General features: G+C 40.0%; 49 protein-coding genes and 2 tRNA genes (1 of these 51 running past the window's edge). 31 read left to right on the forward strand and 20 right to left on the reverse strand.

What is annotated here, in order from left to right; genetic code table 11:
• Positions 1 to 470: 470 nt before the first annotated feature.
• Both I6F41_RS14250 and I6F41_RS14255 read left to right on the forward strand, forming a co-directional pair.
• Complete coding sequence (locus I6F41_RS14250; RefSeq protein WP_011327806.1) at positions 471 to 932, forward strand: flavodoxin family protein; 462 nt, start codon at positions 471 to 473, stop codon at positions 930 to 932.
• 103 nt (positions 933 to 1,035) lie between these two features.
• On the forward strand, positions 1,036 to 1,278 hold the full coding sequence (locus I6F41_RS14255) for a DUF2789 domain-containing protein (protein WP_011327807.1): 243 nt from the start codon (positions 1,036 to 1,038) through the stop codon (positions 1,276 to 1,278).
• Between the two features lie 254 nt (positions 1,279 to 1,532).
• Here the strand turns inward: I6F41_RS14255 and bcp are convergent, their stop codons facing one another.
• Both bcp and I6F41_RS14265 read right to left on the reverse strand, forming a co-directional pair.
• Entirely contained in the window at positions 1,533 to 2,012 is a 480-nt protein-coding gene (gene bcp / locus I6F41_RS14260; RefSeq protein ID WP_058373011.1) for a thioredoxin-dependent thiol peroxidase, read from the reverse strand.
• Between the two features lie 14 nt (positions 2,013 to 2,026).
• Positions 2,027 to 2,563: a glycine cleavage system protein R gene (locus I6F41_RS14265; protein WP_011327809.1), complete on the reverse strand. Its 537-nt coding sequence runs from the start codon at positions 2,561 to 2,563 to the stop codon at positions 2,027 to 2,029.
• A 353-nt stretch (positions 2,564 to 2,916) separates the two neighbouring features.
• On the opposite strand from I6F41_RS14265, the gene bamC reads away from it, so the two are divergent.
• Together bamC and I6F41_RS14275 are read left to right on the forward strand one after the other, a co-directional pair.
• Positions 2,917 to 3,975, forward strand: a complete 1,059-nt coding sequence (gene bamC, locus I6F41_RS14270) for an outer membrane protein assembly factor BamC (protein ID WP_011327811.1) — start codon at positions 2,917 to 2,919, stop codon at positions 3,973 to 3,975.
• A gap of 65 nt (positions 3,976 to 4,040) precedes the next feature.
• The gene (locus tag I6F41_RS14275; protein ID WP_011327812.1) at positions 4,041 to 5,456 is read left to right on the forward strand and encodes a YjiH family protein; all 1,416 of its coding nucleotides are present in this window, start codon (positions 4,041 to 4,043) and stop codon (positions 5,454 to 5,456) included.
• 45 nt (positions 5,457 to 5,501) lie between these two features.
• On the opposite strand, the gene I6F41_RS14280 is transcribed toward I6F41_RS14275, so the two are convergent.
• Entirely contained in the window at positions 5,502 to 5,648 is a 147-nt protein-coding gene (locus tag I6F41_RS14280) for a DUF2897 family protein (RefSeq protein WP_011327813.1), read from the reverse strand.
• Between the two features lie 94 nt (positions 5,649 to 5,742).
• Entirely contained in the window at positions 5,743 to 6,270 is a 528-nt protein-coding gene (locus tag I6F41_RS14285) for an acyloxyacyl hydrolase (RefSeq protein ID WP_197108667.1), read from the reverse strand.
• 245 nt (positions 6,271 to 6,515) lie between these two features.
• On the opposite strand from I6F41_RS14285, the gene I6F41_RS14290 reads away from it, so the two are divergent.
• Together I6F41_RS14290 and I6F41_RS14295 are read left to right on the forward strand one after the other, a co-directional pair.
• On the forward strand, positions 6,516 to 7,109 hold the full coding sequence (locus I6F41_RS14290; protein ID WP_086998128.1) for an MlaC/ttg2D family ABC transporter substrate-binding protein: 594 nt from the start codon (positions 6,516 to 6,518) through the stop codon (positions 7,107 to 7,109).
• A 221-nt stretch (positions 7,110 to 7,330) separates the two neighbouring features.
• The gene (locus tag I6F41_RS14295; protein WP_089368009.1) at positions 7,331 to 8,668 is read left to right on the forward strand and encodes an ankyrin repeat domain-containing protein; all 1,338 of its coding nucleotides are present in this window, start codon (positions 7,331 to 7,333) and stop codon (positions 8,666 to 8,668) included.
• A 161-nt stretch (positions 8,669 to 8,829) separates the two neighbouring features.
• Here the strand turns inward: I6F41_RS14295 and I6F41_RS14300 are convergent, their stop codons facing one another.
• Genes I6F41_RS14300 through I6F41_RS14320 form a run of 5 tightly spaced genes read right to left on the reverse strand, consistent with a single transcriptional unit; the run spans position 8,830 to position 12,355 of the window.
• Positions 8,830 to 9,279, reverse strand: a complete 450-nt coding sequence (locus tag I6F41_RS14300) for a DUF2069 domain-containing protein (RefSeq protein ID WP_182683231.1) — start codon at positions 9,277 to 9,279, stop codon at positions 8,830 to 8,832.
• On the reverse strand, positions 9,276 to 9,830 hold the full coding sequence (wrbA, locus tag I6F41_RS14305) for an NAD(P)H:quinone oxidoreductase (protein ID WP_197108669.1): 555 nt from the start codon (positions 9,828 to 9,830) through the stop codon (positions 9,276 to 9,278). Before wrbA ends, I6F41_RS14300 begins: the two co-directional genes overlap by 4 nt.
• Positions 9,830 to 10,177: an arsenate reductase (glutaredoxin) gene (gene arsC / locus I6F41_RS14310; RefSeq protein ID WP_011327819.1), complete on the reverse strand. Its 348-nt coding sequence runs from the start codon at positions 10,175 to 10,177 to the stop codon at positions 9,830 to 9,832. The genes wrbA and arsC overlap by 1 nt, the downstream gene beginning before the upstream one ends.
• Positions 10,178 to 10,230: 53 nt before the next feature.
• On the reverse strand, positions 10,231 to 11,688 hold the full coding sequence (locus tag I6F41_RS14315) for a M48 family metalloprotease (RefSeq protein WP_011327820.1): 1,458 nt from the start codon (positions 11,686 to 11,688) through the stop codon (positions 10,231 to 10,233).
• Position 11,689: 1 nt separating this feature from the next.
• A complete protein-coding gene (locus I6F41_RS14320) occupies positions 11,690 to 12,355 on the reverse strand; it encodes a hypothetical protein (RefSeq protein ID WP_011327821.1) in 666 nt (221 codons plus the stop codon).
• 146 nt (positions 12,356 to 12,501) lie between these two features.
• On the opposite strand from I6F41_RS14320, the gene I6F41_RS14325 reads away from it, so the two are divergent.
• The 11 genes from I6F41_RS14325 (at position 12,502) to I6F41_RS14375 (ending at position 27,561) form a co-directional block, all read left to right on the forward strand.
• The gene (locus I6F41_RS14325) at positions 12,502 to 12,720 is read left to right on the forward strand and encodes a hypothetical protein (RefSeq protein ID WP_011327822.1); all 219 of its coding nucleotides are present in this window, start codon (positions 12,502 to 12,504) and stop codon (positions 12,718 to 12,720) included.
• The gene (locus tag I6F41_RS14330; protein WP_011327823.1) at positions 12,713 to 13,786 is read left to right on the forward strand and encodes an AI-2E family transporter; all 1,074 of its coding nucleotides are present in this window, start codon (positions 12,713 to 12,715) and stop codon (positions 13,784 to 13,786) included. Before I6F41_RS14325 ends, I6F41_RS14330 begins: the two co-directional genes overlap by 8 nt.
• 133 nt (positions 13,787 to 13,919) lie before the next feature.
• Positions 13,920 to 16,178 (forward strand): aminotransferase class V-fold PLP-dependent enzyme, encoded by a 2,259-nt coding sequence (locus I6F41_RS14335; protein WP_182676870.1) that lies wholly within the window; start codon positions 13,920 to 13,922, stop codon positions 16,176 to 16,178.
• A gap of 272 nt (positions 16,179 to 16,450) precedes the next feature.
• Complete coding sequence (gene pgi / locus I6F41_RS14340) at positions 16,451 to 18,097, forward strand: glucose-6-phosphate isomerase (protein WP_011327825.1); 1,647 nt, start codon at positions 16,451 to 16,453, stop codon at positions 18,095 to 18,097.
• A 299-nt stretch (positions 18,098 to 18,396) separates the two neighbouring features.
• A complete protein-coding gene (zwf, locus tag I6F41_RS14345; protein WP_011327826.1) occupies positions 18,397 to 19,872 on the forward strand; it encodes a glucose-6-phosphate dehydrogenase in 1,476 nt (491 codons plus the stop codon).
• Positions 19,872 to 20,582: a 6-phosphogluconolactonase gene (gene pgl, locus I6F41_RS14350; RefSeq protein ID WP_197108670.1), complete on the forward strand. Its 711-nt coding sequence runs from the start codon at positions 19,872 to 19,874 to the stop codon at positions 20,580 to 20,582. The genes zwf and pgl overlap by 1 nt, the downstream gene beginning before the upstream one ends.
• A 341-nt stretch (positions 20,583 to 20,923) precedes the next feature.
• Positions 20,924 to 21,628 carry a SapC family protein gene (locus I6F41_RS14355; RefSeq protein ID WP_011327828.1) on the forward strand — a complete coding sequence of 235 codons (705 nt, stop codon included), beginning with the start codon at positions 20,924 to 20,926 and terminating at the stop codon, positions 21,626 to 21,628.
• Between the two features lie 121 nt (positions 21,629 to 21,749).
• Positions 21,750 to 22,784 carry an isoaspartyl peptidase/L-asparaginase family protein gene (locus tag I6F41_RS14360; RefSeq protein ID WP_089368012.1) on the forward strand — a complete coding sequence of 345 codons (1,035 nt, stop codon included), beginning with the start codon at positions 21,750 to 21,752 and terminating at the stop codon, positions 22,782 to 22,784.
• A gap of 127 nt (positions 22,785 to 22,911) precedes the next feature.
• Positions 22,912 to 26,799, forward strand: a complete 3,888-nt coding sequence (gene hrpA / locus I6F41_RS14365) for an ATP-dependent RNA helicase HrpA (protein WP_182676876.1) — start codon at positions 22,912 to 22,914, stop codon at positions 26,797 to 26,799.
• A gap of 76 nt (positions 26,800 to 26,875) precedes the next feature.
• Positions 26,876 to 27,256 (forward strand): response regulator, encoded by a 381-nt coding sequence (locus tag I6F41_RS14370; RefSeq protein ID WP_058373030.1) that lies wholly within the window; start codon positions 26,876 to 26,878, stop codon positions 27,254 to 27,256.
• An 8-nt stretch (positions 27,257 to 27,264) separates the two neighbouring features.
• Positions 27,265 to 27,561, forward strand: coding sequence for a PilZ domain-containing protein (locus tag I6F41_RS14375; RefSeq protein WP_197108671.1), 297 nt, complete (start codon positions 27,265 to 27,267; stop codon positions 27,559 to 27,561).
• A 336-nt stretch (positions 27,562 to 27,897) separates the two neighbouring features.
• On the opposite strand, the gene I6F41_RS14380 is transcribed toward I6F41_RS14375, so the two are convergent.
• Complete coding sequence (locus I6F41_RS14380; protein ID WP_011327833.1) at positions 27,898 to 29,088, reverse strand: class I SAM-dependent methyltransferase; 1,191 nt, start codon at positions 29,086 to 29,088, stop codon at positions 27,898 to 27,900.
• 152 nt (positions 29,089 to 29,240) lie between these two features.
• On the opposite strand from I6F41_RS14380, the gene I6F41_RS14385 reads away from it, so the two are divergent.
• Together I6F41_RS14385 and I6F41_RS14390 are read left to right on the forward strand one after the other, a co-directional pair.
• The gene (locus tag I6F41_RS14385; RefSeq protein WP_011327834.1) at positions 29,241 to 29,900 is read left to right on the forward strand and encodes an HD domain-containing protein; all 660 of its coding nucleotides are present in this window, start codon (positions 29,241 to 29,243) and stop codon (positions 29,898 to 29,900) included.
• Positions 29,887 to 30,318 carry a VOC family protein gene (locus tag I6F41_RS14390; RefSeq protein WP_086993303.1) on the forward strand — a complete coding sequence of 144 codons (432 nt, stop codon included), beginning with the start codon at positions 29,887 to 29,889 and terminating at the stop codon, positions 30,316 to 30,318. Before I6F41_RS14385 ends, I6F41_RS14390 begins: the two co-directional genes overlap by 14 nt.
• 1 nt (position 30,319) lies before the next feature.
• Here I6F41_RS14390 and I6F41_RS14395 read toward each other — a convergent pair whose 3' ends face one another.
• Both I6F41_RS14395 and I6F41_RS14400 read right to left on the reverse strand, forming a co-directional pair.
• Positions 30,320 to 31,315 carry a response regulator gene (locus tag I6F41_RS14395; RefSeq protein WP_179806739.1) on the reverse strand — a complete coding sequence of 332 codons (996 nt, stop codon included), beginning with the start codon at positions 31,313 to 31,315 and terminating at the stop codon, positions 30,320 to 30,322.
• Positions 31,316 to 31,318: 3 nt separating this feature from the next.
• Positions 31,319 to 34,642, reverse strand: coding sequence for an MHYT domain-containing protein (locus tag I6F41_RS14400; protein ID WP_197108672.1), 3,324 nt, complete (start codon positions 34,640 to 34,642; stop codon positions 31,319 to 31,321).
• Between the two features lie 162 nt (positions 34,643 to 34,804).
• Between I6F41_RS14400 and I6F41_RS14405 the strand changes: the two genes are divergently transcribed.
• On the forward strand, positions 34,805 to 35,491 hold the full coding sequence (locus I6F41_RS14405) for a M48 family metallopeptidase (RefSeq protein ID WP_197108673.1): 687 nt from the start codon (positions 34,805 to 34,807) through the stop codon (positions 35,489 to 35,491).
• A gap of 76 nt (positions 35,492 to 35,567) precedes the next feature.
• Here the strand turns inward: I6F41_RS14405 and I6F41_RS14410 are convergent.
• Positions 35,568 to 35,652, reverse strand: a tRNA-Tyr gene (locus I6F41_RS14410).
• Positions 35,653 to 35,701: 49 nt separating this feature from the next.
• A tRNA-Tyr gene (locus tag I6F41_RS14415) sits at positions 35,702 to 35,786 on the reverse strand.
• Positions 35,787 to 35,898: 112 nt separating this feature from the next.
• Between I6F41_RS14415 and I6F41_RS14420 the strand changes: the two genes are divergently transcribed.
• The 3 genes from I6F41_RS14420 to I6F41_RS14430 all read left to right on the forward strand — a co-directional run bounded on the left by I6F41_RS14420 (position 35,899) and on the right by I6F41_RS14430 (position 38,230).
• Positions 35,899 to 36,426: a VC2046/SO_2500 family protein gene (locus I6F41_RS14420; protein WP_011327839.1), complete on the forward strand. Its 528-nt coding sequence runs from the start codon at positions 35,899 to 35,901 to the stop codon at positions 36,424 to 36,426.
• A gap of 288 nt (positions 36,427 to 36,714) precedes the next feature.
• Positions 36,715 to 37,017 carry a DUF6172 family protein gene (locus tag I6F41_RS14425; RefSeq protein WP_011327840.1) on the forward strand — a complete coding sequence of 101 codons (303 nt, stop codon included), beginning with the start codon at positions 36,715 to 36,717 and terminating at the stop codon, positions 37,015 to 37,017.
• A 292-nt stretch (positions 37,018 to 37,309) separates the two neighbouring features.
• Complete coding sequence (locus I6F41_RS14430) at positions 37,310 to 38,230, forward strand: GGDEF domain-containing response regulator (protein WP_197108674.1); 921 nt, start codon at positions 37,310 to 37,312, stop codon at positions 38,228 to 38,230.
• A gap of 185 nt (positions 38,231 to 38,415) precedes the next feature.
• Here I6F41_RS14430 and I6F41_RS14435 read toward each other — a convergent pair whose 3' ends face one another.
• Both I6F41_RS14435 and I6F41_RS14440 read right to left on the reverse strand, forming a co-directional pair.
• A complete protein-coding gene (locus I6F41_RS14435; protein ID WP_011327843.1) occupies positions 38,416 to 38,895 on the reverse strand; it encodes a YchJ family protein in 480 nt (159 codons plus the stop codon).
• Between the two features lie 40 nt (positions 38,896 to 38,935).
• Positions 38,936 to 39,370: a SulA-like leucine-rich domain-containing protein gene (locus tag I6F41_RS14440; RefSeq protein WP_011327844.1), complete on the reverse strand. Its 435-nt coding sequence runs from the start codon at positions 39,368 to 39,370 to the stop codon at positions 38,936 to 38,938.
• A 436-nt stretch (positions 39,371 to 39,806) separates the two neighbouring features.
• On the opposite strand from I6F41_RS14440, the gene I6F41_RS14445 reads away from it, so the two are divergent.
• Positions 39,807 to 41,099 (forward strand): NCS2 family permease, encoded by a 1,293-nt coding sequence (locus I6F41_RS14445; RefSeq protein WP_050754470.1) that lies wholly within the window; start codon positions 39,807 to 39,809, stop codon positions 41,097 to 41,099.
• Positions 41,100 to 41,174: 75 nt separating this feature from the next.
• Here I6F41_RS14445 and I6F41_RS14450 read toward each other — a convergent pair whose 3' ends face one another.
• Complete coding sequence (locus I6F41_RS14450) at positions 41,175 to 41,933, reverse strand: hypothetical protein (RefSeq protein ID WP_197108675.1); 759 nt, start codon at positions 41,931 to 41,933, stop codon at positions 41,175 to 41,177.
• A 286-nt stretch (positions 41,934 to 42,219) separates the two neighbouring features.
• Between I6F41_RS14450 and cysB the strand changes: the two genes are divergently transcribed.
• Positions 42,220 to 43,197, forward strand: coding sequence for an HTH-type transcriptional regulator CysB (gene cysB, locus I6F41_RS14455; RefSeq protein ID WP_011327847.1), 978 nt, complete (start codon positions 42,220 to 42,222; stop codon positions 43,195 to 43,197).
• Positions 43,198 to 43,298: 101 nt separating this feature from the next.
• On the opposite strand, the gene I6F41_RS14460 is transcribed toward cysB, so the two are convergent.
• From I6F41_RS14460 to pabB, 3 genes are all read right to left on the reverse strand, one after another.
• Positions 43,299 to 44,675 (reverse strand): L-serine ammonia-lyase, encoded by a 1,377-nt coding sequence (locus I6F41_RS14460; RefSeq protein ID WP_011327848.1) that lies wholly within the window; start codon positions 44,673 to 44,675, stop codon positions 43,299 to 43,301.
• A gap of 100 nt (positions 44,676 to 44,775) precedes the next feature.
• The gene (locus I6F41_RS14465; protein ID WP_011327849.1) at positions 44,776 to 45,351 is read right to left on the reverse strand and encodes an NUDIX hydrolase; all 576 of its coding nucleotides are present in this window, start codon (positions 45,349 to 45,351) and stop codon (positions 44,776 to 44,778) included.
• Between the two features lie 12 nt (positions 45,352 to 45,363).
• Positions 45,364 to 46,704 (reverse strand): aminodeoxychorismate synthase component I, encoded by a 1,341-nt coding sequence (gene pabB, locus I6F41_RS14470; protein ID WP_089368018.1) that lies wholly within the window; start codon positions 46,702 to 46,704, stop codon positions 45,364 to 45,366.
• A gap of 165 nt (positions 46,705 to 46,869) precedes the next feature.
• On the opposite strand from pabB, the gene I6F41_RS14475 reads away from it, so the two are divergent.
• From I6F41_RS14475 to I6F41_RS14500, 6 genes are all read left to right on the forward strand, one after another.
• Positions 46,870 to 48,396 (forward strand): fumarate hydratase, encoded by a 1,527-nt coding sequence (locus I6F41_RS14475; RefSeq protein WP_011327851.1) that lies wholly within the window; start codon positions 46,870 to 46,872, stop codon positions 48,394 to 48,396.
• A 658-nt stretch (positions 48,397 to 49,054) separates the two neighbouring features.
• The gene (locus I6F41_RS14480; protein ID WP_089368020.1) at positions 49,055 to 50,095 is read left to right on the forward strand and encodes a Leu/Phe/Val dehydrogenase; all 1,041 of its coding nucleotides are present in this window, start codon (positions 49,055 to 49,057) and stop codon (positions 50,093 to 50,095) included.
• A 123-nt stretch (positions 50,096 to 50,218) separates the two neighbouring features.
• On the forward strand, positions 50,219 to 50,857 hold the full coding sequence (locus tag I6F41_RS14485) for a chloramphenicol acetyltransferase (protein WP_080516808.1): 639 nt from the start codon (positions 50,219 to 50,221) through the stop codon (positions 50,855 to 50,857).
• Between the two features lie 136 nt (positions 50,858 to 50,993).
• A complete protein-coding gene (locus I6F41_RS14490) occupies positions 50,994 to 53,882 on the forward strand; it encodes a ligand-binding sensor domain-containing diguanylate cyclase (RefSeq protein WP_197108676.1) in 2,889 nt (962 codons plus the stop codon).
• Positions 53,883 to 53,940: 58 nt separating this feature from the next.
• Positions 53,941 to 54,765, forward strand: a complete 825-nt coding sequence (locus I6F41_RS14495; RefSeq protein WP_011327855.1) for a M90 family metallopeptidase — start codon at positions 53,941 to 53,943, stop codon at positions 54,763 to 54,765.
• Positions 54,766 to 54,864: 99 nt separating this feature from the next.
• On the forward strand, positions 54,865 to 57,671 hold the 5' portion of the coding sequence (locus I6F41_RS14500) for an amidohydrolase family protein (RefSeq protein WP_197108677.1). 376 nt of this gene lie beyond the right edge of the window; the window shows 2,807 of its 3,183 coding nt (coding positions 1-2,807); it begins with the start codon at positions 54,865 to 54,867; its stop codon lies beyond the right edge, outside the window.

The raw sequence follows: 57,671 nt of genomic DNA on the forward strand, positions 1-57,671 counted from the left end.
GTAATTCGGGCAATGCTATTTTTGCTTGCGTAAAAATTTAAGACAAACGACGTAGGTTGGGTAGAGCGTAGCGAAACGCAACGAATACCCACCGCCTAATAAACCCGCATTATATATTTGAAAACGTAGGTCGGATAAGCGAAGCGCCATCCGACACAGCAAAATATCTTGCCAATTATTATCAACATTTAGCGTTGTCGTACGATTGGAGATCAGTCGTTAATTAATCGTGATGTCTGAAGTCAAGATTTGACCCCTTTGTCTCACCTGACCCCTTTGTCTCACCTTTGTCTCAGGCAGCATTTTTCACATGGCCCTTGCTGAACGGTGGCAATTTGTGCGGGTATTTTATCTAATGACATAGTATTAACTTATCAATGGCTTTATCTTATAGTATAAAAATTCTACTCTACCGGCAGTAACACAGCTGGCGAAAAACAGTTGCCGCTAAAATAAAAAGCAGGAAAACTATGAAAACACTGTTAATTGTTGCCCATGCGCCCTCTAAAAATACCCAGTTAATGGTTAATGCTGTTTTGACAGGGGCACAGCATCCTGATATTGAGCAAGTACAAGCCCGCTGGGTATCACCATTAAACGCCACACCTGAAGATGTATTTGCTTGCGATGCGATAATTATGGGCACGACAGAAAACCTCGGTTATATGAGTGGCGCATTGAAAGATTTTTTTGACCGTTGTTATTACCCTTGCCTAGATGTAAAACAGGGTTTGCCTTGTGCATTATTTGTTCGTGCTGGTAACGATGGTACTGGTACTTGCCGAGCAGTTGAATCAATTTGTAGTGGCTTGCGTTGGCACTGGGCTCATCCACCATTAGTGTGCCGTGGCGACTGGCAACCAGCGTTTCTTGAGCAATGCGAAGCGTTAGGTATGACCATAGCAGCTGGGCTTGATGTGGGGATTTATTAACGAACCAAAACACAGGGTAAGCCGCGTGGTCTACCCGGGCTGAGTATACTTACCCGGGCCAATATGCTAAGGTTTATATTAAAATAATTGTAGGAGAAACAAAATGTTAGCAGAATCAGAATATACGATGAATAACTTGTTTGCGCAATTAGGATTAGACAGTTCGGATGACGCCATTAATGAGTTTATCGAAAAAAATCAATTAGCAGCAGGCGAATCATTAAAAGAATCTAAAATTTGGAATGATAGCCAACGCACGTTTCTCCAAGAGGAATGGGATAAAAACAGCATGTGGACTCAAGTCATCGATGATTTAAATTTACTTTTGTCAAACGTCGCTGAGTAAATAAATTTGCAGTAATTATCAGATAATAGATATGTCGATCTTGGGCGTAGCGAATGTAGAACAAAAACCATAGAAAGCCGTAGGGGTCAAATCTTGACTTCAGACATTATCATCATTGAGCGTTTGATAGTCGCTGTGAGTTTACCTTTCGATGAAAAGTATAATTTAATCAACACCCACAAAAAAGCGTTGCCCTTGAGCAACGCTTTTTTATGTCTAATTTCTAACAGCGAGTAACTTACTCTGCCGCTAACTTATTCTGCTGCGAGATAATCCAACACTACCTGATGGTGATCTTTGGTTTTAAACTTATCGAACAGGTGTTTAATTTTGCCGTCTTGACCGATTAAAAATGTCAGGCGGTGAATACCATCGTATTCTTTACCCATAAATTTTTTGTAGCCCCAAATTCCAAATGCATCTGCAATGGCATGATCTTCATCTGAGAGTAAATCGAAGTTAAGTTCTTTTTTAGTTTCGAAGTTTTTAAGGCGTTTAATTGGATCTGGGCTTATGCCTACTACGCGGGTGTTAAATTTTGCCAGCTCTGCTTGCTGGTCGCGTAGGTTTTCGGCTTGTACGGTACAGCCAGGTGTTGACGCCTTAGGGTAAAAATAAACCAGTACTTGTTGCTGTTTTAACAACTCGCTTAAGGTGATTGTTTCGTCGTTTTGGTTTTGTAAGCTAAAAGCGGGGGCGTTGTCGCCGGCTTGTAATGGGCTGATTTTGTTCATGCTTGCTCCTTAATTTAACGAATACGTCTAAATATATAGTCTACGTTGAGAAGGTGAGAAAGTTTTTCAAAACTAATTTTAAATTGGTCTACATCTACTTCAACAGGAATATTAAACTCTAGTTCACAGCGCATTCTCATTACTGCTTCTTCGTCATCATAAGTGTCTGACTTTAGTGAGCAAATAATAATATTGTTGTCTGCAAAAAAGCGCGTAACTTTACTCAAAGTGCCGGGTGTGTCGGTGCCTGTGTACTCTAGTGTGTAACCGGCGCGAAACGCTCCTTGGTTATGACTTGCTGTGCGCTTCATCATAGTGAGCAAACCCAGTTCCATCGCTTTGGTAGGCAGGGTGTGTTCTATGCGGCTAATGGCCGACATGTCACCGCTAAGTAGCATGATAAATGTAAATTCGTTACCTAAAATAGCAATGCGGCTATCTATTATATTACAGTGGCAATCGCTTACTAGCTGAGTTAACTCACTAACTATGCCAGACCTGTCTTCGCCAATAGCTGTTAAAACAATTTGATGATTTGAGTGTGCAGTCATGGGTTTAAATACCTAAGTTACTTGAATTACAACAGCGCAGTTGGCAACACAAAAAGTAAACACATAAAGTTGCGTGGCGGCGAAGTTTAACACAAAAACGTGTTTAAACTACACAGGCTGCTAATTTAGCAGTTTAAAAGTACAGTGTTTCTTGTTTTTACAAGCATGGGAAAGTACCATAGCCCAAATGTGTCTATTTGTTGCTTACTTTTGTTAACAGAGGTGAGTATTAAGCAACCAGGCAACCTAATTATAACTGTAAAGTTAATATTGATTTTACACTGAACCAAATCGGCATTACCCACTCATATACTTGTTAAAACAATTAAAGGGTATGCTAAGGAGAAATATCTGTGCAGTATTGGATCCCAAAAGCACTAACAGTAAGTGTATTGGTAAGTTTATCAGGATGTAGTGTATTTACTAATGATGCACATGACGAGCGTAATTATCGCGCTCATGAAGCAGTAAAAGTGCCTGCATCGTTATCACAACCCGCTCAAGATCCAACATATAAAATGGATGTAGGCCAATATAGTAATAATCCAGATGCTACAAATTACCGTCCGCCTGCTCAAGTACTTACAGTAGCAAAGGGTAGTTGGGTTGAAGAAACAGATAAAAACGCCCGTGTTTATTTTGATAAAAACGATGGTATTGATGACCTAGATGAGTTTATTTGGGAGTCTATTAATGCGGTTTTAGCCGACAATAACACGCAAGCGACTAAAGCAGACAAGCTACTAGGCATTATAGAAACAGATTGGTACGCTATTATTAAGCCAGAAGAAAGCTGGTTATGGAATAGCGACGAAAGTGTTGATTTAGAACGCTTTAAATTTACAATTGAAGAAAAGTCGCATCAGCGTACGGCTTCATTAAGTGCTGAACTTATTGACTTTAAAGGTGATGAGCCTTTAAGTGATTTATTTAAGCAACAGTTAGAAGTGCGTGCACTTAACCAAGTTATTAGCGAGTTTGATTATCGTTATCGTCAACTTGAAGTTGATATGCGCAAACGCCAAGGTATTATTTCTTTAGAAATGGGCTTTGATAACAAAGGTAATGCAGCACTTGTAACTGAGCAGTCGTATGAAGCTGTATTTGACCGTTTTTCAGGGTTTTTAGAGCGCTTGTCGTTCACTATTGTTGAAATTAACCCAGATACAGGCTTAATTACGGCAGATTATAAAAAACCAGAGTCAAGTGTATGGGATTCTATTTGGGGTGACGAAGTAACCCAATTACCTATTGATGAAGGTCAATATCAAATATTAGTAAGTAAAACCAAACAAGGCGGCACTAGTCTGACCTGGATGGATGAACAAGGCGATACGCTTGAGCCAGGTACTATGAATGGTTTACAGCAAGCATTAGTGGCTGCACTCATTCAGCGCGGTATTAATATTTAATAATAATAAGTTTTTACCACAAAAAGAGCACTTTGCTCTTTTTGTGGTTTTTATAGGTTAAAAATATGTCTCAGTTACCCACTTCGTCGCAATATAATATGCGCACTTGGCTTACCTTTTTAGTTCCTTCGCTAATTGGTTTGTTTTTATTTATGACACCAATCCCTATTGCTGATGGTATGACCATTCCCATTGCATTAATGGCTAAAGCAATTAAAGAGGGAATTAGCTCTGTTATGATTGAGCTGCTTACATTCATTATTTGTGTAACGGGTGTGCTTTCGCTATTAGCTAAAGTTGTTAAGCCTAGCTTTATTAAAAAGTCTTTTATACTAAAACACTTATTTGATGTTAACTGGCTTTGGCTAGGTATTCGCTTACTGGGTATGCTGTTTATTGTTTTGACCTTTATTAGTCAAACCGGCGCAGACGTGAGCTCGGCGCTTCCTGCGTTTTTATTACCGGTATTTAATGCTATTACCTCGGCAGATACGGGCGGCTTGGTTTTAAACGATTTATTGCCTATTTTGTTTTCGGTATTTGTTTTAGCGGGTTTATTACTGCCGCTGTTATTAAATTTTGGTTTGTTAGAGCTAGTGGGCACCTTGTTTACTAAACTTATGCGTCCGTTATTTGGTGTGCCGGGGCGCAGTGCTGTTGACTGTGCGGCGTCGTGGTTAGGTGATGGCAGCGTAGGTATTTTAATGACTGCGCGTCAGTACGAAGAAAAACATTACACTGAGCGTGAAGCGGCCATAATTGGTACTACGTTTTCGGCAGTTTCGATTACCTTTAGCTTAGTGGTTATTGAACAAGTGGGCTTAGAGAGTCACTTTGCACCGTTTTATTTAACTGTGTGTTTAGCCGGTGTGGTTGCTGCGATTATTGTGCCGCGCTTACCGCCGTTACGCTTCAAAAAAGATAGCTTTATAGATGGCAGTAAACGCGATGAGCATGCTGAGTCTGTACCAAGTGGTAAAACCTTGTTTGGGCATTCTTTAGATGTTGCGTTAGCTAAAGCGCATAGATCGCCAGGGTTTAAAGGCACGTTAAAAGAAGGCTTACACAATGCATTTGATATGGTGTTTGCTGTATTACCTGTCGTAATGGCGGTAGGTACATTTGCGTTAATTATTGCCACATATACCCCTGTTTTTCAGTATTTAGGTATGCCGTTTATTCCATTTTTAGAGCTGCTACGAATACCAGAAGCTGAGCTTGCTTCACAAACGATTATGGTTGGTTTTGCTGATATGTTTATTCCTTCAATATTAGCAGCGGGCACAATTGAAAGCGACGTAACCCGTTTTATTATTGCGGCAATGAGTGTAACGCAACTTATTTATATGTCGGAAGTGGGTGCACTTTTACTAGGCAGTAAAATACCGGTTAATATTTTTGAATTGTTTATTATTTTTATTCTTAGAACCTTAATCACTTTACCAGTTATTGCCTTAATGGCGCACTGGTTAGTTGGTTAGTTGGTTAGTTGGTTATAAAGATTAAGCAGTAAAAAGCCCTGATATTCAGGGCTTTTTTGTATCTGTAGAGTTAGTTTTATCGGGCTTTGTTTTTTTAAAGGGTAAATTTGCCGAGTGCTTTAGCAGTGCAAGATTACCAATAATAATAGCAAATACAATGATAACAATAACAACCATGTGCCAAGTTTGCATAGCAACGTCCGTTAATTATAAGCAAAGTATAAGTGTGAGCGTTTTAGTTTAAAACAGCAATAAAGTGACTTAAAAAATGGTGCTAATGCTGTATTTAAAAGCGTTTTGCTACCGATAGAGTTAAAAAATTTAGCCCGGGGTTGGGATCTTTAAAGCCCGCATTAGAGTAATGAATAATTCTTAGCGCCACGTTGGTTTCGCCAAAATCAGCAACTAAGCCAATTCTGTCTTCAAACTGATAGTGAGTGCTAATGTTTTTACCCGCAAAAGAGGTTTCATCAACCAATGAAATACCAATACCCGCTTCTACATATATGGGGGTATTGTTAATGCTAAATGCTGGGAACAACAGCACAGGCGACATGGCAAGCACTACATTAGACTGTGTTTTATCGCCATGGTTATATTGCCAAAGGTTTACACTGGTTTCGAAATAAAAGCGCGTATCGCCAAGTAAAGACTGCAACCCTGTAGGATAATATTGATGGGCTAGTTTAAAGCCATTTACGCCACCTTCTCCCTTGAGCAGATCAATTGCGTAACCGTGCTGCGATTGTGCGAATGCGTGTTGACTCGTGAATAATAAAACAAATATAAATAATGATAAAAATGACGTTTTCATAGGTGTCAGTGCTGTGCCTGAGTTAAATAGTGACTAAATAGTAAGGGCGCAACATGGGTGTTTTCAATGGGACAAAAATACGCTTGTATATAGGGTGTTAACCGAGGTTGATTAACTAATTGAATTTATTTACTTTGTTTTATTGGTGCTAAATGGGCATTAATAAGTTGCTTATTTAAGTCTATTTAAAGGTGTAATTATCGCGTAAATTAGCGTCATCTTAATCACACAGACAATAATTTATTATGAAGTTTTTAAAACTGTTTCTCGTTGTAGCTGTATTCTTTAGCGGCTCACTTTTTGCTCAAACGCAACAATCTCCACAACAACTCCTTAAAAGCGTAGCCGATACTTTATTTGCCGATATAGCCCAAGTTAATGCCAAAGGCGATGCAAGTAAAGAAGACATGTTTAACATTGTTGAGCAGCGCTTAATGCCGCATATTGATATAAAATTTGTAGCATTTAAATTATTAGGTAAACATATAAAGGGCATTGAGCGCGAGCAAGCAGTTAATTTTATTGATGCAGTAGAGCATTATTTAACAGGCACTTATGCCGGTGCTTTAATGAAGTACACTGGTCAAAAAGTAGTTTTTGAGCAAGATAACGCTTTGAGCGACTCACAGTACGCTACGGTTAAAACCCAGATAATACAAGCAAATGCGCCTACTATAGATTTACATTTTAAATTGCGCTTAGGGAAAGATGAACAATGGAAAGTATACGACATAGTTGCAGAAGGCATTTCATTGCTCAGCGCCAAGCAAAAAGAAATTATACAACGTATTTCTGATGTAGGTATAGAGAGCGTTATTAGCGAATTAAGAAACAACTAATAGTAGATTATGTGACCCTGATTAAGTCCAGCTCCAACCAAATAAGCAGCCAACTAGTTATGTAGTTGGCTGCTTTTTTATTTTATAAGTATTGCGTTACTTTGCGCTAGCGTGGCGATCAAGGTGTGCTAGAATATCGGCTCGTCGATTAAGCGTGGTGTCAGCTAAAAGCTGCTATAACTGACCACTGTCCCAAGCTACACTGGAGTTGTGTTGTTTTAATGGAAAATGTACTGATTTGGCCAAAGGAATACCCATTACTTATCAAAGGACTTGTAGAACAAAATGGTGCCTTTATTTTAGATGCTTTAGAAGCTTGGCCTGCCTGTCGTTCTACCCATGAAGATGATGGAGTATGTACTACTGTTTTACCGCCCATATTTTATTTAGCGTGGTTTACTCCGCTGGAGCCTTTTGAAGAGTGTTATTTTCAACATATTTGCGAGTATGACGAAAGTGCACAAACGTATATAAGCGCGGTAAAAGAACATTATTTTGATAACGAATATACCCCCGAAAGCTTAGTACTTATGCTTTGCCAACGGCTCGAAAAATACGCGAATGTATCGGCGCAAAATGAGATTGATACACCGCAGTCGTTATTTAGTTTATTTTTTGCTAAACGCTATTTTACTCTAATTGAGCATGCGTTAAATAATCGCAGTAAATTATCGGCGGTTGACACGCTAGCTCTGTGGCAAGAAGTTGATTTTAGAGAGCGTTTGAGTGCTTATATTCCAGGTTCAATTGCCGATCTTGAGCATTTAACTGAACTGGCAAGTGAAAAAGTGGCTAAAGGCAAAGACTACTTTACTTTACTCACTCAAGTATCGCCGGATGTAGATTCTGTGGTACTACTTGAAAAAGCTTTGCTTGCTCATTTAAATAAAAAAACCGCTAAGCAAATGATGGCCATGCGCTTTATTGAGCAAGGCGCAACAGGTACGCTTGCCGATGAGCACAATAAAACGGCCTTTATGTGGGCTGCTGAAAAAGGCTACGTAAATGTAGTTGAAACCCTGCTGAGCCAACAAGATAAAAAAGCAGTTGATGATAAGGGGAATACTGCCTTGCATTATGCTGTGCTCTCTAAAAACGAATCGCTTATGGTATTGCTGCTAAAGGCGGGGTATGACTTTAGAGTGCGTAATAACGAAGGGCTTAGCTGTTATCGCTTAGCAGTGAGCATAAAAGCGAGTAACTTAGTAAAGTGCCTTGAGCGCGACTTTGGTATTAAAGAGTTGTCGCCTGAAGGGCAGTTTGATCGCATTAAAAAAGTGCATGCGCTGCATGCTCTGGTTACTTTATTATTGCCGGTGCAATTGTTTTTCTTTTTTGATGAAACAATAACCATAAAAAGCGAATTAACATTAACTCTAACTATGATTGCGGCGGTGTGTTTCTTTTTTGCGGCTACTTTAAAGCGCTGCGCGCTGTACCCGCACATTAAACACCCGTGGGGATTATTTGTATTAAGAGGCTTTTCTTTAGTTAGCCTAGTAGGGCAGTTAGGTTTAGCCGCTATTGTAACCCTTGCCGCATTAAGTTCTTTAGTTTGAATATTTACAAGTTTATCTTTCGAGGTTAAATTTGCAGCAATGTGTTTGGCCGTTAGGCAAGGCAGAGCCTATGTAGTGTGGCTGTTCCCCATAAATAGGCGATAACGATGCATAAATAAAAAACGCGCTAATTAGCGCGTTTTTTGTGTTTAAATTATAATTTAATCTGTTTTTTCGTGCTCGTGCGCTGCTTTTTCTTCGGCGAGATCGTCTTTCAATTTACGAATTTTTAAGCCAAGTTCTTGCCCACGATGCCTAGCATAGTAGGTACAGCCAATAAACATAGCAGAGGCAAATAGTAGCTCTAACAATACCCATACCAGCTCATCTTGCGCTACCCAAAGCAATGTAAGGCCATGAATAAAGTAAAGCATAACAATAAAGTTTGCCCATGCATACGTATACGCTTTGTCTTGAATTATGCCTTTAAGAGGAAATAATAATGGCAGTATGTACACGGCAAAAATAAAGCCATTGCTGTGGCCTTCTCTCGGTGCAAATACAAACATCCATAAAGGCATTAAAATTAATAAACCGACATAACCAAAAATCGCGGTACGTTGAAATTTAACAGTAATTGGCTTTTTAGCTGGAATTTCAGCTGTTTTCATTGAAGTTTTCCCGCAATTTGAGTGAGGCGTTTGCCAACACTTTGGCATATTTTAATTTCGTCTTTACTTAATTCAGTACTATTACTACTACCAGCAACATGTGTTGCACCATAGGGCGTGCCACCGGTTTGTGTTGCCAGCAATTCGGGTACATCGTAAGGTACACCGAGTAACATCATGCCATGGTGCAGTAACGGTAGCGATAAGTTCAGTAATGTGGCTTCGTTGCCGCCATGCATACTGCTTGACGACGAAAAAACACAGGCTGGCTTGTCAATTAATTGCCCTTTTAACCATAATTCGCTGGTGGTTTCCCAAAACATTTTTGCTTGAGAGGCCATCATACCAAAGCGAGTAGGTGTGCCAAAGGCAAGGCCATCACAGTTTATTAAATCGTCTTTAGTGATAATAATGTCGTGTGGGTTTTTAGCAACAAAAGTGCGCAGCAAAGCGCTGGCCCCTTGTTGCTCTATAGACTCGGCAATTTCATGGGCCATAGCTTCAACTGAGCCATGGCTTGAATGGTAAAGTACCACTATGGTCGTGCTCATTATAAAACGCTTAATACGTTTTCTGGTGGGCGACCAACAGCAGCTTTATCATTGTTAACCACAATAGGGCGCTCAATTAGTTTTGGATTTTGTACCATAGCATTAATAAGTGCAGCTTCACTGGTTTCATCTTTTAAGTTTAGCGTTTTGTAAATGTCTTCTTTGGTGCGCATTAACTCGCGTGCAGATGTAAAACCCAGCTGCTTAACTAATGTAGTTAGCTGCTCGCTACTTAAAGGCGTATTTAAGTATTCAACTATACTTGGCTCAATAGCTTTGCTTTGTAATAAAGCTAGGGTCTCGCGCGATTTAGAGCAGCGCGGATTATGATAAATAGTTACAGACATAAAATGCTTCCAATAAATGAGTTGCGGCCATTTTAGGCCAAGCGCTTGTAGACTTAAAGCCTAGCAAGCTCTTTTTGTAAAAGTCGGTATTGTGTAAGTAGCGCTTTTAACCTTTGTTGTTTAACTAGCTCGTTTGGCTCAATAAAGTTGAGTGCTTTTTGTATTTCGTCGGCAGCTTTTAAATAAGCGCCGTATTGCGATAATACATCGGCATTGGCTTCGTGATAGGCGGCGAGTTTTTCTTGCTTTTTATAGGCGTCGGTTAATAGTTGCTTACCTAAGCTGTGATCTGGTTTTTCTAGTAAAAAGCTTTTTAAGATGTTTTCGGCAAGCTCGTATTGCTTTGCTTCTAGGGCTGCGTTGGCATAGTTTAGCGTAATTACCTGATTGTTAGGGCGGTAATTGTTTAATTCTGCTAAATAGGTAACGGCTTCAGCGGCCTTTTTTTGCGCTATTAATAAATCGGTATAGGTATCTATATAAAATAAGTTTTTAGGATCGCTTTTTAGTAGTTCATCTAAAATAGGCTGCGCTTCATCAAGCTTTTTTTGATCCAGCAAACTAATGCCTAAGCCATATTTTAGGGCGGCATTATTGTAGCTATTTTCGCGAATTAATTTTCTAAACAGCGATTCTGCTGCTTCTGGTTTATTGTCGTATCTTGCCAGCACGCGACTCTTTGCTAAGTTAAACTCAAGGCTCGGGTTTACTTGGCGTTTAGGGTATTGCTGCGCACGCAATCTTACATCAGACACACGGCTCTCAGGAAGCGGGTGAGTAAGTAAAAACGCAGGTGGCTTATATTTATAACGAATTTGCGCAGCGAGTTTAGTTAAAAATTCACTTGATGCACGCGGATCAAAGCCTGCATTATTAAGCGTTTGCATACCAATACGGTCGGCTTCTTGCTCTGCTGAGCGGCTATGCGTTAGTTGGCTAAATGCCGATTGTGTTTGGCTTGCTGAAATAATAGCAATACCAGCATCGGGCACGACGACAGCGGCTAAAATACCGGCAATCATTCCGGCTATAGTCATTGCGCTGTTGTCTTGTTGCTGCTGTAGGCGCCGTGCTAAATGGCGCTGGGTAACGTGGGCAATTTCATGGCCAAGTACCGATGCAAATTGACTTTCATCATCAGCTTGCGCAATTAATCCTGTGTGTACGCCAACATGGCCGCCATAAAATGCAAAGGCGTTTATTTCAGAGTTATTTAACCAAAAAAATGAAAACGGAAACCGCACATCATTGGCGCTAGCCACAAGTTTACGGCCCACTGTGGTTAAGTACTCATCAAGCACAGGGTCGTTAATTATTGGCGACGAGCCTCTAATTTGCATCATCATTACTTCGCCAATCGCTTGTTCTTTTTCGAGCGGCAGCACTTGTAAGGCTGAGGTACCTAAATCTGGCAATTTAAAGTTTGTTTGCGCCTTTAAAGGCTCACTTACTAATAGGCTAAATGTAAGCGCGGCACTACATAAAGTGATAAAGGCTGATTTTAGCTGCATTTTATTCCCTGTTAATTGGTTCACCAAGAGCAATTTTGGCAATGTTTATTTCGTCACTGCATGCACGGCTGTCTTTTTCACATAATTGATAAAGCGCTTTTATTGTGACCCCATCTAGCTTTACTACGTTCAATTGTATTTGTAAAAAAGTAATAATTTTATGCACTACCTTGTGTGCGTGTAAAATAATAGCTTTATCGGCTTTGTCTCCACGTTCAAAATAAAAGCCAATAAATGTATGTAATTGATTTATTCTAATTAAGCACTTCATGGAAAGTGGATCCCATACTTTAAATTCCATAAAACGATTATTTTTAACGTATTGATCAATAATAACATCTTTAGCGTACGGTTGAGCCCAAAGCTCAAAACCACGCTCGGTAAATACTTGATGCAGTGCAATGCGTGGCTTTTTATTACATTGAATTTCGCCTAGCTCGGTTTCGTAGCCGTCAAGTAGATCAAGGTTCCAATTACGTTTGTCTAAAAGGCTTTTTACTGCATTATCAAACCCATGTTCTAAAATACCTTCAGCTTCGCTGACCGATGAGGCAACAAGGTGATAAAAAGGTGGTAATTCGCCCCAATTTATTTGTTTTTTATACCAATTAATCTCTTTGAGTGTTGGATTACTGGGTAATTGCGCTTTATTATGCGTGCCAGGCATTAACCTATCCTTACTGCTAATTATGCCCTAAGGATAAACTATTGCCGAGGTTGTTTTAAGGAAAAGTTATGCATGTTCACACTTAATACATTTTTAGGTGGTGACTATGGGACTTATTATTGATGTGAACTCAAGGTGAAACGAGTATGCTAGAGCAAAATTTATCAGCTTATAAATGCCCACAGCAGTTTATTCAATTTAAACTTGGGCTGCGTAAAGCCGTGTCGTTACAACAAAGTATTACTTTTAGTTTTAATAATGCAGAAAATATAAACGACATTGAACGATTTTTACAAAAGCATGCATATTGTTATACCTTAAATAAGCGCCAAGGAATGTTATTAGTGGAGCCATTACGTGTTTGAATATATAAAAGCGTGGTACGAAAAAAAGTTTTCTGATCCTCATTCAGTTACTTTATTATTTTTATTATTGGCGTTAGTAGCCTTATTATATTTTATTGGATCTTTGATAGTGCCGGTATTAGTGGCACTTATTATTGCCTATTTACTCGATTGGCCGGTACTGCACTTAGAGCGTTTTGGGTTAAGGCGTTTTACCGCTACAGTAATTGTTATGCTTATATTTACAGGTATTATGCTGACACTTATTTTAGTTATTGGCCCTGTGCTGTGGCAGCAAACCAGTAATTTATTTCAAGAAACACCGCATATGGTAGAGCAAGGAAAATCGTTTTTATTGGCCTTGCCTGCGCAGTACCCTAGTTTAATTACTGCAGAACAAGTACAAACAATTGTATTAACAGTAGAGACTAAAGTAATTGAATTTGGTCAAGTAGTGCTGTCGGTGTCGCTCACGTCTTTAAAAGATGCGGTTGCGTGGTTAATTTACTTAATTTTAGTGCCCTTGTTAGTGTTTTTTATGCTTAAAGACAAACTAGAGCTTAGCCACAGTATTGCTAAACTTATTCCGCAACAACGACGCTTAATAATGCAGGTGTGGAATGAAATGAATCAGCAAATAATGAACTACATTCGCGGTAAAGTGTTTGAAATACTGATTGTTGGCTCGGTGTCGTTTATTGCCTTTACGGTACTTGATTTACGCTATGCTGCGTTATTGGGAGTATTAGTGGGCTTTTCGGTGTTGATCCCTTTTGTGGGTGCGGCATTGGTAACCATTCCGGTGGCGGCAGTGGCGTTGTTTCAGTTTGGAATTGAAACCCAATTTTGGACCATTTTAATTATTTACGGTATTATTCAAGCGCTTGATGGCAATGTACTAGTGCCTTTATTGTTCTCTGAAGCGGTTGATTTAAATCCGGTATTTATTATTGTAGCGGTATTGTTTTTTGGAGGCTTGTGGGGTTTTTGGGGCGTATTTTTTGCCATTCCACTGGCGTCATTAGTCAAAGCGCTGATCAATGCGTGGTCATCTACTCAAGAAGAAATCATTAAAGAGCTGAGCTAAAAGTTAACACCGCTTTAAGTATAAAAAAGCATAGAAAACGCATCTTTAAAACTAATTGATTATTATCTATTACAGCCAAAACTATGTAATATTGGTATAAGATATATTTATTAGTAATAAGGTGCGTTTTTTAATGTCTGAGTATTTATTACCCGATGAGCCAGTAAAACAAGTTTACCTTGATGCAAATGCAACCACCCCTGTGTTGCCATGCATAGTTGATGTGGTGTGCCATGCAATGCAAACCTGTTTTGGTAATCCTTCTAGCCCACACATAACGGGTATTCAAGCCAAGCACTTATTGGAGCAAACTCGACAAAAAGCACGCGCGGTAATTGGCGCTAATAATGGTGATATTTTATTTACCTCTGGGGCAACCGAAGGTATTCAAACGGCTGTAGTGTCTACGCTGATAAATGCTAAAACCCATAATAAAAAAAATCCGGTGTTACTTTATGGCGCAACAGAGCACAAAGCAGTACCAAACACCCTAAAACATTGGAATCAAGTGCTAGAGATTAACGCTCAAGTACTTGCTATTCCGGTTGATAGTAACGGTATTTTAGACTTAGATTTTATTGCTCAGCATATTGATGATGCGCTGATGATTTGCACTATGGCGGTTAATAATGAAACCGGTGTATACCAAGATCTAGCGGCAATAGAGCAGGTTATTCGTAATCGCAATAGCAGCGTGTCTTGGATGGTCGATTGCGTTCAAGCATTAGGTAAGCAGCAGCTTATGTTGAGCGAAACAACAATAGATTACGCACCGTTTTCGGGCCATAAACTCTACGCTCCCAAAGGCATTGGCTTATTATATATTCGTCAAGGCAGTGCTTATACGGCATTTATAGCCGGTGGCGGGCAAGAAAGTGGTATGCGCTCAGGTACTGAAAATCTCCCTGGTATTGCAGGACTTAATAAGTTATTTAGTTTGTTATTAGATAAAACCGATGGCACGTTTAAATCAAGTGCTGTGCTTGCGCAATATCGCAGCCAATTACACAATGCAATAAGCGATACATTTGGTGCCATTACCTTTAACCATGATTTTGCATACTCAGTGCCCACCACGCTTAATTTTGCGGTTAACGACTTAACCAGTAAAGAAGTTATTGATTTATTTGATGCTGCCGGCATACGCGTGAGCGGCGGCTCTGCGTGTAGTACTGGTGCTTCACAAAGTTTTGTACTAGATGCAATGGGTGCAAGCCAGTGGCAAAGTGAAAACGCCATACGTTTATCGTTTGGACCTGCCGCCACGCAACAAGATATTGACCATGCCTGTGAGCGAATTCGCGCCCTTAAACAAGTATTACAAGCAAATTGCCTGGTAGTATCTGACAGCGCTACACCTACGCAGGAATTATGTGCACTAGGCTTAACCCAATTTAGGCACCAAGGCGCGTGCAGCTGGTTATATGTTAATAGCAACAACCAGGCGGTGATCATCGACCCTATTATAGAGTTAATACCGCGCTTTGAAAAAATAGCCAATACGCAAAATTTAACCATAGCCGCTATTTTAGACACCCATGCTCACCAAGAGCGTAATAGTGCAATTACCCTATTACGCAGTGTGTTAGCAGCACGTTTAGTAGCAGGAGAGGTTGATCAATTGGGTTGGCCAGTTAACCAAACGGTGATTAATTTAAATGGGCAACGCCTAGAAAAACTTGCCACACCTGGGCATAGCCAAGACAGTGTGAGTTACTTATTAAAAGAAGCCTCGGGTGAGGTTCGCTATTGTTTTTGTGGTGATCTCATTTTACCAGCGGGGCTGGGTAATACTCATTTGCTTGGTGGTAGTGCAGAGCAAATGGCTGACTCGTTAATATTATTAGCGCAGCAGTTAACCCCAGAGGCGGTTATTTGCTCAGGACACGATTACCAACAGTGTTTTGCTATGAACTGGGCGGTGCAACAACAGCAAACTCCTTTATTGAGCGCATTATTATCTAAGCAAATAACGAAAGATGAATTTGCTGCTAAAAAGCAGCAGCACGATGAGCAAAAACAAACAGATAATAACAACCAGCTTTGTGGTTATGTAAATGCGCAACCAGATACAAATACACAGCAATTGAGTTATTCACAGGCAAAAGAAATGCTCAGCCACGGCAATGTATATTTAATTGATACGCGCGAACCCTATGAGCATGGCGCTAATAATATTTCATCACTGTTAAATGTTGCTACAGCTAAAACCTTAAATATTCCGCTTAGCCGTATGGCAAACGCAATAGTAGAGCAGCAGCTAGATAAAAATAATCAATATATTTTAGTGTGCCGCAGTGGTAACCGCTCAAAGTTGGCAGCAGCTAATTTAATTGAGCTAGGTTATACCTCGGTTTATAATTTAAATGGCGGTTTGGCACTGGGAAGTTAAAATTAGTTAGCAAATAAATATAATTAAGGCCGGCATTTGTCGGCCTTTTTATTTATTTGCCAAATTAAGCTAACTGAGTCGCCTCTGAATGGGTTGTTAAATTAATATATTAATTTTATGATACCGGTGTCAAAAGCAAAAAATTACGTTATCATTCACAGCATAAAATATAAAAACAGCTCATTTTTAACTTTGCTATATATGTTAATTAACTAAGTTTTATATAATAAATACATTTAAATCAATAGATTAATATTTTAGGGGATGTTTACATGACTAACCGTTCGCAATTAGCAAGTTGGCAAGCGCTTGAAAAAAGTGCAACCAAGATGAAACAAAGCCATCTTAGGGATTTATTTGCTAAAGATGACGCGCGTTTTTCTCAATTTTCTACGCAAATCCCTGGATTATTATTTGATTACTCAAAACAACGTATTGATAAAGATGTTTTTACGCAGTTAATTGCATTAGCTAAAGAGTGTGACATTAGCGCTTGGCGTGAAAAAATGTTTAACGGTGAAAAAATTAATATCACCGAAAACCGAGCAGTGTTACACACAGCATTACGTAACCGCGCTCATACGCCACTTATTGTTGATGGTGAAAATGTAACTGAGTTGGTTGATAACGAACTTGCTAAAATTAAACTGTTTGTTGAAAAAGTACGCAGTGGTAAGTGGTTAGGCTACAGTGGTAAGCCAGTAAAAGATGTAGTAAGTATAGGTGTAGGTGGTTCAAACCTTGGCCCGCAAATGGCAACCGAAGCATTAAAAGCATTAAGTGACGATACCTTAAATGTACATTATGTGTCGAATGCTGACGGGGTACAAATTGCCTCGGTATTAAAAAATATTGATGCTGAAACAACCTTGTTTGTTATTGCATCAAAAACGTTTACCACGTCAGAGACAATGACCAACGCTAAAACAGCGGTTGATTGGTTTTTACAAACAGCTAAAGATAACGCCGCTATTGCTAAGCATTTTGTTGCGGTGAGCACTAATTTAGAAAAAACAGCCGAGTTTGGCATTAGTAACGACAACGTATTTACGATGTGGGATTGGGTTGGTGGTCGCTTTTCATTATGGAGCGCTATTGGTTTACCGATTGCATTATATGCAGGATATGACGCTTTTGAAGCAATTTTAGAGGGTGCGTACGAAGTTGATGAGCACTTTAAAAACGCACCACTAGAGCAAAATATTCCGCTTATTATGGCATTATTAAGTGTGTGGAATACCAGCTTTTTAGGTTATACCTCGCAAGCTATTTTACCTTATGACCAAGCGCTGCACATGTTGCCTGCGTACTTACAACAAGGTGAAATGGAAAGTAACGGCAAGCATGTTAACTTTGCGGGTGAAACTGTGCCTTATACAACAGTGCCAATTATTTGGGGTATGACCGGGATTAACGGGCAACACGCATTTTACCAATGTTTGCATCAAGGTAATGTTATTGTACCGGCTGATTTTATTGCCTCAATTAAGCCGCAAGTAAACGTTGATAAACATCACGATATTTTATTATCGAACTTTTTTGCGCAAACAGAAGCACTAATGAATGGCGTAGATGAGCAAGAGATCACCGCAGATTTAACCGCTAAGGGTAAATCTCAGGCACAAATAGATGAGTTACTAAAGCACAAAATTCATCAAGGCAACCGCCCAACTACCTCTATGTTACTAGATAGCGTAGACGCTAAAACGGTAGGGCGCTTAATTGCGTTGTATGAGCATAAGATTTTTTGCCAAGGCATTATTTTAGAAATTTGCTCATTTGATCAATGGGGTGTTGAGCTAGGTAAAGGATTAGCATCAAAAATAGAAGCCGAGTTAGTTGATGAGCGCGTTAAATATGCTCATGATAGTTCAACTAATGGTTTAATGGCGTATTATAAGCAACATCGTACGCAGTAAAAATTTAGCTTAGTAACATAAGCAACCAAATACCTTTGAACGGGTAGCGCTGGTGTACTTAGGGACTGTATTTTTGTGAGAGGAATTACAGTTCCCTAAGGCCCATTTTTAAGCGCAGATGATAAAATTAAAAATAAATAGCCAGCAGTGTGGTTAAATAAAAAACATCATCATCACAGCATAACAAAGCAGGTTTTTGTGCAAACATATTTATAAAAACCGACATCATTCAAGCAATAAACCGCTATATCTGATTACCTAACGGGTAGTGCCAGGTAGCACAAACGTAGAGAGTAACTATGCTTAATCCTTTTGATATTATAATTTTTGGGGGCGGTGGTGACCTTGCGTTACGCAAATTACTACCTGCAATGTATCGAGCATATCAAGAAGGTAATTTACCTGAAGGCTCACGTATTTTGCCAACGGTACGCGAAGAAACCCAACGTGCTGAGTACATAGAAACAGCACACAAAGCCTTAAAAGAGTTTTTAGCAAAGGATGAGTTTAATGCTAAAGATTGGAAAGCCTTTGCTACTTTTTTAGTACCTGTTGTTAGCAATGTAACAGCCCCTGACGATAACTGGGATGTGCTAAAAGGTATTTTAGATGAGCACGACAGCACTAAATCTCGCGTATTTTATTTATCACTACCACCTGCTGTGTACGGCACTTGCTGTGAAATATTATCTGTTAAAAACTTAATAACGCCTACTTCACGTGTAGTGGTTGAAAAGCCTATTGGTTATTGTGGTGAATCTGCTGAGGCTATCAATGGAAAAATCGCAGAGTATTTTAGCGAAGAGCAAATTTTCCGAATTGATCATTACTTAGGTAAAGAAACTGTTCAAAACTTAATGGCACTGCGTTTTTCAAACTCGTTGTTTGAAAACATGTGGGATGCTAAATCAATCGATAATATTCAAATTAGCATTTCAGAAACTGTGGGCCTTGAAACCCGTGCAGGCTTTTACGACAAAGCCGGTGCGCTGCGTGATATGGTTCAAAACCACTTGTTACAACTGTTATGTTTAGTAGCAATGGAATCACCCCATAAACTTAATGCCAATAGTATTCGCAACGAAAAGCTCAAAGTATTAGAAGCGCTGCGTCCACTTATTGGCAGCGACGTAGATAAAAATATTATTCGTGGCCAATATGTACCAGGTGATCTAAACGGTAAAATTGTACCAGGTTACTTAGAAGAGCTTAATGAAGGTTCAAGTAAAACCGAAACCTTTGTAGGTATTCGAGCGCATATTGATAACTGGCGTTGGGCAGGTGTGCCATTTTATTTGCGCACTGGTAAACGCATGGCTAAACGCTGTGCTGAAATTGTAGTGCAATATAAAAAAGTATCACACAATGTATACGAAGACAGCGTAGGCGAAATAGAGCCAAACCGCTTGGTGATTCGCCTACAACCAGAGGAAACTATTCAGCTAACATTGATGTCTAAACGCTTAGATAACCTTGAAATGCAGCTTGAGCCAGTAACGATGAATATTGAGCTTTCACAAGCCTATAGCAATGGTTTTCACTCAGATGCCTACAAGCGCTTAATGCTAGATGCAGCCGCTAATAATCCTTCGTTATTTATCCATCGTGATGAAGTACGCCAAGCATGGAAGTGGATTGATCCAATCATCGACCGCTGGCAAGAAAAAGGCAAACCGGCGCTTTATCGTGCAGGTAGCTGGGGCCCAGAAGATGCTGACGAATTATTAGCAGAGAACAACCATGTATGGTTTAACACCGGTGATAAGGGAGCATAATGGCAACAATAATTGAAAAATTTTTTGATAGTAAAGAGGCGCTTACAGCGGAGCTGTCAGCAACACTTGAACAATCATTACGTGATGGCATAAGCAATGATGGCCGTGCAGTATTAATGGTATCGGGCGGTTCATCCCCTGCTGCTGCGTATAAGCATTTATCAACCTTTGATTTAAATTGGCAACATGTTGATGTTGCTATGGTTGACGAGCGTTGGGTAGATGCGAGCCACGAAAAAAGTAACGAAGCATTTATTAACAGCACGTTATTACAAAACTATGGTGCTGCGGCTAACTTTGTCACGATGAAAAATAGCGCCGAAACAGCGCAGCAAGGCACTGCAGTGTGTGAAGCTGCTTATGCTGCGTTAAAACGCCCGTATGATGTGACTATTTTAGGTATGGGGCCAGATGGTCATACTGCGTCATTATTCCCACATGCAGAGGGTTTAGAAATAGGCCTAAACTCGGATCAACTGGTGTGTGCAATTAATGCCATTGAAAGTGATGTAACTGGCAGTATAACTGAGCGTATGACACTTACATTAAACGCGATAGCGCAATCTAAAGTGGTTAAGCTACTTATTAGCGGTGATGAAAAACTCGCTGTGTATAAGCAAGCCAAAGCGGGCGGAGATGTAAACGACATGCCACTGCGCGCAGTGCTAAATCACCCAAGTATTAATATTGAGGTTTATTGGGCGCCGTAATTTAAAATGAGTGCGAATGAACAAATAAAAAGGCAGCTATAACTAGCTGCCTTTTTATTTGTGCAATTATCATCCAAAATAACGTGGTTAGTAACGTGATTTTGTTAAAACAGGTTAACATTAAAAACAAGCCTGTATGTTAAATAGCCTTGCTGTGTGTGCTTTTTAAGCAGATTTAACCCTTGTTATGTGTACGTTTTTTGGCAAGGTGCAGATTTATTTAAATTTTATTTTATCAAAACGGTTGTCATAAAAGTTTCCCTTCCTTTTTTTGCTCAAAAGCATTAGCCTAAAGGTATTAACAAAGAAACATACAAATTAAAAATAAACGGAGCAGTAACATGGCGGAGCAACAAGTACAGCCTTTACACAACGAAAAACATGCCAATACTAAAATTAAAAACGGCATCAATGTAGAATTTATGAAAACGCAACATTTAGTGCCAGTAGTTGCACATGAATTTGCGCGTATAGCGAATGAATTTCCAATGTCTTTCGTTAAAAATAACGAAACAGGCACTTTTCAAGCAGTTGCTATGTTTGGCCTTGAGCCAGGCGAAAACTTGTTTGTTGAAGGCGATAAGTGGACGGCAGCATTTGCACCAATGGCTACGACGCGCTACCCACTAGGTTTAGTAAAACACCCAGATCAAGATCAATACGGTATTGTTATTGACGAAGCGAGCCCATTAGTTGGCGAAGAAGAAGGTAATGCGTTGTTTGAAAACGGCGAAGAAACTGACTACTTAAAGCGTCGTAAAGAAGCATTAGTATCGTTTATTGAGTTTTCTCAGATCACAGATGCTTTTACTAAGTTTTTAGCCGATAAAGAGCTTTTAGTAGCGCAAACGCTAACAGTTGATATTAAAGGCGAGAAAAAAGACATTAACGGTATTTACCTTATCGATGAGAAAAAACTTAATGAATTAAGTGATGCTGACTTTTTAGAGCTACGTAAACGTGGTTATTTAGCACCAATTTATTCTTTTTTAACGTCTACGCATCAAGTAGCACGTTTAGCTCGTTTAAAAGCGCAACAAGCGTAATTATTTAAACCAGCAAAAAAAGCGCCTTTGGGCGCTTTTTTTATGTGTTTAAACTTACTTTACTTGATAAATAGTTAGCGACCATCCACATTGGTTTCACTGAAGTTTATAAGAGCTCATTATGAAAAAATCACTTTTAATGGCGCTTATCGCCACTAGTTTTATTAGCGTAAGCAATAACGCCTTAAGCGCAGAAGTACCTTTTGCTATTGCCATTCATGGCGGTGCGGGCACGATTGAAAAAAGTAAATTTACGCCAAAAGAAGAGCAAGCTTATCGTGCTAAATTAACCCAAGCGGTAGAGGCCGGTTATAAAGTACTTGAGCAAGGCGGCGAAAGCTTAGATGCCATAACGGCAGCGATTCAAGTGATGGAGCAGTCTACTTATTTTAATGCAGGGCGTGGCGCGGTTTATACTTACGATGGCAGCCATGAGCTCGATGCATCAATTATGGATGGTCGTAATCGTCAGGCGGGCGCAGTTGCAGGTGTTAAGCATGTAGAGAGCCCAATTAATTTAGCACGTTTGGTTATGGATAATTCAGTACACGTCATGCTCAGTGGGCAAGGCGCTGAAGAATTTGCTAAAGAGCAAGGTATTCCCTTAATCGAAAATAACTTATTTGATACCGAGCACCGCTATAAAGCATTATTAAAAGCAAAGCAAAAATTAGATAAAGCCAAAGCCACCAGTAAAGATTATCAAGCGGCGCATAAAGCCTTGCCAAATAACTATAAAATGGGCACGGTTGGTGCGGTAGCACTGGATAAAAATGGCAATTTAGCAGCTGGTACATCAACCGGCGGTATGACCGCCAAACGCTATGGCCGTATTGGTGATGCGCCGGTAATTGGTGCAGGAACGTTTGCGGAAAATGAATCGTGTGCGGTATCGGCTACCGGCCATGGTGAGTATTTTATTCGTTACAATGTAGCCAGCGATATTTGTGCGCGCGTTAAATACCAAGGTAAAACCATAACGCAAGCAGGGGACGAAGTGATTAATGGGGTACTTGCACCAATAGGCGGTACGGGCGGTGTTATTATAGTGGATACTAAAGGTAATATTAGTTTGCCGTTTAATACCTCAGGTATGTACAGAGCCAGTAAATCAAATACCCAAGCCACTTATGTAGGCATTTTTAAAGGCGAATAAGCGCTTTATTTGTTTGGCTGGTGGCTTATATAACAAACTACTAAGCGTTATGCACTTTGTAGGATTAACCCCAGCCATTTAATTTGCTACAATTGCGGCTCTTTTACTAATTTTATAAGGTATGCGGGTGGTAAACCTAGGTCAGTTGTTTGGCGAGCTAAAGACGTGCTTGAAAAAAGATCAATTCATTTTTAAAAAACGCTTACATGGCGTAAAAAAAATAACCGATGAGAATAAGCATGCCAACGCGCTTGAAAAAATAGCGGCCGACATTACCCGTAGCCAAGCACTGCGCGCGCAACGTTTAGCGGCTCTGCCTAAAGTAACTTACCCAGAGCAATTACCGGTGAGTCAAAAAAAGGATGTGATTAAAAACGCCATTGCTAATAACCAAGTGGTTATTATTGCAGGTGAAACCGGTTCAGGTAAAACCACGCAAATTCCTAAAATGTGTTTAGAGCTAGGGCGTGGGGTTGATGGCTTAATTGGCCACACCCAACCAAGGCGACTAGCAGCACGAACGGTGGCTAATCGTATTGCAGAAGAAATGCAGTGTGAACTTGGCCAACAAGTTGGTTTTAAAATACGCTTTAGTGATCAGGTCTCGAATAATACCTATATTAAACTAATGACCGACGGGATTTTACTTGCCGAAATTCAACAAGATCGATTTTTAAATCAATACGACACCATTATTATTGATGAAGCGCACGAACGTAGCTTAAACATTGACTTTATTTTAGGTTATTTAAAAAATTTACTCCCTAAGCGCCCCGATTTAAAAATAATAATTACCTCAGCAACGATCGATCCAGAGCGTTTTTCAAAGCACTTTGATGATGCGCCAATTATAGAAGTATCAGGGCGAACCTTCCCGGTTGATGTACGTTACAACCCAGTTACTGAGATAAATAAAGAGGATATGGAAGCCGAAGGCGACCAACTGCAAGGTATTTTTGATGCTGTAGATGAACTGTGTGCAGAAGGCCCTGGCGACATTTTAATATTTTTAAATGGTGAGCGTGAAATACGCGATACCGCCGATGCTCTCAGTAAACGTAATTTAAAACACACTGATATATTACCGCTTTATTCGCGACTATCAAACGCCGAGCAAAACCGTATATTTGCACCGCACTCGCGCCGCCATATTATTTTATCGACCAACGTGGCCGAAACATCGTTAACCGTACCGGGGATTCGTTATGTAATTGATCCGGGTACGGCGCGTATTAGCCGTTATAGTTACCGCACCAAGGTACAGCGCCTGCCTATAGAGCCAATATCGCAAGCCAGTGCAAATCAGCGAATGGGACGTTGTGGCCGCGTAGAAGCGGGTATTTGTATTCGTTTATACGCTGAGGATGACTTTTTATCACGCCCAGAGTTTACCGATCCTGAAATACTACGTACTAACTTAGCTTCGGTTATTTTACAAATGCTAGCGCTGGGTTTAGGCGACATGGCGCAGTTTCCGTTTGTGCAAGCCCCAGATAGTCGTAATATTAGCGATGGTTTAACCTTGCTTGAGGAACTCCAAGCAGTACATCCCACTAAACGTAACGACAAAACAGCGCTTACCCAGTCAGGCCGAGAATTAAGCCGTTTACCGGTCGATCCGCGTTTAGCTAAAATGGTGTTAACCGCACATAAGCTCGGTGCGCTACGTGAAGTAATTATTATAGTGGCGGCACTGTCTATTCAAGACCCCCGTGAGCGCCCGCAAGAAAAACGTGCTGCGGCAAACGAAAAACACGGCCGTTTTGATGATCCTGATTCAGACTTTATTGCATTTTTAAACTTGTGGAATTATTTAGAAGAGCAACAAAGCGAACTGACTAATAGCCAGTTTAGAAAACTCTGCCAAAAAGACTTCCTCGCTTATATGCGCCTTCGTGAGTGGCAAGATATTGTTTATCAAATAAGTACCGTATGCAACGAAATGGGTATGAAAGCCACATCGAATGCTGCCGACGGTGAGCAAGTTCACAAAGCATTACTGAGCGGTATGCTTAGCCATATTGGCTTTAAAGATGAAAAACAAATTTATAAAGGCGCGCGTAATAGCCAGTTTCATATTTTTCCGGGGTCGGGGTTATTTAAAAAGAGCCCAAAATGGCTAATGTCGGCAGAGCTGGTAGAAACCAGTAAATTATATGCCCGCACTAACGCCAAAATAGACATTAACTGGGTTGAGCCACTGGCGCAGCATTTGGTTAAGCGCAGTTATACAGAGCCACATTGGGAGAAAAAACCCGGTGCGGTAATCGCCTTTGAGCAACAAACCTTATATGGCCTGCTAATCGTCAATAAGCGCCGCTGCGTGTATAGCAATATTGATCCTAAAGTGAGCCGTGAGCTGTTTATTCGCACCGCATTAGTTGAGCAAGAACTGGGTTTAAACGAAAGCTTTTTAGAGTTTAACCGCGAGCTGATTGAAGATATTCAAGTGCTTGAAAACAAGTCACGCAGGCGCGATATTTTAGTTGATGAGCAAACTTTATTTGAGTTTTACGATAAAAAAATTCCAAAAGAAATTAATAATCGTGCAGCATTTTTAAAATGGTATAAAACGCAAAAACAACAAAATAAACACTATTTGCAAATGAGCCGCGATGACTTAATGCAGCATGGTGCAAGCAGTATTACCGAGTTTGACTACCCAGATACTTGGCAGCAAGATAATTTAATTTTACCTTTAGCGTATCATTTCGATCCCGGTCAAGCGGTTGATGGTGTGGCGGTACAAATACCGGTTGCGCTATTAAACCAAGTGCAAGAAAGCGGCTTTGACTGGCATATACCTGCGTTTCGACATGAGTTAATAAGTGGTTTAATTAAATCATTGCCTAAGTCACTGCGCCGTAATTTTGTACCTGCGCCTAACTATGCCGATGCTGTTTTGGCGGCTATTGAGCCATTGCAGGGGAGTTTAATTGACGCACTTAGTAATCGACTATTAAAAATGACAGGGGTGCGAGTTGACCCTGATGCCTGGGATTTAAGTGCCTTGGCAGCGCATTTACGTTTGCAGTTTGAAGTACGTGGCGATAACGATAAGTTACTCGCGCGTGGCCTAGATTTAGCCAAACTTAAAGCGCAGCTACAAGGCGAAGTAACGCAAACATTATCCAAAGTAGCCGATAAAGGCATAGAAAAAGCAGACTTAACGCAGTGGGATTTTGGCGAGCTACCTAATTCATATGTAAAAAAACAAGGCCAATACGAAATTAAAGCGTATCCGGCGCTGGTGGATAAAAAATCAACTGCTGCTATTGAGCTTTTCGATAACGAAGTAAAAGCACAGGTTGCCCATCAACAAGGGCTGCGCCGATTAGTATTATTAAATGTGCCTTCACCAATAAAGTATTTGCAGCAAAACTTACCAAATAAGGCTAAGCTTGGATTGTATTTTAATCCTTTTGGTAAAATAGCCGATTTAATTGATGACTGCATTGCCGCCGGTGTTGATAGCTTATTATTAAAGTACGGTGACATTCGCACCAGCGACGCGTTTGAAAATGTAAAAGAGCATATACGTGGTGAGCTTGGTGACGCTGTAGTTGAAATTGCCACGCAAGTAGAGCAAGTGTTAAGTATAGCCCATGCCTTACATAAAAAAATGAAAGGACGGGTAGATTTAACCATGATCACTGCGCATGGAGATATTAAATCGCAATTAGAGTCTCTTGTTTTTAAAGGCTTTGTAAGCCAACATGGGGCAACTAAGCTAAGTGACTTAATCCGTTATTTAAAAGCGATTCAAAAACGTTTAGAAAAGTTACCCATAGATCCAAATCGCGATAGATTATGTGTACTTGAGCTTGATAAAGTGGCTCAAGAGTATAAAAAGCAAGCAAACAAAACCCCTAAAGGGATGCCAATTCCAAAAGAGGTAGAAGCTATCTTTTGGATGCAGCAAGAGCTGAGAGTGTCTTTATTTGCACAGACCTTGGGTACTCCGTATCCAATTTCGGCGAAACGTGTGTTAAATGCAATAAAAGAAATAGAGTAAAAGGTGTATCTACTATTAAGCTTAAGTACTTAATAGTAGAACTTATTTTTTGTTTTGAGAAGGAAACGACATAGCCATGTCCTCATCAATAGAACATAAAGTACAACAACTACTAGTGGTAGATGACGAGTATTTTAATTATGAAATACTCAAAGCAGCACTTAGCGCAAAGTTTGATGTTAATTATGCCGATTCTGGAACAAGCTGTTTAGCCTCTGCTATTGCTAATCCGCCCGATATTATTTTACTTGATGTATGTATGCCAGGGCTGGATGGTTACGATACGTGTAGAATGCTTAAACATACACCTGAGACAAAAAACATCCCTATTGTTATGGTGTCAGGGCTGGAGTCACCGCTTGAAAAGCAAGCTGGGTTTGACGCGGGCTGTGATGCTTATGTGGTTAAGCCGTTTTCTGTACCACTGTTGTTAGAGCAAATTAATAAAATAGTATAGGAAAAATTATGTTTACAGATGATAAGCGAAATTTTCGACGTATGCAGATCAATACACTAGCAAAGCTAACCACAATAGAGCCGATTGCTGGCTTAAATTATAATGCAGAATGTGTAGATTTGAGTGCAACTGGGTTGTTGTTGCATTTAGATGAGTTACTTGAGCCAAACACTATTTTATTGGTACATATAGACTCAACTCATCCGAGTATTGCGCCTTTAGACGCAACGGCTAAGGTGATACGCGCCAGCAAAGAAGATGACGGTACAATAACTGCCGGACTTGAGATAATACAGTTTAATTAGCTTAGGTAGCGTGGTTATTGCCCATATAAATAGGTAATAACTACGTATAAATACTAGGGTCTGTTGACCTTTGCGGATTGAAATTTGTTCAAACTAGGGGCGATTTAATCACGGCGCGAGGTTTGTAACCTAGTGGGCTAAGTAAAAACCGAGCAACAAAGAGTCAATCGCCCCTAGGCAGAACCCTTCGGGCAGTGCCTGTTTGGCATTGATGCTACGTTATCGCCTATTTATGGGGAATAACCACACCACATAGGCTCTGCCTTGCCTAAATACCAAACACACTGCTGCAAATTCAACCTTGAAAGATCAACAGACCCTAATCAAGCCTAGGCGTTAGTAAACCTTACAAATTAAGCCTTTTAAGTAAAAACCTTCAGGGTAACTACCCGCAATAGGGTGATCGGCGGCTTGGTTTAAACGCTCCATAATAAGTAAGTCTTTACCAGCATCAAGGGCTGCATCAGCCACCACTTTTTGAAACAAGTTTTGCTCCATTAAGCCCGAACACGAGAAGGTTAATAAGGTGCCACCTGGTTTTAATATTTGCATAGCAATCATGTTTATGTCTTTATAGCCACGACACGCACCAGTAAGTTGTGCTTTGTTGTCGGCAAACTTTGGCGGATCCATTACTATAGTGTCAAACAATACACCGTCTTCGCGGTATTGACGCAGTAACTTAAATACATCTTGTTTGACAAAATCAACCTTATCTAAATCAAGGTTGTTATGCTCAACATTGCGCTTAGCTGTATCGAGGGCTGGCTGCGATACATCCACATTAGTTACGTGTTTACAGCCGCCACGTAGGGCATACAACGAAAATGTACCCGTGTAGCTAAAGCAGTTTAATACGGTTTTGTCTTTAGAAAAGCGTTCAAGTGCAGCGCGGCTATCGCGTTGATCTAAATAAAAGCCGGTTTTATGGCCATCAATAATATCAACTTCAATTTTAAAGCCATTTTCTGCAATGAGTACTGGGGCAGTTGGTTCATTGCCCCATAATGCCCCTTTAATTGGCTCAAGGCCTTCTTTGGTACGCACTTCTACGTCTGAGCGCTCGTAAATGCTCATACCAGGGAATATAGCCATTAACGCGCCAACAATTTCACCTTTATGACGCTCAGCACCCGCGCTAAGTAATTGACACACTAATACGTTGTCAAACTTATCTATGGTAACGCCGGGTAAAAAATCTGATTCTGCGGCGCAGAGTCTAAAGCCAGTTAAACCACCTTCTTCAATTACTTGGCTACGGGCTTCTAGTGCACGACGTAGGCGGCGTTCAAAAAAGTGTTGATCAATAACTTCTTTTTCGTCAAAGCTCCAAACACGGGCACGAATTTGTGAATGTGGGCTATAAGCTGCTGTTGCTAAAAATTTACCTTCACTGTCGTGAATAGTAACTGTGTCACCTAGGCCTGGTTTACCTTTAATTTTTTTGATGGCTTTGGAAAATAACCAAGGGTGTTTTCTTTTTAATGATTTATCGCGGCCAGCTTGCAGGTAAACGGCAGATGTCATAAAGCTTCTCAGTAGTAATAAATAAGCGCTGTATTTTAGTCAAGGCAAGGGCAACATACAATGAATGTTTTGCATGGAGCCCATAAATCGCGGTAAAGTATGGCTAATTCAATATGTTAATTAGGTATTTGGAACACGTTGTGACAGACATAATGTTAAGCCCTGAGCTGCAGCAGCTCAATTTACAGTGCAGAGCCTTTATTACCACACTAATTCATGCCGATGTGGCGCATGATATAACCCATATTGAACGCGTAGTTCGGGTTGCTATTAAATTGTGCGATGCAGAGCAAGCTAATATGAAGGTAGTGCTCCCGGCTGCATGGTTACACGACTGTGTAGCCGTGGCCAAAAACCATCCAGATAGGGCTAAAGCCTCTACTATGGCCGCCGATAAAGCGATTGCTTTTTTAGCTTCTATTAATTACGACGCGCAATTATTTACTCAAATTCATCATGCAATAGCGGCGCATAGCTTTAGCGCCAATATTAAAGTGAACTCAGTAGAAGCACAAATAGTGCAAGACGCAGACAGAATGGATGCACTAGGCGCGATTGGTATAAGCCGCTGCATGAAAGTAGGTGGCTCAATAAGTCGATTACTATATAACCCGGATGACCCATTTTGCCTACAACGCGAAGCAGATGATAAAAAATACACGCTTGATCATTTTTTTATTAAGTTATTACACATAGCTCAAAGCATGAATACTCCCTCGGCTAAGGCCGAAGCACTAAGACGTACTGAGTATATGCATGACTTTTTAGAGCAACTAAAGTCTGAAATAGGAGAGCAGCGTGAGTATACCTAAGCTAGCTGGGATTGATCATTGTCATTTAAATGTGGATGATTTAGCGCAAGCGGTTAAATGGTATGAGCGTGTTTTAGGCTTTAGTGTGGTTGAAGCGCTCGCCTTTTGGAATGAAGATGGCAAAGGGCCATTAACCCTTGAAGATGCAAATGCTACCACGCGTTTAGCGTTATTTACTGCACAGGGACGTAGTAAAGGCATTGCTTTTTTAGCCACTGGGGAGCAATTTATTGCATGGCTTGAGCATTTTGAACACCTAAATATTAAAACAGTATTAGCTGATCACGGCGTTACGTTTTCAATTTATTTTAAAGATAACAGCGGAAATAGCCATGAAATTACCTCTCATGACTATACGCAGATTAAAACTGTGTATCCGCAGGTATTATTAGGCTCGCATACAGCCAAAAAGAGCTAAATTAAAATCGCTCCTGATGAGCATTTTTTATGGCAATAATATCGTCAATTTTGCCAATAAATAGCTCAACCAATTGCGGGTCGAAGTGTTTACCGGCTTGTTGTTGCATATGTTCTATAGTTTGCTCTATGCTCCAAGGCTCTTTATAGGGGCGTTTTGAGGTAAGTGCATCAAATACATCGGCAATGGCAACAATACGGCCTTCCAGCGATATGGCTTCTCCTTTTAGGCCATTGGGGTAGCCAGTACCATCCCACTTTTCATGATGTTCAATTGCCAGCACATGCGCCAGTTGTAATAGTGGCGATGATGAATTTGCTAAAATTTGTGCACCAATTAAAGCGTGCTCTTTCATGTGGGTAAACTCATCGGCAGTTAACTTTCCGGGTTTTAGCAAAATGGCATCCGGAATACCTATTTTACCTACATCGTGCATAGGGGCTGCTTGGCGTAATAATTCGGCGTGTTGCTCATCCATACCCAGCGCCAATGCAAGTACTTTGCTGTATTGACTCATACGTATAATATGCTCACCGGTATCGGTGTCTTTATATTCTGCAGCACGACCTAAACGCTGTACTAAATCGACATGAGCTTGTTTTAGCTGCTCAGCTTGCACTAACGACAGGTGAGTTTTAACACGTGCCCGTACAATAGCAGGGCTAATGGGTTTGGTTATATAGTCTACAGCGCCTAGTTCAAAACCTTTAAATTCATCACTTTCATCACTTAGTGCAGTAACAAAAATAATAGGGATATGCGATGTTGCAGGGTTAGCTTTAACAATTTGGCATACTTCAAAGCCATTCATATCAGGCATCATAATATCGAGTAAAATTAGCTTTGGTAGTTCTTTTTCAAGTAATGCTATAGCGGCAGCGCCCGATTTAGCAAACGACATTCTATATTGATTACCAAGCACCTCGCGCATTACTTTTAAGTTTGCAGGCTCGTCGTCAACAATTAATATGCGGGGCTTATCTAGAATAAAATCCATTAATTAATTCTCCTTTAGGGTTAACTTTTTAAGTAAATTTGCTAATTTAACTTGCGCGTTATCAAAGTCGAATTCATCAAAGGCACTGGCTATTTCATCTATATCTACTTGTACTGATGCTATACATTTACGTTGTAACTGATCGAGAAGATCATCATTAAGTTCGGCATTTTGTGCATCAGCATAGAGTTCTTGGCAAATTTCTATTAGCTCAGCTGTTGATAACGGCTCAGCATTGTCGATAAGTTTGGCGGGCTCTTTACATATAGTGCTTGCTAATAATTGGCCGATAAGCGCCAATTCAGTTTTTATATCTGCCAAAACGCTGGTTAGCGCAGCTTCATCGTCTGCGTTCTCTAAACGCGTTAACAGTGTCATTAAGGTTAATAACCCTAAATTACCAGCCACGCCTTTTAAAGTGTGAATAAGCGTATAAACACTTTTAATATCGCTTAGTTGCAGCTTAAATAAGCTTATAAATTGCTTTTCGTTGGTATTAACAAATTTAGTAATTTCGGTAAGCTGTTTACATTTAGAGCCCCACAAAGCTAACCCTTTTTCAAAATCTATGTGCTTGGCATCGGGGTCGGTTTGCGCAATTAATGTTTCTTTTGCTAAGCCAAGTCCAAGCACCAGTGCTATTTCTTGATTCAGTTGGTTGATATCAACCGGCTTATTAGCAAACCCATTCATGCCTGCATTTTTAGCGGTTAGTTTATCTTGCTGTAACACGCTGGCTGTTAATGCAATAATAGGTGTAAATTTTATTTGTTTTAGTTGCTCCAATGCACGAATTTTAATGGTGGCCTCAATACCGTCACATTCAGGCATGTGAATGTCCATTAAAATGACATCAAAGTCTTGCTGATTAAACGCCTCAATGGCTTCTAAACCATTACTTGCAGTGGTTACTGTGTGTTGATCTCGCGAAAGTAATATAGAAAGTAGCTCTGTATTTTGTTCTATATCATCAACCACTAATATTCTAAGCGGAGGTAGTTCGGTATGTAGGCCTTCAAAATAATCTATTTTATTTTCATCACCAACAGTAAAAGGTAATGAGAAGTAAAAGCAGCTGCCTTTATCAACTTCACTCACTAAATCAATTGAGCCATGCATAAGCTCTACTAATTGTTTACTTATTGTTGTGCCTAAACCTGTGCCACCAAATCGACGTGTGGTCGTGCCATCGGCTTGCACAAAAGGCTGAAAAACCGCTTTAATACGATCTTTAGCAATACCAATGCCTGTATCTTGTACTTCAAAAAATAGGTGATTATTTTGTGTGGTACTTACGGTAACAGTAACAGCGCCTTGCTCAGTAAATTTAATAGCGTTACCAATAAGGTTTGTAAGTATTTGCCTAAGGCGGTCGGGATCACCGTAGTATGCGGTGCTAACTGATTTATTAATATTAAGCGTTAAATTAAGGTTTTTCTTTTTAGCTTCTAACCAAAAAGTTGAAATAATACTGTCGATAACGGGCTTTAAATTAAAATGCACAGGCTCAATGGTTAGCTTTCCTCGTTCTAACTTTGCAGAGTCGAGAATTTCATTAAGTAGGCGTAGCAAAGAGCGTGCTGCATTGTTAACCGTAACAAGGTGCTTTTGCTGCTCTTTACTTAGCGGTGTATCCATAAGCAGATCGCTAAAGCCAATAATTGCATTCATAGGGGTGCGTATTTCATGGCTCATATTTGCCATAAAAGATTGCTTAGCATTTGCAGCTTCTTCTGCTTGCAGTTTAGCGTGCTCTAATTTTGCTTCATACTCTTTGCGCTCAGTAATATCAACAAGTACACCATCAATCCACTGCGCAACATCGGTATTATTAAAGTCAAAACTACCTTTCTCTAATACCCATACAGTTGCGCCGTTGCGATGGCGAATTCTATATTCAACAGAGTATTGACGCTTTTCGGTAACGGCATTAGTGAGCGTGGTAATAATTATTTGTTGATCAGACTTTAAAATCAGGTCTGTAAACTCAATGTGTTGCTCAATAAATTCATCTGGTGTATAGCCAGTTAAATCCAATATACTTGGGCTAACAAATAGCATGGTGTAGTTAGTATCGAATTTACATCTAAAGGCAACGCCTGGCATATTTTGCATTAATGAGCGATATTTTTGCTCATTTTCAACGACCGTTTTTTGTAGCGCTCGTTGCTGCGTTAAGTCAGTAATAAAGCCAACATACAAAGGAGGTTGCCCAGTTTGCGTCACTTGTCCAATACCAAGGCGCACAGGGATCAAATGGTTATCTTTATGTTTAGCAAAAGTATCGCGGTTTATGCCTATAATAGCGCTTAGATCAAGAGTCATATCACCAGATGATGACGCATTATTTAGAGCGTTATTATCATTTAAAAGAATCTGTACACTTTTACCTTGTAACTCATGTTCGTGCCAACCTAAAATCTTACTTGCTGCTTCATTAAAGCTTAAAATAATACCTTGATGATCAATAGTCACAATGCCATCTATTGCTGTTTCTAATATGGCGTTTAACCGCGACTCGTCGGCTGACTTTTCTTCAAGCAGCAGTTTATAGCGTACCATGCCATTAATTACAGCAACCACGCTGGTTATTGCAACAGTTGCAGTGGCAACCGCAATTGCAACAAATGTAAGCCCAGCAGACGCATTTTCGTCTGCGTAAATTAGTGGGGAAGTTGCTACAAAACGGGTTGCTGCCATACCCATATAATGCATACCAGTAACAGCAAAGCCTAATATAACGGCGCTGGTTGAACGAATTTGTAACTGTGATAACCGAGGGAAAATTCTTTCAAGGTTAAAGTGGCTATATAAAGCTATAAACGATAGGGCAACGGCCACTAAAATAGACAACCCAAACATAACTGGGTCATACCGTAGCATAGGCGCAAGCTCCATCGCTGCCATACCACTGTAATGCATAGTGCCAATACCCGAGCCTAATAATACTGAGCAAACAGCTAATACTTTAAAGTTACCATTACTTTTTACCAGTATAGATACAGCGTATTGGCACGCTAAAAATGCCGGTATAAAAGAGAGTAAGGTAATAGTTGGGTTATATTTAATGTTAGTACACAAAGAAAAAGCCAACATACCAATAAAATGCATGCTCCAAATACCCGCAGAAAAAACAGCTGCAGCGGTTACAGTAGCTAAACGTTGATAGCTTGGGAAAGTAGTTTTTTTAGCTAAATCAATGAGTTTTGTAGTAAAAAAAGCGGCAAATATCACTATTAAAACTGAAAGAGAAACCAAGAGAGGATCGTAAACCCCGTTTATAATTAAACTAGGATCTTGGTCAGTAATAAAGAAAGCTGATAACATGGCGGCTCTAAATAGGCATTTTAATCGTGTAGTTTAATAGAATTAATTAATTAATAAACCGTTAATTTTATGATTGCTTATTAAGCTATAAATAAACAACACGGCATTAACTAACCATTAGACGAAAAGTAGCCCCTAGCTAGTATAGTGTGAGAGATTAATTTGTTTGCCTACCAACTAAAAATAAGTACCCGACGAAAGACCGTTGCTATTAAAGTGCATAATCAAAATGTGACGGTATATGCCCCCCATCACGTACAAAAAAAAGTGCTCGATAACTGGTTATTAGAAAAAAAATCATGGGTTGAGGCGCAGCTGCAAAAACAGCTTACTTTGGTTGATACAAAACAGTATCCACTTAAGGACAAAAAGATCTGGGTTTTTTCAGAAGCAATTAATTTAACGTTTCAGCAAGGCAATACCTCTACAGTGGAGCGCCAACAAGATGGCCTGCTTATTACCGTTTCTGCTCGTGTTAAGCATCAGCAGCAAAAGTACCAATTACTTTTAGAGGCGTATTTAAAAGAGCAGTTAACCGCATACATTGAAATGCGACTTAATGACTTTTGCACGCTGATGCAAGAAGCGCTGCCTAACGATTTAAATATTGCAGTTTATAAACGCAAATGGGGAAGTTGTAATAGTAAAAGGGCGTTAACATTTAACTTATTATTGATTGGTGCACCGCATAGCATTATTGATTATGTAATAGTGCATGAGCTGGCGCATTTACGACATTTAAATCATAGCAAAGCATTTTGGCAGCGCGTAGCACAATTTTGTCCCGACTATAAAGCAAGTACGTTATGGCTAAAACAGCATGGTATGAGTTTACAATGGGTATTTTAATGTTTAACTAAGAAAAAACACGGAGATTACTAACAAGGAATGTAGTAACTATATAAGTAGAAAATAAGTAGAAAAGTGGTGGAGGGAGCTGGATTCGAACCAGCGAAGGCTGAGCCGTCAGATTTACAGTCTGATCCCTTTGGCCGCTCGGGAACCCCTCCACACTAATTTTGTTACATTTGGCCCCACTTAACTTAGCGGTAAGAAAAGTGGTGGAGGGAGCTGGATTCGAACCAGCGAAGGCTGAGCCGTCAGATTTACAGTCTGATCCCTTTGGCCGCTCGGGAACCCCTCCAATGCAACGGCGCTGATAATAGCAAACATCGTATTTAAGTAAAGAAAAAAGCTAAAGAAAAATGAAATAAAGCCGATAAATAGGTATTACTTACTTCAATCGGCTAAAGTCTATGCAAATCGGTGATTTGTTAATCACAGAGAGTCAGCTCAACACTCGACTTAATAAAAGTGTGCATGAAAAGCGCCGAGGAGAGTTTGCGCTTTTACTCGCTATGCTATCTCATGATGCACTCGATTTTAGCCAATTCCATTTACCAAAAACAGAAATTGAAGATTCAACTGTTGGCGAAGATACCCTTCGCAAACAAATAGGAGCAGGTCCAAAGCAACTTTTAGCGCCAGATAAGTTTGATATCTTGATAGGGCAGTTTAACGCCTCACTATTAATGCAAGCAGGGGAACGCGCTGGAATGAGCGATATTAAATTAAATCACTGTTTAAACCCTGAACCATTGTTTATAAGAGATGATGTAAGCCATATTCCGCTTCAGGTGCGTGATAATTGTGAATTAGCAGTGCGCAGGCGTATAAATAACACACAAACGCAACTATCTAACCCGCAACTCGATGCTGCTGCCTTTTACGAAAGCCTAAATAATGATGCGCTTCACCACCCATTGCATTTAGTAAGCGCTTAATTATAAAGCGTACGCTGTAACTGCTTTGATATTGCAATAACCAATCATATTAATAGAACTTGGCAAACGATTGCGCCATCACTCTAACTATTAAGTTACTTGTCTGTAATATAAAGCCGCTAACTCTCTACACTTAAGCGCATTTTAGCGATACTTTATTTTATTAATGGATTAATAATTGATTTAATATAAAAAAAGCATCCAAAAATTAAATGCAATTGCTATAATAGGCTCAAATGGTATGACATTAAATGCCGTTATCATTAAACCAAGGTAATTAGGAACGTAATGAAGAAAATATTCACGCTAAATCACGAGAAAATCAAATATCCTCGTATGGTTGACGCCGCAAAGCATGAAGTGAAAAAATATTTGAAAAGAGAGCGTAACAAAACTCTACCACTCGATGCTGATTACTGGGCGTTTGATTGTAAGTTTGGTAATACCGCTGAAGATGCACAAGTAGTGCACGTTGCAGAGCTTAGTAATCATATAAGCGAAATAGAAAAGCAAAGCTTAACTTCTTTTTATGTAGAAATATTAGCGCGCCCAGCTCAACGTCAACAACCAGATTTGGATGACGACGAATAAGACGCTTATAAAGTAATTTGCGTAATTTTTAAAATGGGCCTAGTGGCCCATTTTTTGTTTGTACGTTTATACAAACGCGATTTAAACCTTGAGCATTCAAGTACAAGCATTACTTTCAGTATTACCCTGAAAATTATGGCCGTGATTTTCTAAAACAATTAACAACAACTCTGTATCGCCATTTTTATATTTGGTTGTAAGTTTGATTAAAAACCCCAACTTTAATACATTTGCATAACATAAGACTGTATTATACTGTGTTAGTTGATAATTATAGAAAACAGTAGTATTTATGCCATTAAATTATGCCGATAGCGATTTAAAACTTAGCCTTAAAGCCTCAAAAGTCCTCATTGTTGATGATCAGTTACTTAGCTTAATTGTACTGAAAAAAATATTATCAAAGCACTTTATTGTTAACACCGCCAACAGCGGTGAAGAAGCAGTTGAAATATGTAAATCTAATACTCCCGATATCGTACTGCTGGATATTTCAATGAATGGCATATGCGGTATAGAAACCTGTTTAAAATTTAAAACGACGACACAAACCCAAGACATTCCCGTTATATTTGTTACCTCCTTTGAAAATCAAGAAGAGGACTGCTGGGAAGCGGGCGCGGTAGACTTTATTCAAAAACCGATTAACCCAGAAACCTTATACAGAAGAGTAAGGGCGCACTTAACTATTAAGCTGCAACATGACTTATTAAGTCAAAAAGTGTTTCTGGATGACTTAACTAAAGTGTTTAACCGTCGTTATTTTGATACTCATATTAATAAAATACAATTGAGTGCATTAAGAGAGAATACAGAATATGCTTTATTACTTATGGATATTGATTACTTTAAGCAATACAACGATATTTATGGACACGTAGAAGGCGACGTTGTTTTACACTTAGTTGCTCAAACAATCGCTAACAGCCTGCAAAGGCCAAGCGATTTTGTTGCCCGATATGGCGGCGAAGAATTTGTGGTTGTGCTACCCCATACCAACGAGGAAGGCGCTCGCTGTGTTGCTGAAAAAATTAAAAATAACATATATGGCTTAGGTGTTTTACATAAGTACTCAGAGTTTGAATTTGTCACTATAAGTATAGGTGGAGCTACGTTATTGCAATCAGACGAAGGCAACATGGATATTTTGCAACGCGCAGATAAAAAAATGTACGCCGCTAAAGCACAAGGGCGAAATACAGTGTGCTTTTAAAGCGCAGCGAACCCAATACCAAAATATACGGTAGAGCAGTTATTAACACAGGCCTATAGGTATGTAAATTGCCAATAGTTGCTCGAAAGTAAAATTTTATTTTAGCCATACACATCGCCTGTAACAGCCAACCCTAGGCATGTGCCTGTAATTACCTACTTTACTCACCGCACAGCTGCAGTTTGTTATACGCTATGACACTTTTTATATTTTTTGCCACTTTGGCAAGGGCAGTTGTCATTTCTGCTTATTTTAATATCGGCTACCGGAAATAGTGTGCCTTCAAGGTAGCGCCACTGCCCATCTTGTTTAATAAACAACGACTTTTCGTGCAACTCGCAATATAGGTTTTGGTAAAAGTAATTTACTTTAAATGTTACAAAGCCTTCGCTTGCATCGTGCTCAGTGTCGATGACGGTTAGCTTTATAAAGCGGCAGCTATCAGCAAAGTCTTTAATCTCTTTTACAGGGTTTTCTGCCTGTTTTTCACTTGCATAAGTTTGATAAACATAAGTTGCATTTTTAAGTACATATGCACTGTAGCGAGCACGCATAAGTTGCTCAGGTGTTTCAGCTATTTTTGATGCTAAATGAAGTGGTTCACAGCAGTCAGCATAATTTTGCTGGCTGCCACAAAAGCAAGGAGAAGTCGTTAATGAGGTCATAATATTAATATAAAGTGTTTAAAACACGAGTTTAACAAGCTTATTGAGTTAGTGGTATCTCAAGGTTGTGAGTATTTTTAGTAAAACAGTAAAGCTTAGTATTTGTAGTGCTTAAATTTAATGATAGCTGTGTCAGCTGTTGATCATTAATAATATCAGTCCAGGTAATAACCGCAGCAAAGTTTCCGTTGTGCAGCGCCGAGCTAAGTACATACTCTAAGTTTACTAAATGTTTTTGCCTGATCACCAGTAATTTGCTGGTGTCAATGGAGCATGAATCAAGCAAGGCTTTACTCGGTACATGGTCGGGGGCAATCAGCAGTGTCCATGCATTTAAGCTGTTGTATTGGTGTAATACTTTAAGCAATTCAAAGGTTGCTGAAATTTCATCTTCAATTTGAATTAAATTTACACAATCACTTTTATCGTCTTGCTGATAACTTTTAACGGTTCTTACGGTAATAGGCTGTAACATAAATTTCTCACTCACTGGGTTTTTATACAGTACCCATATACAGTAGTTTATACAGTGTTATGGTGCAAGTGTTTTTTTGCTAATTATTTGTACAGTCATTCAGTTTTAAATTTTTACACGGATAAAAAAACAAAAATAACTATTAAAAACAGAGCGTTAATATTTTAGGTATATATTTATATTTTTTATTAAAGTTATGCGGCGAATAGCACCTATACAGTACTTTATGCTCTATTATTTACGTTAAAGTAAAGCTGATTGCTCAGCATATAAGCACGGTAATTATTATTTTTAAAACCTGAAGTACATACGTATTACCGTGTCATATTTATTATTTCAGCTACTTCAATAACTTAATGCATAACAAGGTAAAATGTCCGGTATTTCGCTATTTTTATGCTAAAATCTCGCCACTTTTTACTACCTTAAGTTTGTTATGCTCGAAGCCTTATTTAAAATCCGCGCAAATGATTCCTCAGTACAACGTGAATGTGTTGCCGGTATGACTACTTTTATTACTATGGTTTATATTGTTTTTGTTAATCCAGCAATGCTTGCCCAAGCAGGAATGGATCAAGGCGCTGCGTTTGTAGCTACATGTATTGCAGCTGCAATAGGCTGTTTTATTATGGGCCTATGGGCCAATTATCCGTTAGCGTTAGCGCCGGGTATGGGATTAAATGCTTTTTTTACCTATGGCGTTGTTTTAGGAATGGGCTATACCTGGGAAGCGGCATTAGGTGCTGTGTTTATGTCGGGTTGTATATTTTTATTTTTAAGTTTATTTAAAGTACGAGAGTGGATTATTAATGCCATTCCACTGGTGCTAAAACAAGCAATAGCGACCGGTATTGGTGCTTTTTTGGCGCTAATTGCGCTTAAAAGTGCAGGGATCATAGTATCTAGCCCTGCAACCTTAGTGCAGCTAGGTGATATTACTGCACCTGGGCCATTACTTGCTATTTTAAGTTTTTTTGTGATTGCGGCATTGTTATATCGCGATTTTAAAAGTGGTGTGTTAATTAGTATTTTACTGGTAACAGGTATTGCTTTGGCTTTTGGTTTGGTTGAATATCAGGGGGTTATGTCTATGCCGCCGTCAATTTTACCAACCTTTATGCAACTTGATTTTAGTGCGGCATTTGAGCTTTCAATGTTGAGTGTTATTTTTGCATTTTTATTTGTAGATTTATTTGATACCTCAGGCACCCTGGTTGCAGTCACGCAAAAAGCAGGGCTTGCAGATGAAAAAGGCAATATGCCACGTTTAGGGCGCGCTCTTAGCGCTGATAGCACTGCCACTATTGCTGGTGCAATGCTTGGTACATCTACTACTACATCTTACATAGAGTCGGTGGCTGGCGTTTCTGTAGGCGGACGCACAGGCTTAACAGCCGTTGTTGTGGGTATTTGTTTTTTATTGATGATGTTTTTTGCGCCACTAGCGCAAATGGTGCCAGCGTATGCCACTGCCGGTGCTATTTTATATGTTTCGGTACTTATGCTACAAAACTTAAAGTTTGTAAACTGGGACGACATGACAGATGCCATTCCTGTTAGTGTGGTGTTATTAATGACCCCGCTGACATTTTCTATTGCTCATGGTATAGCGCTTGGGTTTATTTCATACACTGCGGTTAAGGTATTATGCGGTAAAAAGGATCAAGTAAGTATTAGTGTGTGGATTTTAACGGCATTGTTTATTGTTAAGTTTGCATTTTTATCTTAAAAAACTTATTTATCTATCAATAAAAAAAGCCCATACAATTTTGTATGGGCTTTTTTTATAAATTATAGTACTAATTTACCATTTCTTTTTCGGAGCAAACAATATGTCTAGGTCATCTTGCTCTTGTTCAGTTTTCTTTTTAAGTGCATCGGCATTCGATGCTCTTAACTCAACACTAATAGCTTCTAAGTAGCCTTCTACTTCTTGATATTTAGCAGTTACATATGGATCGCTATACGATACCGCACTGAGTGAAGCATGGGCTTTTTCAAAATACTGCCTAGCTGAACCTACCATGCCTGCAGAGCGCGCCGATAAACCACGTTTAATTTGGCTTTCAATATTTATTTGTAACTGCAGTTTTTCCATTCGTTTGTCTTCAATTACAAATAGTTGGCTATCGAGGTTACCTTTATTGTGCTCAGAGCGTAGAATAATACGTAATTTTTTTATGCCCTGTATTAGCGATACCAATTGCTTATCGTTACTTGGCAGTGAAAGCGATTCGCTATTGCTTCCTTGAACTGGGTTATTCAAACGCTCTTTCGCTTCATTTAAACGGTTTTTTAATATTTTAGAACCAGGTGAAAGCGATACCATGGTACTAAGCGCATCATGATTACGACGCTGTAAAACACGAAGTGTGTTATCTGAAAACGGGATATTAGCGTTATTCATTAACACTTCCTCGGTTTCCTCAATGATAGCTTTTTGTTTGGTTAGTTCTTTACGGCGATCAGCTTCTTGTTTTTCTTTATGCTGTTGCACCGCACTTACCCAAAGCGCAATCACAATAAGAGCAACAATGAGTATAATTATAATAGAGACGATCATGTTACAGTTCTCGGGTTCTAAACCTAATTGCTCAATCTTACATTAAATATATAAGAACAGGAAAACTTTGCGCTAATTAACTATAAAAGCAGGCTAAGAAAGCGTTTAAATCTTAATGCTTTATATGATAATCATTGCTATCTGAAGTATATTTATTGTGCTAGCCTAAGCCTATATTTATTAAATACGATATTATCAATTAAAACCTACCATTTGTCGGGTGGTCAGTTTTTAAAGATAAAGTATTTACCCCCTCAAAAACGAATAATAACGAAAATACATAGCTATGAAATTACAACAACTTAGATATATTGTAGAAGTTCAAAATCATAAATTAAATGTCTCAGCAACAGCTGAAAGTTTATTTACCTCACAACCAGGTATTTCTAAGCAAGTGCGCATGCTTGAAGATGAGTTAGGTATTCAAATTTTTGGTCGCAGTGGTAAACATTTAACGCATGTAACGAGTGCCGGTGAAGAAGTCATTAATATATCGCGCGAAATCCTCTCAAAAGTGGAAGGTATTAAAGCGGTTGCTCATGAGCATACTTTACCTGATCAAGGTAAGCTTAATATTGCCACTACTCATACCCAAGCACGTTACGCATTGCCGAATGTTATTAAAGGGTTTATGAAAAAATACCCCGCAGTGTCACTTCATATGCACCAAGGTACACCGCAGCAAATATCAGATGCAGCTGCACGTGGCGATGCTGACTTTGCTATTGCAACAGAAGCGCTACACTTATATTCAGACCTTGTTATGCTGCCTTGTTATCATTGGAACCGTAGTATTGTGGTGGCAAAAGACCACCCATTAGCTAAAAAAGCCAATAGTATAACCGTGGCTGATATTGCAAAATATCCGCTTATTACTTATGTATTTGGCTTTACTGGCCGCTCAGAACTAGATAAAGCATTTAGTGCTCATGGGCTTGAGCCGCACATAGTATTTACCGCCACCGATGCCGACGTTATTAAAACGTATGTACGCTTAGGATTAGGTGTTGGAGTGGTTGCGTCAATGGCGATTGACCAGGTCAGTGATACTGATTTAGTGTGTATTGATGCCAGCCATTTATTTGAAGCGAGTACCACTAAAATTGGTTTTAGAAAAGGCAGTTTTTTACGCACTTATATGTATGACTTTATTGAACGCTTTGCACCACACTTAACAAAAGAGCGAGTAGAGCGTGCTAACTTATTACGCAACCAAGAAGATGTTGATAAGTTATTTGCTGATATAGAATTGCCAGTTAAATAATTGTTTCGGTATCTAATACTTAACTGTTAACTGTTAAAAGTAGCTAAAAAAAAAGGCGCCTGTTTTTAAACAGGCGCCTTTTTTAATTATAATTAAGTGTGTTAACACTCAATTATATTAACGGCTAAACCACCACGAGCGGTTTCTTTATATTTAGTTTTCATATCGTTACCGGTTTCGAGCATAGTTTTAATCACTTTATCGAGTGATACTTTTTGCTCACCACTACCACGAATTGCAAGGCGTGACGCATTAATTGCTTTTATCGCGCCCATGGCGTTGCGTTCAATACACGGTACTTGCACTAAGCCACCAACTGGGTCACACGTAAGCCCTAAGTTATGCTCCATGCCAATTTCGGCGGCATTTTCTACTTGCACTACATTACCACCTACAATTTCGGTAAGTGCGCCTGCAGCCATTGAGCAAGCCACGCCCACTTCACCTTGGCAACCGACTTCGGCACCCGAAATAGAGGCGTTCTTTTTATATAAAATACCGATAGCGGCGGCGGTTAATAAATAACGCGTAACTATATCGCGATCGACTTCTTTTATAAAAGTATGATAATACATAAGTACTGCTGGTAAAATACCCGCTGCGCCATTGGTAGGCGCGGTTACAACACGCCCGCCTGCGGCGTTCTCTTCATTTACAGCTAAAGCAAATAAGTCGACCCAATCCATAGCACGTAGGGGGTCGTTACTTACTTCAACATTAAGTTTTAAATGTAAATTAGGAGCACGACGTTTTACTTTTAAACCGCCTGGTAAAATCCCTTCGGTACGCATACCACGCTCAATACAGGCTTTCATTACCTGCCAAATATTAAATAACTCGTCTTTAATGTCGTTTTCGCTGCGTAGTGTTTTTTCGTTATGCATCATTAAAGTAGATACACTGAAACCCGACTCTTTACACATTTCCAGTAATTCTTGTGCGCTACCAAACGGAAAAGGTGCAGGGTTTTCTTCACGAATATCAAGCGCTGCTTGTTTTTCGTTTTCAAAATCTTGATCGGTAACAATAAAGCCACCGCCGATAGAGTAATAAATTTGGCTATAAACCTTCTCGCCATTATTAGAGGCAATAATTTCCATTGCATTAGAGTGCTTAGGTAGCGTTTTACGACGGTGAAAAACAATAGCCCCTTGCTTTGGGAATTTAGCCTTATGCGTTTGATTTAAATAAATAACTTGTTCTTTTTCAATTGTGGCTAAAATAGTATCAACCAAATCGGCGTCGATGGTTTCAGGATCATACCCAGCAAGGCCAAGTATTACTGCTTTACCCGAGCCGTGGCCAATACCAGTTTGGCCTAACGATCCATATAGCTCTACTTTAATGTCGGTAACGTTTGCTAATAATTGTTTTTCTTGTAGGTCATTAACAAATAAACGAGATGCGCGCATTGGGCCAACGGTATGTGACGAAGAAGGGCCAATACCAATACTAAACATATCAAATGCACTTATCATAATGTGTCTCTTCTGTGTTTACTCAGCACTAGGCTGCTTTTTTGAACGGTCGTGTATAGTAACGCTAAATTGTGACTATGTAACCATTAATCAAGAACATTTAAACTGGTAAGGCGAGTTGTTTTGTAAAGTTTTTAATGATGCTTGCAGTTGCACCCCAAAGTAAACCATGTGGGGTATTGTAACCATATAAAATAATGGTTTTACCAAAACGCTGAAAAGGCAGGGGCTGCCAATTAGCCTCGTTAGTTAAATCACGCAGTGGTAATAAAAAACTAGCTTGTACCTCATTATGATCGTTCTCCCAAATAGTGTGTTTATTAAGCATGCCAACAAAAGGGCTAATGTTAAAGCCGGTGAGTGTTGAGTACAAAGGTAATTGGCCAAATACTTTAACATTACTGGGCGTAATATTTAGCTCTTCATGTAGTTCACGCAGGGCAGTAGTGCGAAGCGTAATATCACTTGCTTCAAACTTACCACCGGGCAAGCAAATTTCACCGGGATGATGGTGCAAATAAATAGGGCGCTTACACAGTAAAATATGCGCATGATCATCTACATCAATAAGCGGCAACATGACTGCGCTGGCACGCTTTTTAGGGGTATCTATTCCTTGATCTGGCGCTGCCGTAGGGCTTAACTGAAACCGCGCTATAATGTGTTCACTATTCAAAGCGACCTACTGTTATAATAATGGAAGTATTTTATTTACTTTATCGTATGTTTCTTGATATTCCAATGCAACTTTAGAATCAGCTACTATGCCACCACCGGCCCAGCAGTGTATTTGTTGAGCGTGGCATACTAAAGTACGAATAGTAATGCTGGTATCCATGTTACCACAAGCACTTAAATAGCCTATTGAACCACAATAAATACTGCGACGATGCGGTTCAAGTTCTTCAATAATCTCCATTGCTCTCACTTTAGGCGCGCCAGTAATCGAGCCCCCAGGAAATGCTGCAGCGAGTTGATCAACCGCCGTTTTACCCTCTGCCAATGTAGCTGTAACGGTACTAACTAAATGATGCACCGCCGGAAAGCTCTCAATAGCAAATAACGAGGGCACCTGAACCGATCCTGGTTTGGCTACTTTACCTAAATCGTTTCGTAATAAATCAACAATCATTACATTTTCGGCGCGATCTTTGGCAGAGTTTGCCAATAATTGTGCTTGTTGGGCGTCTTGCTGCGGATCCGCTTTTCGCGGTAACGTGCCTTTAATCGGCTTAGTTTGCACTTGATTATCGCTTACTAATATAAAACGCTCTGGAGAAATAGACAAAATTGCGCCTTGCGGATGGTTTATAAAGCTAGAAAACGGCGCTTTATTCGCAGCTGTTAATTTAACGTAGGCAGCCCAAGGCGAGCCTTCATATTGGGCACTAAAACGTTGTGCTAAATTTATTTGATAGCAATCGCCTGTTTTTAAATAATCTTCAATTACGGCAAATTTTTGCGCATAATCAGCGCGGCTCATATTAGATTGCCACGCAGTTTTAAGTGCAAAGCTAGGCATAATGGCAGGTTGTGCTAAATACTGCTGATAAAGTGCTAAGCGATTAACCTTAGGCTGGGCAATATAAAACCAACTGTTTTGTTGTTTATCGTATATGAGTGCATCTAAGTACAAGCCAACGGCCATTTGTGGCAAGTCTATATCGTTTATAGCGCTACTTGGGAGGTTTTCAAGTGTGCGGCCTAAGTCATAACCCAAATAACCCAGCCAGCCACCACTAAAGGGTAGGTTGTTGGCCGCTTTGTTGTTATTAAGTTTTAGCAGTTCGCTGTTCATTATTTCAAAGCAGCTTCTTGCATCGGGTTGGTTATTTAAAATACTGAGGTTGTTTTGTACTTCCAGTGTGCTTTTGGGCTCGATGGCAATAATATCAAAACGACTGTCTACATGCTCACTATTGGCCGAATCGAGTAAAATGGCATAAGGCAAGTGGGCAAAATGCGCAAATACATCAATACAGCTTTGTGTTATGGCTAATTTTATACAATTATTTTTATTGTTTAGCATTTACTACCCCTTTAAGAACTGGCTCGAAACGGGCGAGGAGGGTATCATAAGTCAAATTTTTTTGGCAGCGTTTAGTTGCTTCCCAAATTAAAAACAGTGCAAACCACCGTCACCGGTTTGATATAGCTTACGCGACCCCGCGTAACGGTAACTTAAGGAACCACTATGAGTACAATCCGTCAGCAAGACTTTATAGATAGCATTGAAGATGCTTTGCAGTATATTTCCTTCTATCATCCCCTTGATTTTGTTCAAGCGCTTGAAAAAGCCTATAACAAAGAACAAAGTAAAGCAGCAAAAGATGCCATCGCACAAATTCTAATTAACTCGCGTATGTCGGCTGAGGGCAAGCGTCCGCTTTGCCAAGACACAGGTATTATTACCTGTTTTGTTAAAGTAGGTATGGATGTTAACTGGGATAAAACCGATTTAACCGTTCAACAAATGGTTGATGAAGGCACACGCCGTGCATACTTAAATCCAGACAACCCGCTGCGCGCCTCTATTGTTGCAGACCCTGCAGGTACTCGTAAAAACACCAAAGACAATACCCCTTCAGTTGTACATATAGATTTAGTAGCGGGCGGTAAGGTTGAAGTAATGGTAGCGGCTAAAGGCGGCGGCTCTGAAAACAAAAGTAAAATGGTTATGTTAAATCCATCTGACGATGTGGCAGAATGGGTAGAAAAAACGCTACCTACAATGGGCGCAGGCTGGTGTCCGCCTGGCATGCTAGGTATAGGTATTGGTGGTACGGCTGAAAAAGCGGCAGTAATGGCTAAAGAGTCGTTAATGGATCCGGTAGATATTCATGAATTAATGGAACGCGGTGCAGAAACCACAGAAGAAAAGCTACGTTTAGAAATATTTGAACGTGCTAATAAATTAGGTATTGGCGCACAAGGCTTAGGCGGTTTAACAACGGTTGTTGATGTTAAAATTAAAACAGCACCAACGCATGCAGCGTCAAAACCGGTCGTGATGATCCCTAACTGTGCGGCTACTCGCCACGTACACTTTACCCTTGATGGTTCAGGCCCAGCAAACCTAAAAGCACCTAAGTTAGAAGATTGGCCACAAGTAACCTTTGAAGTGGGCGAAGGCACACGTCGTGTTGATTTAAATACCTTGACCAAAAAAGATGTGCAAGAGTGGAAAATGGGTGAAACTGTTTTACTTTCGGGTACTATTTTAACGGGTCGAGATGCCGCGCATAAGCGTTTGCAAGACATGATCAACTCAGGCGAAGGTTTACCTAAAGGCGTAGATTTTGATAATAAATTTATTTATTACGTAGGCCCAGTAGATGCTGTACGTGACGAAGCAGTTGGCCCAGCGGGTCCGACAACGGCTACGCGTATGGATAAATTTACCGATATGATGCTAGAAAAAACCGGTATTGTAGGCATGATAGGTAAAGCAGAGCGTGGCCCTGCTACGGTTGAGTCTATTAAGCAGCATAAGTCAGTGTACTTAATGGCAGTTGGCGGCGCGGCGTATTTAGTATCTAAAGCAATTAAAAAAGCACGTGTTGTTGCTTTCGAAGATTTAGGTATGGAAGCCATCTACGAGTTTGAAGTAGAAGATATGCCGGTAACAGTCGCTGTTGATAGCGAAGGTGCTAATGCGCATACGCAAGGCCCTGCAATTTGGAAAGCTAAAATTGAAGAGCTAGATAGCAAGCTAAAGTAATCTAACTTACTAATATACAAAGCGAGCCCTGTGCTCGCTTTTTGTTTAACTTAAACTAAGTAACCTGATCTCTGGATAATAAACCTATCTCAAGCAGCTATTTTCAGCGCTAACTGCGTTGAATTCACTTGCAATAGGCCAGCTATTGACGCGTGAATTCGTCTTGTTTTCACTGAAAATCTCTGGCTAGAGAAAATAAAGATAAATATAACTATGATTCAATATGTTAGTAAATCTCTTAACCAGAGTTCAGGTTAAATAACCTGTTCTACTCCCCGTAATTTAATTTGCTTAGCAAAAGAGTGAACAGCTCTGACCAGTTCTCTTAAACCACCCCCTTTTTAAGGCAAACCTATGTAGCATAAGCGTTTGCATATTATGCTTGCGTGTAATTTAAACTTTACAGTTATTAGTTGCGTTACGTTCACGTAAGCGTAAACCTTGCGGTGTTTGTTATTTTTAGCTTTTAATACTTGATTGCTTTACCTTTGTGGAATTTTTATGTGCACTTACCATTAAAGCTGGCTATTTAATTCAATGCTGTTTTGCGCTTGGGTTTATCCTCTCGTGGTATAGCGAAGCGTTATCCGAAGTGATAAAGTCTCGGCAATTTCATGCATGCATACCCTTTAGGGTTAACTATTTCGGAGTATTTAAAGTGGTTGTGTTTAATCAAGTTGAATTTGATAACCATGAACAAGTGGTTTTTTGTACTGATAAAGAGTCGGGTTTAAAAGCAATAATTGCGGTACATAATACTAACCTAGGTCCGGCAGTGGGCGGATGTAGAATGTGGGATTATGCAAATGATGAAGATGCCGTTTACGACGTGCTGCGTTTATCCAAAGGCATGACCTATAAAAATGCAGTTGCGCGCTTGCCATTTGGTGGCGGTAAATCTGTGATTATTGGTAATGCTAAAGAAATTAAATCTGAGCAATTATTCCGTGCTTTTGGTCGTCAATTAGAGCGATTAAACGGCAGCTACTATTCTGCTGAAGATGTAAATATCAACTGCGACGATGTTGCAATGATGAACAAAGAAACCAGTTATGTACTTGGCCTTGAAGGCAAAAGTGGTAACCCATCACCATTTACAGCATACGGTACGTTTTTAGGTATAAAAGCGGCATTAAACCATCAGCGTGGTCATCAAAACTTTGCTGGTATTAAAGTAGCAGTACAAGGGTTAGGGACTGTTGCTTATACTTTATGTAAGCATTTGTCAGAGGCAGGCGCTGAGCTATATGTTACTGATATTAACCAAGCAGCAATTGACCGTGTTGTTAATGAATTTGGTGCTACAGCCGTTGGCATTGACGAAATTTACGATTTAGACGTAGACGTGTACGCACCTTGTGCACTAGGTGCAACTATAAACGATGCAACTATACCGCGCCTTAAAGCTACTATAATTGCAGGCTGTGCCAATAACCAGTTGGCACAATCGCGCCATGGTGAAATTATTCGTGAGAAAGGTATTTTATATGCACCAGATTACGTAATTAACGCCGGTGGTATTATTAATGTTTATTATGAAACGCTACCAGAAGGGTACAGTGCTGCTGCGTCAAATAAACATGTTGAAGGTATTTTTGATACCCTAACTGAAATTTTTGCGCGTAGTGAAAAAGAGCAAAAATCTACGCATTTAATTGCTGATGAGCTTGCACAAGAGATCCTTAAAAACGGTCTTTAATCGGCTAAATAAGTTAACCGTAAATATTAGGGCGTGCAATTGCACGCCTTTTTTTTGTTTATACGTTAAACTTAATTTTTTATTTTATGTGTTTATTTATCTATGTCTTCTTCGCCTGTTTCTATGCAGCCTATTGATTTTGATAGCTGGCCCCGTAAACAACATTTTGAGTTGTTTAAACACTTTTCTCAACCTTACTTTAATGTGTGTGTACAGCTAAACGCAAAGGCCTTATATAATTACTGTAAAGCGCATCAGCTGTCTTTTTTTCAGGCCTATACTTATGCCACACTTAAAGCGTGCCATGCGTACCCGCCAATTATGCTGCGTATTATTAATGATAAGCCATGGCTACTAAGTAACACCCGCGCTAGTGTGGTTGAGCTGGCAGCAGATGACTCGTTCAGGTTTAGTTACTTTAGTGATAAGGCCAACTTTACTGAGTTTGCCGTGCATGCCAGCGCAGTTAGTTTTAATGCTAAATCGCAGCCTTTATTTTCTGATGCCTTTGCACAAACCGAAGGGCAGGCCGACTTAATTCATATTTCGGTATTACCTTGGCTAAATTTTAGTGCTTTTTCGCATGCGTTTAGTGAAGGGAAATGTTTAGGGATCCCTAAATTTGTATTTGGTCAGCTTAATAAACAGCAGCAAACTATGCCCTTAGCTATTGATGTACATCACTCTTTAATGGATGGTTTACACGTAGCAAAGTTTATAAACATTTTACAAGATACATTTGATAACTTTTGTAAAGATTAGTTAATGAAATGCTACTGCAGGCTGTGGTAGTATTTTCTTAGTTTAGCTGGTTTTGGTTGGTTTTTAATCACTTAGGATTGCGTTAAATTTAGTGGGTAATACTAATTAATCAATAATAATTATAAAGGTCGCAGTGATGAAGCATTTAGGGATTTTATGTGTATTTTTCGTCATGTTCACGTGTCAGGTGCAGTCACAAACTCGTTTACCTTTAAGTGATTATTTTTTTGAAACATGGAATACCCGCTCAGGCCTGCCTCACAATAGTATTAATAGCTTAGCGCAAACTCAAGACGGTTATTTATGGATAGCAACATGGGAGGGTTTAGCGCGCTTTAATGGCCAAGAATTTAAACTATTTACTCGCGCTGAAATAAATAATCTTCCCGACTCAGGGCTTCGTGCACTTACTCCTACCGATGACGGCGGCTTATTAATAGCCGGTGCAAGAGGTGGTATCAGCTTATATCAATATAGACAGTGGAATACTCAGCCGAGTGCCTCAGCTATGGTTAATCACATAATTAAAAGTAACGATGACGGGTTTTGGCTGGCATTAGAAAACGATGGCGTATTTTACCGCGGGGCTAATAGTAAACACGATCAGGCCATTGTTCATAATGTTAGCGCCTATCGTGTGCTTGAGGATGCCAATGGCGTTATTTGGGCTGCTACTAGCGATGGTTTATATAAAATTGTTGATCAGCAAGCAAGCTTAATAACAGCCGATGATGGGCTACCCAATGCAGCAGTTTATACTCTACTACTTACTCGCCAAGGGAAATTAATTATTGGCAGTGAGCGCGGCGCTTATATTCTCAAAGACGCAGTATTTACTGCCATCCATCCACAGCTCAGTGTCGAGTCTATTTCTAGTTTATTAGAAGATAACCACGGTGATTTATGGTTTGGCACTATTAATAAAGGTATTTTTCGACTCAGTGTGGCTGGGCTTGAGCAATTAGATGCGAAAGGCGGACTCCCTGCTAATAGAATATTGTCTTTATTACAAGATAGAGAAAACAGTATTTGGGTGGGCACTAATGCCGGGCTGTTTAGATTAAGGGAGGCGCCATTTACCGCCTGGACTACTAAGCGGGGTTTAGCAGGGGATTACGTGCGAACGGTATTATCGCACTCCGATGGTAGCTTATGGGTAGGGAGTAGTGCCGGCCTTAACAAAATTAAAAATAATAATGTAACTCAAATAGAAGGTGCTAAAGAAGGTTCTCCCTATTCGGTATTGAGTTTACTGGAGGGCGAGGATGGCGATGTATGGATAGGCACTTATACATCGGGTGTATTAAAGGTCAGTAATAATAAAATAACGCCTTATTTAAATCGTAGTAATGGCCTTGGGAGTAACGAAGTAAGAGGGCTATTACTCGATTCCAAACAGCGATTATGGATCGGCTCTGCTATGGGGTTAACGCGAGTTGAAAAAGATGGCTCATTAGTGCAATTTACCAATGAAAAAGAGCTGCCTAGCGGTTTTATTTTAGCACTCAGTGAAGATAACAAAGGCAATGTTTGGATTGGCACCGGCAATGGGGTTGTGGTGTTTAATATACTAACTGAGCAATTTAGTGCTATAAGCTTTCCAGCGCAATTTGCTGCCGAGTATGGATTTGGTTTTTATTTTGATGACGACTACACATGGATGACGACAGATCGTGGATTAATGCGCTATGAGCACAGTGCAGGCAAAATGGCTATTTTAGGGCGGGAGCAAGGGCTGCCAGTCGATAAGTTATTTCAAATTGTGGCTCATAAAGATTCATTTTGGTTATCGAGTAACCGCGGGGTTATTCAGGTTGATCGCCAGCACGTTAATCATGTTCTTGATGAAAAACAAAAAAATATAAATATTCCACTCGTATTTCAACTTTATGACGAGGGCGATGGCATGCTCAGTGCACAAGTTAATGGCGGCTCGACCCCATCAGCAACAGTGCATAAAGATGGCACCATTTGGTTTGCTACTGCAAAAGGAGTAAGCGCGCTAAAACCTGAGTTATTGCAAGCATCAAGCAAAGTAGATTTGCCTACTATGATTGAGAGCTTTAGCGTTAACGGCAGAGCAACAGCGCTCCCATTAGATGGTGAAACAGTATTATTGCCGCCTAATGTTTCAAGATTATCTTTTCAGTATGCGGGTTTGAGTTTTATTATGCCGCAGCGTTTAAGTTTTCAAACACAGTTAGAAGGTTTTAATAAAGAGTGGGTAAACCGCCAGCACATCACAGGTGCAGAATACACCAACTTACCTGCAGGTAAGTATACGTTTAAGGTGCGCGCCGGTTATCCAAATACACAATGGCAGCAAAATGAGCAAGAAATTCGCTTTGTAATTCAAGCACATTACTGGCAAAAGTTGAGCTTTAAATTAATGCTGTTTTTTACTTTTTTAGTCACTATATATGCTATTTATAAGTACCGCTTATATCATTATAAAAAAGTAGAGGCAGAGCTAACTAAACGAGTAGAAAAGCAAACACAGGACCTTCAAGAACAGGCAAACGCCTTTGCTTATCAAGCCACTCACGACCAACTTACTGATATGCCAAACCGGCGCGCTTTCGATAGTTGGTTAGCAGCAAATTTTGCCACTTATAAGCAGCAAAATAAAATATTAGCTATTGCTATCATGGATATAGATCACTTTAAGCGGGTGAACGATGGCTGGTCACATATTGTTGGCGATAAAGTTATTTGTGAAATAGCCAAAATACTCAAATCGCATTGCGAAGGTGAGCAGCAAGTAGCTCGCTGGGGCGGGGAGGAATTTACCTTAGTGTTTCCTAACAAAACTGCAGCAGAAGCAAAACTCATGTGTGAACTATTACGGGAAGAAATTGCAAATAACGATTTTTCAGTAATTGCTGCTGGGCTGCATCAAGTAACCGCGAGTTTTGGTGTTTCTGATTCTAATAATATAGACGATTACGACCGACTTTTATCAGGAGCCGATCAGGCATTATACAAAGCCAAAAACGGTGGCCGTAATCGCACCGAAATCATGTAATTGAAAAGTGCCTCAGTCGCACACATATAGAGAGTATACATTGAGCGAAGGCATCAGCATGATAAATGGATTGTTAATTGTTATCTTAATTATTTTTGTGGTTATTTTTTGGCGTTGGCCAGCTATTCAAAATAGATTATGGCAACGTAAATATAAAACTCTTGAGCTTAATTCGCAGCAAAAAGATATTTTACTGCGTTGTATGCCTATTTATAAAAAAATGACCGATGCTGATAGAGCAAAGTTAGAGCGTCATATTATGTGGTTTTTAAGTGAAAAACGCTTTGTAGGGTGCGATGGCTTAAAACTAACAGGTGCAATGAAGCTAATTGTAGCAGCCGATGCCTGCTTGCTTGTGCTCAATAAACCTTGGCCACTTTACAAAAATGTAAAAGAAATACTCCTCTATCCAAGTGCTTATTATGCGCCGCAGTTAACGCGTGATAGCGCTGGCTTAGTTAGCTATCATAATGCAATTAGGCTAGGTGAGTCGTGGCCAGGTGGTACATTAGTACTCAGTTGGCACGACGTTCTTGAGGGAAATAGATTACCCAGTGATGGCCATAATTTAGTGTTTCATGAATTTGCGCATCAGCTAGATCAAGAAACCGGCAAAACAACCGGCACGCCGTTACTTAAAACAGCAGCCGAGTATAAAGAATGGGGGCGTGTATTTAGTCGTGCCTTTAACCAGTTAAAAAGTCATGTTGCTTATAGTATGGAGCATGTTATTCATAGTTATGGCGCGACTAATGAGGCTGAGTTTTTTGCGGTGATCACCGAAACCTTTTTAGAGAAGCCGGCAGAACTGCGCCGATATGACCCTGAAATTTATCGCTTGCTGGTGGACTATTATCAATTTGACCCTATAGTCTGGCATTAATTTACGGCATTTCATCTTATAACGCTGGCAACTTGTCGGCGTTTTTGTTGCAATCATGTAAGAGAGTTACATAGAGCAACAATAATAAGTGAGAATTGCATGAAAAAAATGCTGCAAACGGTGCTAGCTTTATCTGTGTCATTGGCACTAGGCAACGCACAAGCCCAACAAGACGATGAGCCAAAATGGCAAGTAGATTCACCTAAAGGGCAATTTGTAGATGCCACCATTAGTGTTGATCAAGGCACATGGATGAACCTAGATATTAGCCCTGATGGTAAAACACTGGTGTTTGATTTACTTGGCGATATTTATACTATGCCAATAAGTGGCGGCAATGCCACACAACTTACCTCAGATATTGCATGGCAAATGCAACCGCGCTTTAGCCCAAATGGTAAACACATTGCTTTTACCTCAGATCAAGGTGGCGGCGATAATATTTGGATTATGGATTTAAACGGCGAAAACCAAAGTGCAGTAACCGACGAAACCTTTCGCTTATTAAACAGCCCTGCATGGAGTCCTGATGGCGACTACCTAGTTGCACGTAAACACTTTACCGCAAGTCGCTCATTAGGGGCAGGCGAAGTATGGCTTTATCATAAAGCGGGTGGTAAAGGAGTACAGCTTACCAAGCGAGCTGACGATCAAAAAGATTTGGGTGAGCCGATGTTTTCGCCCGATGGTCGTTATGTGTACTTTTCGCATGATGCAACACCAGGTAAAACCTTTCACTATTCAAAAGACTCTGTGGCGGGAATTTATAAAATAAAACGTTACGACCGTGAAACCGGCGAAATTGAAACGGTGATTAGTGGCATGGGTGGCGCAATAAGACCAACCCCCTCACCCGATGGTAAAAAGCTTGCTTATATAAAGCGTGACGACTTTCAAACTAGCCTGTACTTATACGACTTAACTAGCGGTGAGCACACTAAACTGTACGATAAGTTAGAACGCGATATGCAAGAAACTTGGGCTATTCATGGTGTTTACCCCACGATTGCTTGGACGCCAGATAATCAACAACTGGTATTTTGGGCTGGTGGCACAATACATAAACTCGATGTTAGCGATAAATCGGTAGAAACCATTGTTTTTAAAGTACAAACCACTAAAAAAATTCAAAAAGCAGTGCGTTTTACTCAAAACCTCGATACTGATGAGTTTGATGTAAAAATGCTGCGTAACGTACAAATTAGCCCCGATGGTGAAACGGCTATTTTTGAAGCGTTAGGACACATTTATAAACGTGATTTAGAATCAGGTAAAATTAAGCGTTTAACCAAACAAACCGATCATTACGAGTTATTTGCGCAATACTCGCGCGATGGCAAAAAAATAGTGTACACCACGTGGGACGATAACGAGCAAGGTCAAGTACGTGTGGTTTCTGCGAGCAGTGGCCGTGGTGACACCATAACTGAGCAACCGGGTAAGTACGTTGAGCCTACCTTTAGCCCAGACGGTAAAACAGTGGTTTATCGCAAAGCCACCGGTGGCAGTATTTTAAACCCTAAGTGGTCACTAAACCCAGGAGTTTACAGCGTAAGTACTAAAGGCGGCAAAAGTGAGTTAATTTCAAAAAATGGCTATCAGCCACAGTTTGGCGCAGCTAACGATCGAGTGTACATCATGAGCCCGTGGCCAAAACCAACGCTGAGTGTAGTAGAGCTTGATACTAAAAAAGTGCGTAAGCTTTACGAATCTGAGCATGCCACCGAGTTTAGAGTATCGCCAGATGGCCAATATCTTGCGTTTGCTGAGCGCTTTAAAGTATTTGTAACACCGTTTGTAGAAAGCGGTAAAACGCTTAATATTAGCCCTACAGACAACCAATTTCCTATTGAGCAGTTATCTGTTCGTGCGGGAGAAAATATTAGCTGGAGCGCTAATAGCAATAAACTGTATTGGACTTTAGGTCCTGAGCTTTATCATGCCAGCCTTGAGGGTATGTTTGCTATTAATAAAGCTGACGATAAAGACTTTAAAGTAAAAAATGGCGATAACATTAGTTTTAGTAAAAAAATGGCTGAGCCAAAGGGCATGATAGCTCTAACGGGCGCTAAAATTATTACTATGGATGGCGAAAAAGTTATTGAAAATGGTGTGATTATCACCGATGGTAAGCATATAAAAGCCATTGGTACAGCCGCTGAAGTAAGCATTCCCAAAGGTGCTAAAGTAGTTGATGTAACGGGCAAAACGATTATGCCAGGGATAGTCGACGCCCACGCACATGGCTCGCAAGCAAGTGATGAAATTATTCCACAACAAAACTGGAAAAACTTTGCAGGGCTTGCATTAGGTGTAACTACAATTCACGACCCATCAAACGACACCTCTGAAATATTCACCGCCAGTGAAATGCAAAAAGCAGGCATGATAGTTGGCCCACGTATATTCTCTACCGGTACTATTTTGTATGGTGCCAATATGCCAGGGTATACCTCGCATATTGACTCGTTAGATGATGCTAAATTTCATTTAGAGCGTTTAAAAAAGGTTGGCGCGTTTAGTGTTAAATCGTACAACCAACCACGTCGCGAGCAACGCCAGCAAGTAATAGAAGCGGGGCGTGAACTGCAAATGATGGTAGTACCCGAAGGTGGCTCATTACTACAACATAACCTAAGTATGATAGTAGATGGGCATACAGGCATTGAGCATTCAATTCCGGTAGAGCATATTTACGACGATATAAAACAGCTGTGGTCACAAAGTGACGTAGGTTATACACCAACGCTTGTTGTAGCCTATGGCGGTATTTGGGGCGAAAATTACTGGTACGATAAAACGGATGTGTGGAATCACCCACGGTTAAGTAAATTTGTGCCTAAAAACCAATTATTACCGCGCTCAATGCGCCGCGTTAAAGCACCCGAGCATCACTATAACCATTT

Origin of the sequence: Pseudoalteromonas sp. SCQQ13 (assembly GCF_015864415.1) — a bacterium.
GTDB lineage: Bacteria > Pseudomonadota > Gammaproteobacteria > Enterobacterales > Alteromonadaceae > Pseudoalteromonas > Pseudoalteromonas nigrifaciens.

What these genes read in the sequence shown, in the direction of transcription:
- I6F41_RS14250 (WP_011327806.1), top strand. Translation starts at nt 471, where the DNA reads ATGAAAACACTGTTAATTGTTGCCCATGCGCCCTCTAAAAATACCCAG.
- I6F41_RS14255 (WP_011327807.1), top strand. Translation starts at nt 1,036, where the DNA reads ATGTTAGCAGAATCAGAATATACGATGAATAACTTGTTTGCGCAATTA.
- bcp (WP_058373011.1), bottom strand. Translation starts at nt 2,012, where the DNA reads ATGAACAAAATCAGCCCATTACAAGCCGGCGACAACGCCCCCGCTTTT.
- I6F41_RS14265 (WP_011327809.1), bottom strand. Translation starts at nt 2,563, where the DNA reads ATGACTGCACACTCAAATCATCAAATTGTTTTAACAGCTATTGGCGAA.
- I6F41_RS14275 (WP_011327812.1), top strand. Translation starts at nt 4,041, where the DNA reads ATGTCTCAGTTACCCACTTCGTCGCAATATAATATGCGCACTTGGCTT.
- I6F41_RS14280 (WP_011327813.1), bottom strand. Translation starts at nt 5,648, where the DNA reads ATGCAAACTTGGCACATGGTTGTTATTGTTATCATTGTATTTGCTATT.
- I6F41_RS14285 (WP_197108667.1), bottom strand. Translation starts at nt 6,270, where the DNA reads ATGAAAACGTCATTTTTATCATTATTTATATTTGTTTTATTATTCACG.
- I6F41_RS14290 (WP_086998128.1), top strand. Translation starts at nt 6,516, where the DNA reads ATGAAGTTTTTAAAACTGTTTCTCGTTGTAGCTGTATTCTTTAGCGGC.
- I6F41_RS14295 (WP_089368009.1), top strand. Translation starts at nt 7,331, where the DNA reads ATGGAAAATGTACTGATTTGGCCAAAGGAATACCCATTACTTATCAAA.
- I6F41_RS14300 (WP_182683231.1), bottom strand. Translation starts at nt 9,279, where the DNA reads ATGAAAACAGCTGAAATTCCAGCTAAAAAGCCAATTACTGTTAAATTT.
- wrbA (WP_197108669.1), bottom strand. Translation starts at nt 9,830, where the DNA reads ATGAGCACGACCATAGTGGTACTTTACCATTCAAGCCATGGCTCAGTT.
- arsC (WP_011327819.1), bottom strand. Translation starts at nt 10,177, where the DNA reads ATGTCTGTAACTATTTATCATAATCCGCGCTGCTCTAAATCGCGCGAG.
- I6F41_RS14315 (WP_011327820.1), bottom strand. Translation starts at nt 11,688, where the DNA reads ATGCAGCTAAAATCAGCCTTTATCACTTTATGTAGTGCCGCGCTTACA.
- I6F41_RS14320 (WP_011327821.1), bottom strand. Translation starts at nt 12,355, where the DNA reads ATGCCTGGCACGCATAATAAAGCGCAATTACCCAGTAATCCAACACTC.
- I6F41_RS14325 (WP_011327822.1), top strand. Translation starts at nt 12,502, where the DNA reads ATGCTAGAGCAAAATTTATCAGCTTATAAATGCCCACAGCAGTTTATT.
- I6F41_RS14335 (WP_182676870.1), top strand. Translation starts at nt 13,920, where the DNA reads ATGTCTGAGTATTTATTACCCGATGAGCCAGTAAAACAAGTTTACCTT.
- pgi (WP_011327825.1), top strand. Translation starts at nt 16,451, where the DNA reads ATGACTAACCGTTCGCAATTAGCAAGTTGGCAAGCGCTTGAAAAAAGT.
- zwf (WP_011327826.1), top strand. Translation starts at nt 18,397, where the DNA reads ATGCTTAATCCTTTTGATATTATAATTTTTGGGGGCGGTGGTGACCTT.
- pgl (WP_197108670.1), top strand. Translation starts at nt 19,872, where the DNA reads ATGGCAACAATAATTGAAAAATTTTTTGATAGTAAAGAGGCGCTTACA.
- I6F41_RS14355 (WP_011327828.1), top strand. Translation starts at nt 20,924, where the DNA reads ATGGCGGAGCAACAAGTACAGCCTTTACACAACGAAAAACATGCCAAT.
- I6F41_RS14360 (WP_089368012.1), top strand. Translation starts at nt 21,750, where the DNA reads ATGAAAAAATCACTTTTAATGGCGCTTATCGCCACTAGTTTTATTAGC.
- I6F41_RS14370 (WP_058373030.1), top strand. Translation starts at nt 26,876, where the DNA reads ATGTCCTCATCAATAGAACATAAAGTACAACAACTACTAGTGGTAGAT.
- I6F41_RS14375 (WP_197108671.1), top strand. Translation starts at nt 27,265, where the DNA reads ATGTTTACAGATGATAAGCGAAATTTTCGACGTATGCAGATCAATACA.
- I6F41_RS14380 (WP_011327833.1), bottom strand. Translation starts at nt 29,088, where the DNA reads ATGACATCTGCCGTTTACCTGCAAGCTGGCCGCGATAAATCATTAAAA.
- I6F41_RS14385 (WP_011327834.1), top strand. Translation starts at nt 29,241, where the DNA reads ATGTTAAGCCCTGAGCTGCAGCAGCTCAATTTACAGTGCAGAGCCTTT.
- I6F41_RS14395 (WP_179806739.1), bottom strand. Translation starts at nt 31,315, where the DNA reads ATGGATTTTATTCTAGATAAGCCCCGCATATTAATTGTTGACGACGAG.
- I6F41_RS14400 (WP_197108672.1), bottom strand. Translation starts at nt 34,642, where the DNA reads ATGTTATCAGCTTTCTTTATTACTGACCAAGATCCTAGTTTAATTATA.
- I6F41_RS14420 (WP_011327839.1), top strand. Translation starts at nt 35,899, where the DNA reads ATGCAAATCGGTGATTTGTTAATCACAGAGAGTCAGCTCAACACTCGA.
- I6F41_RS14425 (WP_011327840.1), top strand. Translation starts at nt 36,715, where the DNA reads ATGAAGAAAATATTCACGCTAAATCACGAGAAAATCAAATATCCTCGT.
- I6F41_RS14430 (WP_197108674.1), top strand. Translation starts at nt 37,310, where the DNA reads ATGCCATTAAATTATGCCGATAGCGATTTAAAACTTAGCCTTAAAGCC.
- I6F41_RS14435 (WP_011327843.1), bottom strand. Translation starts at nt 38,895, where the DNA reads ATGACCTCATTAACGACTTCTCCTTGCTTTTGTGGCAGCCAGCAAAAT.
- I6F41_RS14440 (WP_011327844.1), bottom strand. Translation starts at nt 39,370, where the DNA reads ATGTTACAGCCTATTACCGTAAGAACCGTTAAAAGTTATCAGCAAGAC.
- I6F41_RS14445 (WP_050754470.1), top strand. Translation starts at nt 39,807, where the DNA reads ATGCTCGAAGCCTTATTTAAAATCCGCGCAAATGATTCCTCAGTACAA.
- I6F41_RS14450 (WP_197108675.1), bottom strand. Translation starts at nt 41,933, where the DNA reads ATGATCGTCTCTATTATAATTATACTCATTGTTGCTCTTATTGTGATT.
- cysB (WP_011327847.1), top strand. Translation starts at nt 42,220, where the DNA reads ATGAAATTACAACAACTTAGATATATTGTAGAAGTTCAAAATCATAAA.
- I6F41_RS14460 (WP_011327848.1), bottom strand. Translation starts at nt 44,675, where the DNA reads ATGATAAGTGCATTTGATATGTTTAGTATTGGTATTGGCCCTTCTTCG.
- pabB (WP_089368018.1), bottom strand. Translation starts at nt 46,704, where the DNA reads ATGCTAAACAATAAAAATAATTGTATAAAATTAGCCATAACACAAAGC.
- I6F41_RS14475 (WP_011327851.1), top strand. Translation starts at nt 46,870, where the DNA reads ATGAGTACAATCCGTCAGCAAGACTTTATAGATAGCATTGAAGATGCT.
- I6F41_RS14485 (WP_080516808.1), top strand. Translation starts at nt 50,219, where the DNA reads ATGCAGCCTATTGATTTTGATAGCTGGCCCCGTAAACAACATTTTGAG.
- I6F41_RS14490 (WP_197108676.1), top strand. Translation starts at nt 50,994, where the DNA reads ATGAAGCATTTAGGGATTTTATGTGTATTTTTCGTCATGTTCACGTGT.
- I6F41_RS14495 (WP_011327855.1), top strand. Translation starts at nt 53,941, where the DNA reads ATGATAAATGGATTGTTAATTGTTATCTTAATTATTTTTGTGGTTATT.